The sequence below is a fragment of the Streptomyces sp. NPDC034043 genome (assembly GCF_055575675.1).
Window position 1 is genome coordinate 112,515 of the sequence record NZ_JBVISF010000014.1, and the last position, 52,235, is coordinate 164,749.

At 73.3% G+C, this 52,235-nt stretch carries 42 protein-coding genes (1 of these 42 only partly in view); 31 read left to right on the forward strand and 11 right to left on the reverse strand.

Annotation, left to right across the window (positions count from 1 at the left end):
* The 9 genes from ACZ51S_RS28290 to ACZ51S_RS28330 all read left to right on the forward strand — a co-directional run.
* On the forward strand, positions 1-467 hold the end of the coding sequence (locus tag ACZ51S_RS28290; protein ID WP_468962354.1) for an aldehyde dehydrogenase family protein. It extends 979 nt beyond the left edge of the window; only the last 467 of its 1,446 coding nucleotides appear in the window; its start codon lies off the left edge, out of view; its stop codon occupies positions 465-467.
* A gap of 195 nt (positions 468-662) precedes the next feature.
* Positions 663-2,612, forward strand: coding sequence for an acyl-CoA dehydrogenase family protein (locus tag ACZ51S_RS28295; protein ID WP_468477883.1), 1,950 nt, complete (start codon positions 663-665; stop codon positions 2,610-2,612).
* A 94-nt stretch (positions 2,613-2,706) separates the two neighbouring features.
* On the forward strand, positions 2,707-4,026 hold the full coding sequence (locus ACZ51S_RS28300; RefSeq protein ID WP_468477882.1) for a hypothetical protein: 1,320 nt from the start codon (positions 2,707-2,709) through the stop codon (positions 4,024-4,026).
* A gap of 12 nt (positions 4,027-4,038) precedes the next feature.
* Positions 4,039-5,301 (forward strand): 1-deoxy-D-xylulose-5-phosphate reductoisomerase, encoded by a 1,263-nt coding sequence (dxr, locus tag ACZ51S_RS28305; RefSeq protein WP_468477881.1) that lies wholly within the window; start codon positions 4,039-4,041, stop codon positions 5,299-5,301.
* Positions 5,298-6,599, forward strand: a complete 1,302-nt coding sequence (locus ACZ51S_RS28310; protein WP_468477880.1) for a M50 family metallopeptidase — start codon at positions 5,298-5,300, stop codon at positions 6,597-6,599. Before dxr ends, ACZ51S_RS28310 begins: the two co-directional genes overlap by 4 nt.
* A 176-nt stretch (positions 6,600-6,775) precedes the next feature.
* On the forward strand, positions 6,776-7,933 hold the full coding sequence (gene ispG / locus ACZ51S_RS28315; protein WP_388941890.1) for a flavodoxin-dependent (E)-4-hydroxy-3-methylbut-2-enyl-diphosphate synthase: 1,158 nt from the start codon (positions 6,776-6,778) through the stop codon (positions 7,931-7,933).
* 151 nt (positions 7,934-8,084) lie between these two features.
* Entirely contained in the window at positions 8,085-8,927 is an 843-nt protein-coding gene (locus ACZ51S_RS28320) for a GNAT family N-acetyltransferase (RefSeq protein WP_388941887.1), read from the forward strand.
* A 71-nt stretch (positions 8,928-8,998) separates the two neighbouring features.
* A complete protein-coding gene (locus ACZ51S_RS28325; RefSeq protein WP_468477879.1) occupies positions 8,999-9,583 on the forward strand; it encodes a GNAT family N-acetyltransferase in 585 nt (194 codons plus the stop codon).
* Positions 9,584-9,625: 42 nt separating this feature from the next.
* Positions 9,626-11,326 (forward strand): proline--tRNA ligase, encoded by a 1,701-nt coding sequence (locus ACZ51S_RS28330; protein ID WP_468887239.1) that lies wholly within the window; start codon positions 9,626-9,628, stop codon positions 11,324-11,326.
* Between the two features lie 16 nt (positions 11,327-11,342).
* Here ACZ51S_RS28330 and ACZ51S_RS28335 read toward each other — a convergent pair whose 3' ends face one another.
* The 4 genes from ACZ51S_RS28335 to ACZ51S_RS28350 form a co-directional block, all read right to left on the reverse strand.
* On the reverse strand, positions 11,343-12,257 hold the full coding sequence (locus tag ACZ51S_RS28335) for a slipin family protein (protein ID WP_468962356.1): 915 nt from the start codon (positions 12,255-12,257) through the stop codon (positions 11,343-11,345).
* Positions 12,258-12,325: 68 nt separating this feature from the next.
* Positions 12,326-13,228 (reverse strand): aminoglycoside phosphotransferase family protein, encoded by a 903-nt coding sequence (locus ACZ51S_RS28340; protein WP_468803740.1) that lies wholly within the window; start codon positions 13,226-13,228, stop codon positions 12,326-12,328.
* A gap of 34 nt (positions 13,229-13,262) precedes the next feature.
* Positions 13,263-13,706, reverse strand: coding sequence for a ferritin-like domain-containing protein (locus ACZ51S_RS28345; protein WP_468477874.1), 444 nt, complete (start codon positions 13,704-13,706; stop codon positions 13,263-13,265).
* Positions 13,703-14,290 (reverse strand): hypothetical protein, encoded by a 588-nt coding sequence (locus ACZ51S_RS28350; protein ID WP_468962358.1) that lies wholly within the window; start codon positions 14,288-14,290, stop codon positions 13,703-13,705. Before ACZ51S_RS28350 ends, ACZ51S_RS28345 begins: the two co-directional genes overlap by 4 nt.
* Positions 14,291-14,446: 156 nt before the next feature.
* On the opposite strand from ACZ51S_RS28350, the gene rimP reads away from it, so the two are divergent.
* The 9 genes from rimP (at position 14,447) to ACZ51S_RS28395 (ending at position 26,404) form a co-directional block, all read left to right on the forward strand.
* A complete protein-coding gene (gene rimP, locus ACZ51S_RS28355) occupies positions 14,447-14,959 on the forward strand; it encodes a ribosome maturation factor RimP (RefSeq protein WP_388941868.1) in 513 nt (170 codons plus the stop codon).
* 2 nt (positions 14,960-14,961) lie between these two features.
* On the forward strand, positions 14,962-15,963 hold the full coding sequence (gene nusA / locus ACZ51S_RS28360) for a transcription termination factor NusA (RefSeq protein ID WP_388941865.1): 1,002 nt from the start codon (positions 14,962-14,964) through the stop codon (positions 15,961-15,963).
* Positions 15,964-16,107: 144 nt separating this feature from the next.
* On the forward strand, positions 16,108-16,395 hold the full coding sequence (locus tag ACZ51S_RS28365) for a YlxR family protein (RefSeq protein WP_388941862.1): 288 nt from the start codon (positions 16,108-16,110) through the stop codon (positions 16,393-16,395).
* Between the two features lie 148 nt (positions 16,396-16,543).
* Positions 16,544-19,636, forward strand: coding sequence for a translation initiation factor IF-2 (gene infB / locus ACZ51S_RS28370; RefSeq protein WP_388941859.1), 3,093 nt, complete (start codon positions 16,544-16,546; stop codon positions 19,634-19,636).
* A 153-nt stretch (positions 19,637-19,789) separates the two neighbouring features.
* Positions 19,790-20,083, forward strand: coding sequence for a DUF503 domain-containing protein (locus tag ACZ51S_RS28375; RefSeq protein ID WP_388941856.1), 294 nt, complete (start codon positions 19,790-19,792; stop codon positions 20,081-20,083).
* A gap of 33 nt (positions 20,084-20,116) precedes the next feature.
* A complete protein-coding gene (gene rbfA, locus ACZ51S_RS28380) occupies positions 20,117-20,569 on the forward strand; it encodes a 30S ribosome-binding factor RbfA (RefSeq protein ID WP_362394283.1) in 453 nt (150 codons plus the stop codon).
* Complete coding sequence (truB, locus tag ACZ51S_RS28385; protein WP_468803738.1) at positions 20,566-21,474, forward strand: tRNA pseudouridine(55) synthase TruB; 909 nt, start codon at positions 20,566-20,568, stop codon at positions 21,472-21,474. Before rbfA ends, truB begins: the two co-directional genes overlap by 4 nt.
* 263 nt (positions 21,475-21,737) lie before the next feature.
* Positions 21,738-25,325, forward strand: coding sequence for a serine protease (locus ACZ51S_RS28390; protein ID WP_468962360.1), 3,588 nt, complete (start codon positions 21,738-21,740; stop codon positions 25,323-25,325).
* Between the two features lie 119 nt (positions 25,326-25,444).
* A complete protein-coding gene (locus ACZ51S_RS28395) occupies positions 25,445-26,404 on the forward strand; it encodes a bifunctional riboflavin kinase/FAD synthetase (protein ID WP_468477870.1) in 960 nt (319 codons plus the stop codon).
* Positions 26,405-26,479: 75 nt separating this feature from the next.
* Here the strand turns inward: ACZ51S_RS28395 and ACZ51S_RS28400 are convergent, their stop codons facing one another.
* The 3 genes from ACZ51S_RS28400 to eccE all read right to left on the reverse strand — a co-directional run bounded on the left by ACZ51S_RS28400 (position 26,480) and on the right by eccE (position 31,317).
* Positions 26,480-29,170 (reverse strand): SCO5717 family growth-regulating ATPase, encoded by a 2,691-nt coding sequence (locus tag ACZ51S_RS28400; RefSeq protein WP_468962362.1) that lies wholly within the window; start codon positions 29,168-29,170, stop codon positions 26,480-26,482.
* A 159-nt stretch (positions 29,171-29,329) separates the two neighbouring features.
* A complete protein-coding gene (locus ACZ51S_RS28405) occupies positions 29,330-30,052 on the reverse strand; it encodes a hypothetical protein (RefSeq protein WP_468962364.1) in 723 nt (240 codons plus the stop codon).
* Positions 30,049-31,317 carry a type VII secretion protein EccE gene (eccE, locus tag ACZ51S_RS28410; RefSeq protein ID WP_468962365.1) on the reverse strand — a complete coding sequence of 423 codons (1,269 nt, stop codon included), beginning with the start codon at positions 31,315-31,317 and terminating at the stop codon, positions 30,049-30,051. Before eccE ends, ACZ51S_RS28405 begins: the two co-directional genes overlap by 4 nt.
* A gap of 239 nt (positions 31,318-31,556) precedes the next feature.
* Between eccE and eccB the strand changes: the two genes are divergently transcribed.
* The 4 genes from eccB (at position 31,557) to ACZ51S_RS28430 (ending at position 35,276) form a co-directional block, all read left to right on the forward strand.
* The gene (gene eccB, locus ACZ51S_RS28415; RefSeq protein WP_468962367.1) at positions 31,557-33,137 is read left to right on the forward strand and encodes a type VII secretion protein EccB; all 1,581 of its coding nucleotides are present in this window, start codon (positions 31,557-31,559) and stop codon (positions 33,135-33,137) included.
* Positions 33,138-33,148: 11 nt separating this feature from the next.
* Positions 33,149-34,363 (forward strand): type VII secretion-associated serine protease mycosin, encoded by a 1,215-nt coding sequence (mycP, locus tag ACZ51S_RS28420; protein WP_468962369.1) that lies wholly within the window; start codon positions 33,149-33,151, stop codon positions 34,361-34,363.
* A gap of 212 nt (positions 34,364-34,575) precedes the next feature.
* Positions 34,576-34,923, forward strand: a complete 348-nt coding sequence (locus ACZ51S_RS28425; RefSeq protein WP_468803732.1) for a hypothetical protein — start codon at positions 34,576-34,578, stop codon at positions 34,921-34,923.
* A gap of 41 nt (positions 34,924-34,964) precedes the next feature.
* On the forward strand, positions 34,965-35,276 hold the full coding sequence (locus ACZ51S_RS28430) for a WXG100 family type VII secretion target (RefSeq protein WP_468477862.1): 312 nt from the start codon (positions 34,965-34,967) through the stop codon (positions 35,274-35,276).
* Between the two features lie 90 nt (positions 35,277-35,366).
* On the opposite strand, the gene ACZ51S_RS28435 is transcribed toward ACZ51S_RS28430, so the two are convergent.
* Both ACZ51S_RS28435 and eccCa read right to left on the reverse strand, forming a co-directional pair.
* Positions 35,367-35,600, reverse strand: a complete 234-nt coding sequence (locus tag ACZ51S_RS28435; protein WP_079430064.1) for a DUF397 domain-containing protein — start codon at positions 35,598-35,600, stop codon at positions 35,367-35,369.
* Positions 35,601-35,720: 120 nt separating this feature from the next.
* Positions 35,721-39,701 (reverse strand): type VII secretion protein EccCa, encoded by a 3,981-nt coding sequence (eccCa, locus tag ACZ51S_RS28440; protein ID WP_468962372.1) that lies wholly within the window; start codon positions 39,699-39,701, stop codon positions 35,721-35,723.
* A gap of 215 nt (positions 39,702-39,916) precedes the next feature.
* Between eccCa and eccD the strand changes: the two genes are divergently transcribed.
* The 6 genes from eccD to ACZ51S_RS28470 all read left to right on the forward strand — a co-directional run bounded on the left by eccD (position 39,917) and on the right by ACZ51S_RS28470 (position 47,003).
* Positions 39,917-41,416, forward strand: coding sequence for a type VII secretion integral membrane protein EccD (eccD, locus tag ACZ51S_RS28445; protein WP_468962374.1), 1,500 nt, complete (start codon positions 39,917-39,919; stop codon positions 41,414-41,416).
* 171 nt (positions 41,417-41,587) lie between these two features.
* Complete coding sequence (rpsO, locus tag ACZ51S_RS28450) at positions 41,588-41,875, forward strand: 30S ribosomal protein S15 (RefSeq protein ID WP_007266917.1); 288 nt, start codon at positions 41,588-41,590, stop codon at positions 41,873-41,875.
* A 285-nt stretch (positions 41,876-42,160) separates the two neighbouring features.
* Positions 42,161-44,383, forward strand: coding sequence for a polyribonucleotide nucleotidyltransferase (locus tag ACZ51S_RS28455; RefSeq protein WP_388942153.1), 2,223 nt, complete (start codon positions 42,161-42,163; stop codon positions 44,381-44,383).
* The gene (locus ACZ51S_RS28460) at positions 44,380-45,759 is read left to right on the forward strand and encodes a M16 family metallopeptidase (protein ID WP_468477859.1); all 1,380 of its coding nucleotides are present in this window, start codon (positions 44,380-44,382) and stop codon (positions 45,757-45,759) included. Before ACZ51S_RS28455 ends, ACZ51S_RS28460 begins: the two co-directional genes overlap by 4 nt.
* Before the next feature lie 31 nt (positions 45,760-45,790).
* Positions 45,791-46,543: a 4-hydroxy-tetrahydrodipicolinate reductase gene (gene dapB / locus ACZ51S_RS28465; RefSeq protein ID WP_468962376.1), complete on the forward strand. Its 753-nt coding sequence runs from the start codon at positions 45,791-45,793 to the stop codon at positions 46,541-46,543.
* Between the two features lie 16 nt (positions 46,544-46,559).
* On the forward strand, positions 46,560-47,003 hold the full coding sequence (locus ACZ51S_RS28470; RefSeq protein ID WP_388941808.1) for a hypothetical protein: 444 nt from the start codon (positions 46,560-46,562) through the stop codon (positions 47,001-47,003).
* A 73-nt stretch (positions 47,004-47,076) separates the two neighbouring features.
* On the opposite strand, the gene ACZ51S_RS28475 is transcribed toward ACZ51S_RS28470, so the two are convergent.
* On the reverse strand, positions 47,077-47,628 hold the full coding sequence (locus ACZ51S_RS28475; RefSeq protein ID WP_468477856.1) for a PH domain-containing protein: 552 nt from the start codon (positions 47,626-47,628) through the stop codon (positions 47,077-47,079).
* 48 nt (positions 47,629-47,676) lie between these two features.
* On the reverse strand, positions 47,677-47,928 hold the full coding sequence (locus tag ACZ51S_RS28480) for a hypothetical protein (protein ID WP_468477855.1): 252 nt from the start codon (positions 47,926-47,928) through the stop codon (positions 47,677-47,679).
* 251 nt (positions 47,929-48,179) lie between these two features.
* Between ACZ51S_RS28480 and thyX the strand changes: the two genes are divergently transcribed.
* The 3 genes from thyX to ACZ51S_RS28495 all read left to right on the forward strand — a co-directional run bounded on the left by thyX (position 48,180) and on the right by ACZ51S_RS28495 (position 51,846).
* The gene (gene thyX, locus ACZ51S_RS28485) at positions 48,180-48,920 is read left to right on the forward strand and encodes an FAD-dependent thymidylate synthase (protein WP_467890903.1); all 741 of its coding nucleotides are present in this window, start codon (positions 48,180-48,182) and stop codon (positions 48,918-48,920) included.
* Between the two features lie 227 nt (positions 48,921-49,147).
* Entirely contained in the window at positions 49,148-50,047 is a 900-nt protein-coding gene (gene dapA / locus ACZ51S_RS28490; RefSeq protein WP_388941797.1) for a 4-hydroxy-tetrahydrodipicolinate synthase, read from the forward strand.
* A 113-nt stretch (positions 50,048-50,160) separates the two neighbouring features.
* The gene (locus ACZ51S_RS28495; RefSeq protein ID WP_467890899.1) at positions 50,161-51,846 is read left to right on the forward strand and encodes a ribonuclease J; all 1,686 of its coding nucleotides are present in this window, start codon (positions 50,161-50,163) and stop codon (positions 51,844-51,846) included.
* Positions 51,847-52,235: the final 389 nt, after the last annotated feature.

The window sequence follows — 52,235 nt, forward strand, 5'->3', positions numbered from 1 at the left end:
GCCCGCTGGTCTCCGAGGACGCCGCCAAGCGCGTCGAGTCCTGGGTGGACGAGGCCGTCTCCGCCGGCGCCAAGCTGCTCACGGGCGGCAAGCGCGACGGTGCCACGGTCGAGCCGACCGTCCTCGCGGACGTCCCGGCCGGCGTGAAGCTCGCCACCGAGGAGGTCTTCGGCCCGGTCCTGACCCTGACGAAGGTCGAGAACACCGACGAGGCCTTCGCCGCCGTCAACGACTCGAAGTTCGGCCTGCAGACCGGCGTCTTCACCCGCGACGTCCAGATCGCCTTCCGCGCGCACCGCGAGCTCGAGGTCGGCGGCGTGATCATCGGCGACGCCCCCTCCTACCGCGCCGACCAGATGCCGTACGGCGGCGTCAAGCAGTCCGGCGTGGGCCGCGAGGGCGTCCGCTACGCGATGGACGACTACACGTACGAGCGCGTCCTGGTCCTCACGGGCCTCGACATCTGACCGACTCGTACGGTCCCAGACCGACGGCCGGAGCCTACTGTGCGGGGGCTCCGGCCGTCCCCCTTTTCACCCCCGCCCTCCGGCGCGGGATCCCCCTTTTGCAGGCGCCCGTATTTTCCCCGGCGTCCGGAGCGGGTACGACTGACAGGTAGCACCGATCGGTAGGCCCCCCGATGCGGCGAGGTGAGTACCCGGATGTCGGCAACACGGCCCGTACAGCCCAAGGTGACCGAGCGCGAGGCGCGGCAGGTCGCGGAAGCGGCCCGCGAGCAGGACTGGCGCAAACCCAGCTTCGCCAAGGAACTCTTCCTCGGCCGCTTCCGGCTCGACCTGATCCACCCCCACCCGTCGCCCGCCGACGAGGACGTCCGGCGCGGCGAGGCCTTCCTGGCCCGGCTGCGGGACTTCTGCGAGAACGAGATCGACGGGCGGCGCATCGAACGCGAGGCGCGGATCCCCGACGAGACGGTGCGCGGGCTCAAGGAGCTCGGCGCGCTCGGCATGAAGATCGGCACCGAATACGGCGGCCTCGGCCTCACCCAGGTCTACTACAACAAGGCGCTCGCCCTCGTCGGCTCCGTCAGCCCGGCCATCGGCGCCCTGCTCTCCGCGCACCAGTCGATCGGCGTGCCGCAGCCCCTGAAGATGTTCGGCACGAAGGAGCAGAAGGACGCCTACCTGCCGCGCTGCGCCACCTCCGCGATCAGTGCCTTCCTGCTCACCGAGCCGGACGTGGGCTCCGACCCGGCGCGGCTGGCCACCACCGCCGTGCCCGACCCGGAGGACGACGACACCTACGTCCTCGACGGGGTGAAGCTCTGGACCACCAACGGGGTGGTGGCCGACCTGCTCGTGGTCATGGCCCGCGTCCCCCGGAGCGAGAACCACCGCGGCGGCATCACCGCCTTCGTCGTGGAGGCCGACTCGCCGGGCATCACCGTCGAGCACCGCAACGCCTTCATGGGCCTGCGCGGCCTGGAGAACGGCGTCACCCGCTTCCACCGCGTCCGGGTGCCCGCCGCCCAGCGGATCGGCGCCGAGGGAGCCGGCCTCAAGATCGCGCTGACCACCCTCAACACCGGCCGGCTGTCCCTGCCCGCCATGTGCGTCGGCGCCGGCAAGTGGTGCCTGAAGATCGCCCGGGAATGGTCCGGCGTGCGCGAGCAGTGGGGCCGCCCCGTCGCCCGGCACGAGGCCGTCGGGGCGAAGATCTCCTTCATCGCCGCCACCACCTTCGCCCTGGAGGCCGTGGTCGACCTCGCCTCCCAGATGGCCGACGAGGACCGCAACGACATCCGCATCGAGGCCGCCCTCGCCAAGCTCTACGGCTCCGAGATGGCCTGCCTGATGGCCGACGAACTGGTCCAGATCCGCGGCGGACGCGGTTTCGAGACGGCCGAGTCCCTCGCCGCCCGCGGCGAACGCGCCGTGCCCGCCGAACAGCTCCTGCGCGACCTGCGCATCAACCGGATCTTCGAGGGGTCCACCGAGATCATGCACCTGCTGATCGCCCGCGAGGCCGTCGACGCCCACCTCTCCGTCGCCGGGGACCTCATCGACCCCGAGAAGGACCTCGGGGACAAGGCGAAGGCCGGCGCCCGTGCCGCCGGCTTCTACGCCCGCTGGCTGCCCAAGCTCGCCACCGGCCCCGGCCAGGTGCCCGGCACCTACCGGGAGTTCCACCCGGCCGGCCACCCCGACCTCGCCACCCACCTGCGCTACGTCGAGCGCGGCGCCCGCAAGCTGGCCCGTGCGATGTTCATGGCCATGGCGCGCTGGCAGGGCCGCATGGAGACCAAGCAGGGCTTCCTCGGCCGGATCGTCGACATCGGCGCCGAGCTCTTCGCGATGAGCGCGGCCTGCGTGCGCGCCGAGCACCTGCGCGAGAGCGGCGACCACGGCCGCGAGGCCTACCAGCTCGCCGACGCCTTCTGCCGCCAGTCCCGGCTGCGCGTCGAGGAGCTCTTCGGCCGTCTGTGGTCCAACACCGACGACCTCGACCGCAAGGTCGTCGAAGGGGTCCTCGGCGGCGCCTACACCTGGCTGGAGGAGGGCGTCCTCGACCCCTCCGGCGACGGCCCGTGGATCGCGGACGCCGCCCCCGGCCCCTCCACCCGGGAAAACGTTCACCGTCCCCTGCGCTGACCTGCCATCATCGGCAGCAGACCGGACGGATGTACGAGTACGGGCGTACGGGCAGAGCACCGGTACCGGCACGAGCGCGAGGCGGGCGAGGACGATGGCGACGGCCGAGGAGGACCGGGCCCGCCGACGGCTGGCCTGGTGCGTGGCGCACCTGCTGCGCCACGCACCGCACGCCGTGGTGGCCGACCTGGTCGACCGGCTCGACGGGCCCACCCGCACGTACCTGTGCCGCGACCAGTGGCTGCCCGCCGCCGCCGTCACCCTGCTGCTGCGCCACGGCACCGACACCGACCGGCACTACATCGCCCGCAACCCGCACGTCGTCGGCCGCCCGCTGCCCGGCCTGCCCGGCCCCGCGCGGTACGCCGCCCGGCCGGGGCCCTCGCCCGAACTGCTCGCCGAGACCGGCCCCGGCCCCCTCGCCCCCGACGAGCTGATCCGCCTGCTGCGCCGGCACGGCCGCCGCCCCCGGATCCCGCTCACCCTGCTCCGCATGCCGCACCTGCTCGACCTCCACGACCCCGAACCGCTGCTGCGCGCCCACGCCCGCGCCCCGCTGCCGGCCGGCGCGGTCGAGGCGCTGCTGCTGGCGGGCGGACTGCCCCGGCAGGCGTGCCGGGCGCTGCTCGACGCGCGCACGGGTGACCCGTACGGCCGTCACTGGTACCGGCCCGCCGTCCGCGCCGTCCGGATGGGCCTGCTGACCTGCGACGAGCTCGTCGCGCACGTGGCCCCCGCGCCCCGCACCCTGCTGCTCGGCCACCTCCCCGTCGCCCGCGGGCTGCGCTGGAGCCTGCCCGAACAGGCCGAGATGCAGTCGGCCGTGCACCGCGCCCTGCGCCCCGCCCTCGGCGACGACCCCCGGCTGTGGGCCGAACTGGGCCGCCGGGCCCCCGCCTTCCGCGGCACCCTGCCCGAACTGGCGGCCGCGCTGGCCGCGGGCACCCCGACCGCGCCCGGAGACGTACGCCACGACCCGGCGCTGGCCCGCGCCGTCCGCCACCTCACCCCGGACCCGGTTCCCGCCGAGCCGGCCGGCGCGTGGGAACGCGAGCTGGCCCTGGTCAGCCTGGCCGTGCCGATGGAGACGGCCACCGAGGACGTCCGCTGGGTCCGCGACTGCCTGGACCGGGGCCTGCTCACCGGCGCGGACGTGGTCCGGCACAAGGTCCCCGCCTGCTGGGCGCTCGACGAGGACCAGTGGCTCGGGGACATAGGCCACCCCGACCGCCACGACCGCCCGGCCGCCGTGCTCGCCGCCCGCGCGGAGGCCGACCGGCTCTTCGACGCGGCCCTCGGGAACGACGCCGGGGCCTGGTGGCGGGCCGCCCGGGCGCTCCCCGACTTCGCCGGCACCCTGCCCGAACTCCTGGCGCGCGTCACGGACGGGGACTCCGTGTCCAAGCGCCCCTGAGTTGCGGCAACAATGGGGGGCATGAGCGACAGTCCAGCCCCCCTCGCCGATCCGCACCTCCTCTTCGACGCCGCGGCCGGCCGCCGGGACATCGTGATCCTCGGGTCGACCGGCTCCATCGGCACCCAGGCCATCGACCTCGCCCTGCGCCACCCGGACCGGTTCCGGGTCACCGCGCTGTCCGCCGCGGGCGGGCGCGTCGGGCTGCTGGCCGAGCAGGCACGGAAGCTGCGGGTCCAGGCCGTGGCCGTCGCCCGCGAGGACGCCGTACCGGCCCTGAAGGAGGCGCTGGGCGAGCAGTACGGCGCCGCCGAGCCGCTGCCCGAGATCCTGGCCGGGCCCGACGCCGCGACCGAACTCGCCGCCTCGCCCTGCCACACCGTCCTCAACGGCATCACCGGCTCCATCGGCCTCGCGCCCACCCTCGCGGCGCTGCGCGCGGGCCGCACCCTCGCCCTGGCCAACAAGGAGTCGCTGATCGTCGGCGGCCCGCTGGTCAAGGCCCTCGCCGCCCCCGGCCAGATCATCCCCGTGGACTCCGAGCACGCGGCCCTCTTCCAGGCCCTCGCCGCCGGCACCCGCGCCGACGTCCGCAAGCTCGTGGTCACCGCCTCCGGCGGCCCCTTCCGCGGCCGCACCCGCGCGGAGCTGGCCTCGGTGACCGTCGAGGACGCCCTCGCGCACCCCACCTGGGCCATGGGCCCGGTCATCACCGTGAACTCGGCGACCCTGGTCAACAAGGGGCTGGAGGTCATCGAGGCGCACCTGCTCTACGACATCCCCTTCGACCGCATCGAGGTCGTGGTCCACCCGCAGTCCTACGTGCACTCCATGGTCGAGTTCACGGACGGCTCCACCCTCGCCCAGGCCACCCCGCCGGACATGCGAGGCCCCATCGCGATCGGCCTCGGCTGGCCCCAGCGGGTCCCGGACGCCTCCCGCTCCTTCGACTGGACCAAGGCCTCCACCTGGGAGTTCTTCCCGCTCGACACCGAGGCCTTCCCGGCGGTCGGCCTCGCCCGGCACGTCGGTTCCCTGGGCGGCACCGCCCCCGCCGTCTTCAACGCGGCGAACGAGGAGTGCGTGGACGCCTTCCTGGCCGGTCGGCTGCCGTTCACAGCAATCATGGATACCGTCTCAGCAGTGGTCGACGAGCACGGATCGCCCGCGTCGGGAACTTCCCTGACGGTGGCGGACGTCCTCGAAGCGGAGACCTGGGCCAGGGCCCGGGCACGGGAGATGGCGGCGCGGGCCGCCGTGGAGGCGGGCGCATGACGGTACTGCTGACGGTGATCGGCATCCTCGTCTTCGTGATCGGGCTGCTGTTCTCCATCGCCTGGCACGAGCTCGGCCACCTCTCCACGGCCAAGCTCTTCGGCATCCGCGTGCCCCAGTACATGGTCGGCTTCGGCAGGACCATCTGGTCCCGCCAGAAGGGCGAGACCGAGTACGGGATCAAGGCCATCCCGATGGGCGGCTACATCCGCATGATCGGGATGTTCCCGCCCGGCGAGGACGGCAAGGTCACCGCCCGCTCCACCTCGCCGTTCCGGTCGATGATCGAGGACGCCCGCTCGGCGGCCTACGAGGAGCTCCGGCCCGGGGACGAGACGCGGCTCTTCTACACGCGCAAGCCCTGGAAGCGCGTGATCGTGATGTTCGCGGGCCCCTTCATGAACCTGGTGCTCGCCCTCGCGATCTTCTTCGGCGTCTGGATGACCTTCGGCATCAACCGGACGACCACCCAGATCGCGACCGTCTCACCCTGCGTCATCCAGCAGAGCGAGAAGCGCGACGTCTGCAAGGACGGCGACCCGGTGGCCCCGGCGAAGAAGGCCGGACTGCGGGCCGACGACCGCATCGTCGCCTTCAACGGCAAGAAGGTGGCCGACTGGGCCGACCTCCAGAAGCGGATCCGCGACACCGTCGGCCCCGCCACCGTCACCGTCGTGCGCGACGGGCAGCAGCTCAGCGTCCCCGTCACCCTGATCGCGAACCAGGTCGCCAAGACCGACGGCCACGGCGGCTACGTCAAGGGCGAGTACATCACCGCCGGCTGGCTCGGCTTCAGCCCGAAGAGCGAGATCGCCGCCCTGTCCTTCGGCGAGTCCGTCGACCACATGGCCGAGGTCGTCGACGGCAGCGTCCAGGGCCTGCTCAACCTCCCCGCCAAGATCCCCGCCCTGTGGAACGCGGCCTTCAGCGGCGCCGAGCGCGAGGCCGACTCCCCGATGGGCATCGTCGGAGCGGCCCGGATCAGCGGGGACATCGCCGCGCTGGACCTGCCCAGCGAGCAGAGGATGTCGATCCTGCTCAACGTGCTGGGCATGTTCAACCTCTCGCTCTTCCTGTTCAACATGCTGCCCCTGCTCCCCCTGGACGGCGGGCACATCGCCGGCGCCCTGTGGGAGTCCCTGCGCCGCACCGTGGCGAAGGTCTTCCGGCGCGCCGACCCCGGCCCCTTCGACGTGGCGAAGCTGATGCCCGCCGCGTACGTGGTCGCCGGCGTCTTCGTCTGCTTCACCCTGCTGGTGCTCGTCGCGGACGTGGTCAACCCCATCAAGATCACCTAGCCGTACGGCCCCCGCACCACGGCGCCACCGGAGCCGGGCACGCATCGTGCCCGGCTCCCCGCGTTCGGGTGGTGCGGCCCCTCGGATGCACGGGGCACGCGCCGCTTGGCGTAACCTCGAAGGCTGGAGCCCGCCGATCTCGGGACCTCGATCCACACCTTGGGGTTGCACAGCAGATGACCGCCATCTCTCTCGGAATGCCGTCCGTGCCGACGAAGCTTGCCGACCGCCGGGTCAGCCGCAAGATCCAGGTCGGTTCCGTGGCCGTCGGCGGCGACGCGCCGATCTCGGTGCAGTCGATGACCACGACCCGCACCTCTGACATCGGTGCCACGCTCCAGCAGATCGCCGAGCTGACCGCGTCCGGCTGCCAGATCGTCCGCGTCGCCTGCCCGACGCAGGACGACGCCGACGCGCTGGCCGTCATCGCGAAGAAGTCGCAGATCCCGGTCATCGCCGACATCCACTTCCAGCCCAAGTACGTCTTCGCGGCGATCGACGCCGGCTGCGCCGCCGTCCGCGTCAACCCGGGCAACATCAAGCAGTTCGACGACAAGGTCAAGGAGATCGCGTACGCCGCCAAGGAGGCGGGCACGCCGATCCGCATCGGCGTCAACGCCGGCTCCCTCGACGCCCGCCTGCTGAAGAAGTACGGCAAGGCCACCCCCGAGGCGCTCGTCGAGTCCGCGCTGTGGGAGGCCTCCCTCTTCGAGGAGCACGGCTTCGGCGACATCAAGATCTCGGTCAAGCACAACGACCCGGTCGTCATGGTCAACGCCTACCGCCAGCTCGCCGCCCAGTGCGACTACCCGCTGCACCTCGGCGTGACCGAGGCCGGCCCCGCCTTCCAGGGCACCATCAAGTCCGCCGTCGCCTTCGGCGCGCTGCTCTCCGAGGGCATCGGCGACACCATCCGCGTCTCCCTCTCCGCGCCGCCGGTCGAGGAGGTCAAGGTCGGCAACCAGATCCTGGAGTCGCTGAACCTCAAGCCGCGCCGCCTGGAGATCGTCTCCTGCCCCTCCTGCGGCCGCGCCCAGGTCGACGTCTACAAGCTGGCCGAGGAGGTCACGGCCGGCCTGGAGGGCATGACCGTCCCGCTGCGCGTCGCCGTCATGGGCTGCGTCGTCAACGGCCCCGGCGAGGCCCGCGAGGCCGACCTCGGCGTCGCCTCCGGCAACGGCAAGGGCCAGATCTTCGTCAAGGGCGAGGTCATCAAGACCGTCCCCGAGTCCAAGATCGTGGAGACCCTCATCGAAGAGGCGTTGAAGATCGCCGAGCAGATGGAGAAGGACGGCGTCACCTCGGGCGAGCCCAGCGTCGCCATCGGCGTCTGACCCGCACCGCCACGACCCGTCCCGGCCCGGCCCCGTCCCCGCAGCTCGCGGGACGGGGCCGGGCCTTTTCGTGACCTGTGCGACCGGGCGGGCGCAGGTCGCGGCGGGTACAGTGCGGAGATCAGCAGACTTGCATGGTGAGGCACCGGTGTTGACGCAGACCACGACCAGGGTCCTTGAACCCAGTGATCTCGACGCCGCGCTCGGCATCCTCGGACGCGAGCCCGTCGAGAACGCCTTCGTCACCTCCCGGGTCCAGGTCGCCGGGCTCGATCCGTGGCGCCTGGGCGGCGAGATGTGGGGCTGGTACGCCGACGGCGAGCTCCGCTCCCTGTGCTACGCGGGAGCCAACCTGGTCCCCGTCTGCGCCGGACCCGACGCCGTACGCGCCTTCGCCGACCGGGCCCGCCGCACCGGCCGCCGCTGCTCCTCCATCGTCGGCCCCGCCGAACCCACCCGGCTGCTGTGGCAGCTCCTGGAGCCCAGCTGGGGACCGGCCCGCGACGTCCGCGCCCACCAGCCGCTGATGGTCACCGAGCGACCGTCCGCCGAGATCGCCCCCGACCCGATGGTCCGCCGGATCCGCAAGGACGAGATGGACCTGATCATGCCCGCCTGCGTGGCCATGTTCACCGAGGAGGTCGGCATCTCGCCCATGGCCGGCGACGGCGGGCTGCTCTACCAGGCCCGCGTCGCCGAGCTCGTCGGCAGCGGCCGCTCCTTCGCCCGCGTCGAGAACGGCAAGGTCGTCTTCAAGGCCGAGATCGGCGCCGCCACCGCCGCCGCCTGCCAGATCCAGGGCGTCTGGGTGGCCCCGGAGTTCCGCGGCCGGGGGCACTCCGAGACCGGCATGGCCGCGGTCGTCGAGTACGCGCTGCGCGACGTGGCGCCCCTGGTCAGCCTCTACGTCAACGACTTCAACACCGCCGCCCGCGCCGCCTACCGCCGGGTCGGCTTCCGAGAGGTCGGCGCGTTCATGAGCGTCCTGTTCTGACCGCGGCCGGGGCGGCCGGTTTCGTCCCGGAAGCCGTACCGCGGCGCCCTACCCCGAAGTAAGGTCGCCGCATGCTGCCTACTTCCCCGGGCGACGGCCCCGCACGGCCCGCCGGTCTCCGCATCGGGCACCTCGACCTGGCCGGCCGGGTGGACGAGGCCCTGCGCGTCCAGGCCGTCGCCTTCGGGCTCAGCGAGGAAGAGGTCGGCATCCGGCGCTACATCGTCCAGCGCCACATGACCTGCCCCGGTGCCCGCGCGCTCGGCGCGTTCACCGACGACGGGGCGCTGGCCGGTTTCGTGTACGGCATGCCCAACGACCGCGGCCACTGGTGGTCCACGATCGTCGAACCCCATCTGCGGGCGGGCGGCAGCGACTCCTGGCTCGACGACTCCTTCGTCATCACCGAGCTGCACGTCCACCCCGGCTTCCAGGGCCGCGGCGTCGGCCGTGCCCTCATCACCCGGATCACCGACAGCGCCGCCGAGCCCCGCTCGATCCTCTCCGCCATCGACACCGACAGCCCGGCGCGCGGGCTGTACGCGTCCCTCGGCTACCGGGACCTGGCCCGCAAGGTCCACTTCCCGAGCGCGAGCCTGCCGTACGCCGTCATGGGCGCCCCGCTGCCCCTCCTGAGGCCGCCGCGGGCGCGCTGAATTCGTTTCGGGGCTCCGGGCCGCCCCCGATAGCCTCCCGGCATGTCCACTCACCACGTGCAGCGCATGTCCCGCCTCATGGCCAAGACCCTCCGCGAGGACCCGGCCGACGCCGAGACCCTCAGCCACCGCCTCCTGGTCCGGGCCGGCTACGTCCGGCGCAGCTCCGCCGGGGTGTGGACCTGGCTGCCGCTCGGCAAGAAGGTCCTGGACAACGTCGCGCGCATCGTCCGCGAGGAGATGGACGCGATCGGCGCGCAGGAGGTGCTGCTGCCGGCGCTGCTGCCGAAGGAGCCGTACGAGGTCAGCGGCCGCTGGTCGGAGTACGGTGACCTGTTGTTCCGGCTGAAGGACCGCAAGGGCGCCGACTACCTCCTCGGCCCGACCCACGAGGAGATCTTCACGCTCGTGGTGAAGGACCAGTGCACGTCCTACAAGGACCTGCCGGTCATGCTGTACCAGATCCAGACCAAGTACCGGGACGAGGCCCGGCCGCGGTCCGGCGTCCTGCGCGGCCGCGAGTTCCAGATGAAGGACTCGTACTCCTTCGACGTGTCCCAGGAGGGCCTGGAGGAGTCCTACCGGCTCCACCGCGAGGCCTACGTGCGCATCTTCGAGCGCCTCGGCCTGGACCACCGCATCGTGTCGGCGGTGTCGGGCGCGATGGGCGGCTCGGCGTCGGAGGAGTTCCTGGCACCGGCCGGCGCGGGCGAGGACACGTTCGTGGACTGCCCCTCCTGCGACTACGCGGCGAACACGGAGGCGGTCACCTTCGCCCCGGCGCCCGCCGCCGCGGACGCCGGCCACGCCCCGCTGGAGGAGATCCCCACCCCCGACACGCCCACGATCGAGACCCTGGCCGCGCACCTCGGCGTCCCCGCCTCCGCGACCTTGAAGAACCTCCTGGTCAAGGTGGACGGCGAGATCACAGCCGTCGGCGTGCCGGGGGACCGCGAGGTGGACCTCGGCAAGCTGGGCGAGCACCTGGCCCCGGCGGTGGTGGAGCTGGTGACGGCGGAGGACTTCGCGGACCGGCCCGACCTGGTACGCGGCTACGTGGGCCCGCAGGGCCTGGACGGGGTCCGCTACCTCGCCGACCCCCGCGTCGCACCCGGCACCGCCTGGGTGACGGGGGCCAACAAGCCCGGTACCCACGCCCTCAACGTGGTCTGCGGCCGGGACTTCGAGGTGGACCGCTACCTGGACGTGGTCGTCGTCGAGCCCGGCGACCCCTGCCCGTCCTGCGGGGCGGGGCTGAAGCTGGACCGGGCCATCGAGATCGGGCACATCTTCCAGCTGGGCCGCAAGTACGCCGACGCCTTCGGGCTGGACGTCCTCGGCAAGGAGGGCAAGCCGGTCCGCGTGACGATGGGCTCCTACGGCATCGGCGTCTCCCGGGCGGTGGCCGCGCTGGCCGAGCAGACGGCCGACGAGCGGGGCCTGCGCTGGCCCGCCTCGGTGGCGCCGGCCGACGTCCACGTGGTGGCGGCGGGCAAGGCGGGTCCGCTCGCGCTGGCGGAGGAGGCGGCCGGGGCGCTGGCCGCGGCGGGGCTGCGGGTCCTCCTGGACGACCGGCCGGGGCTGTCGCCCGGGGTCAAGCTGACGGACGCGGAGCTGATCGGCGTGCCGTGGATCCTGGTGGCGGGCAGGCGCTCCGCCGAGGGCGTCGTCGAGCTCCAGGACCGCGCCGCCGGCACCCGCGAGGAACTCTCCCTCGCCGAGGCCCTCTCCCGCCTGACCTGACCCGCGGCCGGGCCCGTCAGGAAGGCGCCGGCGATTCGGGGGGCGTGGTCTGCGACGGCGGGACGGCGGGCCCGGCGGGGTTCCGGGCCGCGGGAGGAGCGGAAGCCCCGGGAGGCACGGAAGCCCCGGGAACGGCGGGAGGCACGGAAGCCCCGGGAACGGCGGGAGGGGTGGGGGCCGCGCGTTCCAGGAAGCGCAGCAGCTCCACCGGGAAGGGGAGGACCAGGGTGGAGTTCTTCTCCGCCGCCACCGCGATCACCGTCTGCAGCAGCCGCAGCTGGAGCGCGGCCGGCTGGTCGGACATCACCGCCGCCGCCTCTGCCAGCTTGTGCGAGGCCTGGAGCTCCGCGTCCGCGTTGATGACCCGCGCCCGCCGCTCCCGGTCCGCCTCCGCCTGCCGCGCCATCGACCGCTTCATCGTCTCCGGCAGCGACACGTCCTTGATCTCCACCCGGTCGATCTGCACGCCCCAGCCCATCGCCGGACTGTCGATCATCAGCTCCAGCCCCTGGTTGAGCTTCTCGCGGTTCGACAGCAGGTCGTCCAGGTCGCTCTTGCCGATGATCGACCGCAGTGAGGTCTGCGCCATCTGGGAGACGGCGAACCGGTAGTCCTCCACCGCGATGATCGCGCTCGCGGGATCGACGACCTTGAAGTACACCACCGCGTCCACCCGCACCGTCACGTTGTCCCGGGTGATGCCCTCCTGCGCCGGCACCGGCAGCGTCACGATCTGCAGGTTCACCTTCCGCAGCCGGTCCACGACCGGCACGATCACCGTGAATCCGGGCGGCCGGATGCCCTCGCGCAGCCGGCCGAAGCGGAAGACCACGCCCCGCTCGTACTGCTTCACCACCCGCGCGGCCGCGCCCAGATAGGCCGCGACGCCGGTGGCGGCGGCGATTCCCGCTGTCAGCAGTTCCTCGACCATGACGGCCCCCCGCCGGACGGGACGTACAGGACATACCTACCTATTCACGGTATGCCCTGCGATCCGCCCTACAACCAGGCCGCGAACTCCAGCAGCAGCTCCGCGTCCCGCCGCCGTCCCGCCGCCAGCGCCCGGCAGCCCGACTCCACCGCCCGGAACACCGTCCAGCCCCGCAGCCGCTCCCGGTCCACCTCCAGCGAGTCGGCGAGCTTGTTCACCCGCCGCCGCGCCCCGGCCGCCCCCGCCGAGGCGGCGACCTGGTCCTCCAGCCGGTCCCGGACCAGCCGGGCCAGGTCGTAGGCCCGCTCGCCGACCAGCGGGTCCGGGCCCACCGTCAGCCACGGCGCCCGCTCGCCGGCCAGCACCTTGCCCTGCCGGAAGTTCCCGTGCAGCAGCAGCCCCTCGCCGGGCGCCCCGGTCAGCTCCTCCCGCAGCGCCACCGCCGTGTCCGCCAGGGCCCGCGCCTCCGGCGGCGCCGACCGCAGCAGCGCGCACTGGGCGGCGGTGCGCTCCGCCACCGTCTCGAACGGATGGCCCTGCGGCGGGGCCACCCACAGCCGGCGCAGCGTGCCGCAGGCCTCCAGCAGGGCCTTGGCCTCCGGCAGCGAACGCAGCGACACGTCCGGGTGCAGCCGCTCCAGCAACAGCGCCCCGTCCTCCTCGTGGTGCCGCGAGTCGAGGACCCGTACTGCCCCGAAGCCGCCCCAGTGGGCGAGCGCGGCCAGCTCCCGGCCGGGAGCGGCCCCCGGCGGCGCCAGCTTCAGGACCGCCGGGGTGCCGTCGGGGTAGCGGACCAGCAGCACCACACTGCTGCGCCCGCCCGGGGTCTGGACCCGCTGCGCCGTCACGTCCCGCCGCTTCAGCGCCTCCTCGGCGAGCTCGGGCACGCGCTCCAGCCACTCCGTGTCCCGCTCGGTCGGCGGCAGCTCGCCGAGCGCCCGTACGAGCCGCTGCGGCGGTTCGAAAGCCATGCGTGCGTGGTCCCTTTCAGCCGGTACGGGCCCCCTACGAGCGTTCCGTGAGCCCAGGGAAGGCTACGCCGACACCGCGCCAGCGCGCCGCGCGCACGGCCGCGGCGCTCAGCGCGTCAGCCGCCTCGCGGCGCAACTGGCCGCCCGCCGACCGCACCAGGTCCGAGTACGCGCCCGCCACCCGGTCCTCGATCACGGCGGCCAGCCGCTCCGTGTCGGCCGGGGTGCGCAGCTCGAAGGGCAGGGCGTACGCGGCCTCGGCGGGCTGCGGCGCGCCGCCCAGCTCCCGCACGGTCCGGGTCAGCCGGTCGCGGCGGGCCAGGTGGCCGGCGTACGCCTCCCGGGCCTCGGTCGCCCGGGCGGGCGCGACCCGCGCCCCGATCACCCCGTACCCGTACGCGGCCGCGTGCTCGGCGGCCAGCGCGGCCTGGGCGGCCCGCAGGGCCCCGCCGGGGGAGGGGGAGGGCGAGGGCTTCACGAGGCGGCTCCCGGGGTGGAGGTCAGCAGATAGGCGTGGACGGCCCCGCAGGCCGCCACCGAGGCGAGCATCCGGGCCAGCTCCCCGGGGGCGCCGGCCAGGGCGATGGTCCGGGCCTCCGACAGGCTCCGTTCGGCGTCCGCGAGCGCGCTCAGGGCCTCGGCCGGCTGCTGCGGAACCGGTTCGCCGCCCGCCGCGGGCGCACCGGGAGCGCCGGGAGCGGGCGCCGCGGCCCCGGACGCGGCGGCGGAGGGCGGACCCGGCCGGGCGGCCGGCTCACGGGCCGCCGGGCCCGCGAAGGCCAGGGCCGCGGTGTGCGCCGCGACGGCGGCGCGCAGCGGCGCGAGCCGCCCGGCGAGCCCGGGATGGGCCGCCGCGGTGGCGTCGTAACGTTCCAGCAGTCGCTCGCTGTCACGAACGGCGTCCTCCCGCATCCGCCGTTCGAGCGGAATCCCGCCGTCGGTACCGGAGGCCTCACCGTCACCGGTGCACCCGGTGAGCAGCACGGCCCCGGCCGCACCGGCGGCTCCGGCGAGCAGGCTCCTTCGTGAGGGCGAGGGCCTCAAAGGCGTGGTCCAGGGCACGGCGGCGTCCTCGGGGGGTGATGGCGGGGCAGGTGTGATCACGGTACCCGGGGGTCCCGTCCGGAGCGCGGACGGCAACACCCTCCGCGACCGGATACCCTTTGACCTGACACGACGGAAAACCACAACAGCACACGCGGCCGAGGAGTCACCCGGATGAGCACGACCCAGAGCGACAGGCTGCGCGGACTGCTGGAGCCACTCGTCGCCGCCAAGGGCCTGGACCTCGAGGACATCGAGCTTTCCAAGGCGGGCAAGCGCCGGATGCTGCGCATCATCGTGGATTCCGATGAGGGTGTCGACCTGGACGAATGCGCCGAGCTGAGCCGTGAGATCTCCGACCGGCTCGACGAGTCCGATGTGATGGGCGAGGACGAGTACAACCTCGAAGTCAGCTCCCCGGGCGCGGACCGCCCGCTCAGCGAGCACCGTCACTACGTTCGGGCGATCGGCCGCCTCGTGAAGTTCCAGCTGTCCGCCGAAGGTGGAAAGGATGCCGGCGAACTGGTCGCCCGCATCCTCGGCGTCGACGACGAGGGCATGGACCTCGAAATCCCGGGTGTGAAGGGCCGCAAGGCGACCGCCCGTCGTATCGCTTTCACCGACATCGCCAAGGCGCGAGTCGAGATCGAGTTCAGCCGCAAGGACAAGAAGGAAGAGGAGGCGTAGCCGTGGACATCGACATGAGTGCCCTGCGGGGTCTGGTCCGGGAGAAGGAGATCTCCTTCGACCTGCTCGTCGAGGCGATCGAGTCGGCCCTCCTCATCGCGTACCACCGCACCGAGGGCAGCTTCCGGCGCGCCCGTGTCGTGCTCGACCGCACCAACGGTCACGTGGTCGTGTGGGCGACGGAGGACCCGAGGGACCTCGAAGAGGGGCAGGAGCCCAAGGAGTTCGACGACACCCCGTCGGACTTCGGGCGGATCGCCGCGACGACCGCCAAGCAGGTGATCCTCCAGCGTCTGCGCGACGCCGAGGACGACCTGACCTTCGGCGAGTTCGCCGGCCGCGAGGGCGACGTCATCACCGGCGTGGTCCAGCAGGGCAAGGACCCCAAGAACGTCCTCGTCGACATCGGCAAGCTGGAGGCCATCCTGCCGGTGCAGGAGCAGGTCCCGGGCGAGGAGTACACGCACGGTCTCCGCCTCAAGGCGTACGTCGTGCGGGTGGCGAAGGGTGTCCGCGGTCCGTCCGTGACCCTGTCGCGCACCCACCCCAACCTGGTGAAGAAGCTCTTCGCGCTGGAGGTCCCGGAGATCGCCGACGGCAGCGTCGAGATCTCCGCGATCGCCCGCGAGGCGGGCCACCGCACCAAGATCGCCGTCCGGTCCACCCGCTCGGGCCTCAACCCGAAGGGCGCCTGCATCGGCCCGATGGGCGCCCGCGTGCGCAACGTGATGGCCGAGCTGCACGGCGAGAAGATCGACATCGTCGACTGGTCGGACGACCCGGCGGAGATGGTGGCGAACGCCCTCTCACCCGCCCGGGTGAGCAAGGTGGAGGTCGTCGACTGGGACACCCGGTCCGCCCGGGTGACCGTGCCCGACTACCAGCTGTCGCTGGCGATCGGCAAGGAGGGCCAGAACGCCCGCCTGGCCGCCCGGCTCACCGGCTGGCGCATCGACATCCGGCCCGACACCGAGGTGCCCGCCGACGCGGACGCCCGTGCCTGACCGGGAATAAACCGCTACCCGCCGGAGGTTCCCGGCGGGTAGACAGGTACTCCGGGAGTCCCGGAGCACCGAGTGGATCACGACGACATCCGTTCGATTTTTCGCCTGAAGGGGTGAGGTCGGTACGGGGAGGTAGACTTAGGCGTGTCTGGCCGGACGCAAGCCCGCGCATGCCCCGAACGCACCTGTGTGGGGTGCCGGGAGCGAGCGGCCAAGAGCGATCTGCTGCGGATCGTGGCGATCGGGGACGAATGCGTCCCCGATCCTCGCGGTACGCTGCCCGGCCGGGGTGCCTACGTGCACCCCGCCGTGGTCTGCCTCGACCAGGCGGTCCGCCGCCGGGCGTTCCCCCGGGCCCTCAGGTCCGCCGGAGCGCTCGACACGGAGGAACTGCGCAAAGCCCTGGCGGCAACGGCCGAGGCGACACCGTAAGAAGTAGTACGGCACGGAAACCCCGTGCGGTCAGGTACCTCGCGAGTTGGAAGTAGGTCGAGATTGCGATGAGCACTCGATGAGTACGCGATGAGTACGCCCATGAAGTAGCGACGGTCCGGCGTAACCCGGACCTAAAAGGAGCGAAGTGGCTAAGGTCCGGGTATACGAACTCGCCAAGGAGTTCGGAGTCGAGAGCAAGGTCGTCATGGCCAAGCTCCAAGAACTCGGTGAATTCGTCCGTTCGGCGTCCTCGACGATCGAGGCGCCGGTTGTACGCAAGTTGACTGACGCACTGCAGGGGCCCGGCGGCAACGCCGGCAAGTCCGCTGCGAAGCCCGGCGCGCCCCGCAAGGCCGCGCCCGCCAAGCCCGCGGCGCCCTCCCCGGCCGCCGCGGCACGTCCCGCCGCCCCCAAGCCCGGCGCACCGGTGGCCCCCAAGCCCGCCGCCGCCGAGGCCCCCGCGGCCACCCCGGTGACTCCGGCCGCCCCCGGCCCGCGTCCCGGTCCCAAGGCTCCCGCCCCGAAGCCCGCTCCGGCGGCTCCCGTGGCGACCGAGTTCTCCGCGCCCCCGGCGGCTCCCGCCGCCCCGGCGCGTCCCGCCGCGGCCCCCGGCCCGCGTCCGGCGCAGCAGCGCCCGGCCGCCCCGGGTCAGGGTGCCCGTCCCGGCGCCCCGCGTCCGGCCGGCTCCACCCCCGGCGGCCAGGGCCAGCGCCCGGCCGGCGGTTCCCAGGCCCCGCGTCCCGGCGGTGCCCGTCCGGCCGGTCCCCGTCCGGGCAACAACCCCTTCACCTCCGGCGGTTCGACCGGCATGGCGCGCCCGCAGGCGCCCCGTCCGGCCGGCGCTCCCCGTCCCGGTGCCCCCGGCACCGGCGGCCAGGGTGCCCCGCGTCCGCAGGCCGGCCCCGGCGGCGCCCCGCGCCCGCAGGGTCCCGGCGGCGCCCGTCCCACCCCGGGCGGCATGCCCCGTCCCCAGGGCGGCGCTCCGCGTCCGGGTGGTGCTCCCGGTGGTAACCGTCCGAACCCGGGCATGATGCCGCAGCGTCCCGCTGCCGGTGGTCCCGGTCCCCGTCCCGGCGGCGGCCCCGGTGGCCGTGGTCCCGGTGCCGGTGGCCCGCGTCCCGGTGGTGGCGCCGGTCGTCCCGGCGGCGGCTTCGCCGGCCGTCCGGCCGGTCCGGGCTCCCGCCCGGCGGGCGGCGGCTTCGGCGGCCCGCGTCCGGGTGGCGGCGGCTTCGGCGGCGGCCCGGCCGGTGCCGGTGGCGGCGGTCGTCCCGGCTTCGGTGGCCGTCCCGGTGGTCCCGGTGCCCGTGGTGGCACGCAGGGCGCCTTCGGCCGTCCCGGCGGTCCGGCCCGTCGCGGCCGCAAGTCCAAGCGCCAGCGTCGCCAGGAGTACGAGGCCATGCAGGCCCCGTCGGTCGGCGGCGTGATGCTGCCGCGCGGTGGCGGCGAGACCGTGCGCCTGTCGCGCGGTGCCTCCCTCACCGACTTCGCGGAGAAGATCAACGCCAACCCGGCGTCGCTCGTCGCCGTGATGATGAACCTCGGCGAGATGGTCACCGCCACGCAGTCCGTCTCCGACGAGACCCTGCAGCTCCTCGCGGGCGAGATGAACTACACCGTTCAGATCGTCAGCCCGGAGGAGGAGGACCGCGAGCTCCTCGAGGGCTTCGACATCGAGTTCGGCGAGGACGAGGGCGGCGAGGAGTTCCTGCTCCCGCGTCCGCCGGTCGTCACCGTCATGGGTCACGTCGACCACGGTAAGACCCGACTGCTCGACGCCATCCGCAAGACGAACGTCGTCGCGGGCGAGGCCGGTGGCATCACGCAGCACATCGGTGCGTACCAGGTCTCCACCGAGGTCAACGACGAAGAGCGCCGCATCACCTTCATCGACACCCCCGGTCACGAGGCGTTCACCGCCATGCGTGCCCGTGGTGCCAAGTCGACCGACATCGCGATCCTCGTGGTCGCGGCCAACGACGGCGTCATGCCGCAGACGATCGAGGCGCTCAACCACGCCAAGGCCGCCGGCGTCCCGATCGTCGTCGCGGTCAACAAGATCGACGTCGAGGGTGCCGACCCGACCAAGGTGCGCGGTCAGCTCACCGAGTTCGGTCTGGTCGCCGAGGAGTACGGCGGCGACACGATGTTCGTCGACATCTCCGCCAAGCAGGGTCTGCACATCGACTCCCTGCTCGAGGCCGTCGTCCTCACCGCCGACGCCTCCCTCGACCTGCGCGCCAACCCCGAGCAGGACGCTCAGGGTATTGCGATCGAGTCCCACCTCGACCGCGGCCGCGGTGCCGTCGCCACCGTCCTCGTCCAGCGCGGTACCCTCCGCGTCGGCGACACGATGGTCGTGGGCGACGCCTACGGCCGAGTGCGCGCCATGCTCGACGACAAGGGCAACAACGTCGAGGAAGCGGGTCCGTCGACCCCCGTCCTGGTCCTGGGTCTCACCAACGTCCCCGGCGCCGGCGACAACTTCCTCGTCGTCGACGAGGACCGCACGGCCCGCCAGATCGCCGAGAAGCGGGCGGCGCGCGAGCGCAACGCCAACTTCGCCAAGCGCGTCCGTCGCGTGTCCCTCGAGGACCTCGACTCCGTGCTCAAGGCCGGTCTGGTCCAGGAACTCAACCTCATCATCAAGGGCGACGCGTCCGGTGCGGTCGAGGCTCTCGAGTCCTCGCTGCTCCAGCTCGACGTCGGTGAAGAGGTCGACATCCGGGTCCTGCACCGCGGTGTGGGTGCGGTCACCGAGTCCGACATCTCGCTGGCGATGGGCTCCGACGCCATCGTCATCGGTTACAACGTCCGTGCGGCCGGCCGTGCCGCGCAGATGGCGGACCGCGAGGGCGTCGACGTCCGGTACTACTCGGTGATCTACCAGGCCATCGAGGAGATCGAGGCGGCCCTCAAGGGTCTGCTCAAGCCGGAGTACGAAGAGGTCGAGCTCGGTACGGCGGAGATCCGCGAGATCTTCCGCTCGTCCAAGCTGGGCAACATCGCCGGTGTCCTGGTCCGCTCGGGCGAGGTCAAGCGCAACACCAAGGCGCGGCTCCTGCGCGATGGCAAGGTCATCGCCGAGAACCTCACCATCTCCGGTCTGCGCCGCTTCAAGGACGACGTCACCGAGATCCGCGAAGGCTTCGAGGGCGGTATCAACCTCGGTTCCTTCAACGACATCAAGATCGACGACGTCATCGCGACGTACGAGATGCGCGAGAAGCCCCGCGCGTAAGCGCGAGGCACATCGCACCGTGTCGTAACCCCGGGGCCGGTCGGCGGAATATCCGTCGATCGGCCCCGGCCGTTGCGTGTACGGTTCTGGTGACCCTGCCGAGCGTCGGCCGGCAGGCCACCGAACCCGCACCGGCGGGATATCCGGAACTGCATGTACGTGGGGACTCTGTCCTTCGATCTGCTCCTCGGCGACGTCCACTCGCTGAAGGAGAAACGCTCCGTCGTCCGGCCCATCGTCGCCGAGCTCCAGCGCAAGTTCGCGGTGAGCGCGGCCGAGGTGGGAGACCAGGACCTGCACCGCAGGGCCCGTCTGGGGGTCGCCCTGGTGAGCGGGGACGCGGCATTCGTATCGGACGTGCTCGACCGCTGTGAGCGGCTGGTCGCGGCGCGTCCGGAAGTGGAGCTGCTGTCGGTGAGACGGCGGTACCACGGTGATGAAGACTGATTGCTTGTCTGCAACAAAGAAGGAGACGGACCAGTGGCCGACAATGCGCGGGCGAAGAAGCTGGCGGACCTCATCCGGGAGGTGGTGGCCGAGAAGCTGCAGCGCGGAGTCAAGGACCCCCGCCTCGGTACGCACGTGACCATCACGGACACCCGGGTCACCGGCGATCTGCGGGAGGCCACGGTCTTCTACACGGTCTACGGCGACGACGAGGACAGGGCCAGCGCGGCAGCGGGCCTGGAGAGCGCCAAGGGCGTACTGCGCTCCGCGGTCGGCCGGGCGGCGGGAACCAAGTTCACGCCCACCCTGACCTTCGTCGCGGACGCCCTCCCGGAGAACGCCAAGACCATCGAGGACCTCCTCGACAAGGCACGGGCCTCCGACGCCCAGGTGCGCGAGGTGTCCTCCGGCGCGAAGTACGCCGGCGACGCCGACCCGTACAAGAAGCCGGGCGACGAGGACGACGAGGACGCAGCCGCGGAATGAGCACCAACGCAGGGAAGACTCCGGACGGCCTTGTCATCGTCGACAAGCCGTCCGGCTTCACTTCGCACGACGTGGTCGCCAAGATGCGCGGGATCGCCAAGACCCGACGCGTCGGCCACGCCGGCACCCTCGACCCGATGGCGACGGGCGTCCTCGTCCTCGGCGTCGAGAAGGCCACCAAGCTCCTCGGCCACCTCGCGCTGACCGAGAAGGAGTACCTCGGCACCATCCGGCTCGGGCAGAACACCCTCACGGACGACGCCGAGGGCGAGATCATCTCGTCCGCCGACGCCTCCGGGGTGACCCGCGAGGCCGTGGACGCCGGCATCGTCAAGCTGACCGGCGACATCATGCAGGTCCCGTCCAAGGTCAGCGCCATCAAGATCAAGGGCGTGCGCTCCTACAAGCGCGCCCGTGACGGCGAGGACTTCGAGATCCCGGCCCGGCCGGTCACCATCTCGTCGTTCCAGGTGTACGACATGCGCGAGGGCGAGGCCGAGGACGGCACCAAGGTCGTCGACCTCGTCGTCTCCGTCGTCTGCTCCAGCGGTACGTACATCCGCGCCCTCGCCCGCGACCTGGGTGCCGACCTGGGCGTGGGCGGCCACCTCACGGCGCTGCGGCGCACGCGGGTGGGCCCGTACAAGATCGACCGGGCGCGCACGCTGGACCAGCTCCAGGAGGAGCTGACCGTCATGCCGATCGGCGAGGCGGCCGCCGCCGCGTTCGCGCGCTGGGACCTGGACGCCCGGCGGGCCTCGCTGCTCGCCAACGGCGTGCGGATCGAGATGCCGGACGCGTACCAGGACGGCCGGACCGTCGCCGTCTACGGGCCGGAGGGCAAGCTGCTCGGGCTCGTGGAGAGCAAGGGCGGCAAGGCGAAGTCCCTCGCGGTCTTCGTCTGACACCCGCGCTCACCCGCGCTCCCGGCGTGGAGCGGTGGGCCTGACGTGGAGCGGTGAGCGCGCACGGACCGTGCTCACCGCTCCACGACCCCCCTCGGGTAGGTTCCTATCCACCCGCGGCCCCGGATTCACCCCTTCGAGCAGGCGCTCGGAGTGAAGGCGGGGAGCGTACGGGGGCGCTTTCCTCCTGCGTCCTTCCGGCGCTGATCTTCACTTGCCTACCGTCGTGCACACGGGTCCCGCGGCGGGGGAGTGGTGCGGCGATGAGGGACGAGGTCACAGGCGGTACGAGGGGTGCCCGCTCCGGCGCCTTCGCGGGCGCCGCGGGACTCGTGACGGTCCGGGACCCGGCCGGACGGCCGCGCGGCACCGGCTTCGTGGCCGACGACCGCGGCACGGTGATCACCAGCCACGAGGCCGTCGACGGACTGGCACGGGTGGTGCTGCGCGCGTCCGGCGCCGGGGAGCGGACCTGGGTGGCCGGGGCCGATGACGTGACCGCCCTGCCGGAGCTCGGGCTGGCCCTCGTACGCAGCGACGGACTCGGCGTGCGGCCGCTGCCCGTGGCGATGCGCGAGGCGATCACTCCGGGGACGTACGTACGCCTCCCCGCGCGGGGCTGGCGCCAGGCGCGGGTCCTCGCGGCCGGCGCGGAGGTCACCTGCACCTCGGCGGACGGCTCCCGCCCGCTGCCCGCCACCGTCGAGCTGGCCATCGGAACGGCCGGCCGGGACGCCCTGCGGCTCGGCGGCGAGGTCCGCGGGGGACCGGTCCTCGACGCGGCGACCGGAGCGGTGCTCGCGGTACTCGGCACCGCTCTGGGAGCGGAGCACCGCTCCGGAAGCTTCGCCGTCGCCCTGCGCGCGGCCGCCGCGGCCGCCCCCGGGAGCCCCCTGGCGGCGCTGCTGGAGCGCAACTCCGCCACCGTGCCGGGCTACGGCGACGACCTCAACCTGGCCGGCGCCCTGGAGCTGACCGCCACCACCCTCGGCACCGCGTACCCCCCGGCAGGCGCCGCAGAGCCCACGCCGGACCCCGTGCCGCGCCCCCGGATCGCCGCCGCACTGGCCGCCTTCACCGCCGGGCAGGCCCCCGTGCTCGGCCTGGTCGGGATGCCCGGCACCGGCCGCACCACCGCCCTCGCCGCCCTGGCCGCCGACCGGGCCCGCGGCCCCCGCCCCGCGCCGACGCTGTGGCTGCGCGGAGCCGACCTGCGCGACGGCGACGGCTCGCTGGCCGACGCCGCGGCCCGGGCGCTGGCGGCGGCCGGCCGCATCGTCTCCGCCGCGGACGCCGGACCGCGACCGTCCGGGCCGGCGCCCGCGCCGTCCGGCCCCTCCGGCTTCGCGCCCTCCGGCTTCGCGCCCTCCGGCAGCGCGCCGTCCGGCAGCGCGCCGTCCGGCTTCGCGCCCGGCGGCTTCGCCTTTCCCGGGACCCCGGCCGGCTTCGACCCGCCGGCGGACGCGCCCCCCGGTGGCACCGCCGAGCGCGTTGCCCGGCTCGCGGCCGCCGCAGGACGGGCCCTGCTGGTGGTGCTGGACACCCCCGAGGAAATGCCGCCCGGGCTTGCCCACCGCCTGGAGCCGTGGACCGCGGCCACCGCCGACTGGCTGCGCCGCACCGGGGCCCGGCTGGTGGTCGCGGCCCGGCCCGAGTACTGGGAGCGGGCCGGCGGCCTCTACCCGCCGGAGCTGCTGCACACTCCGGCCCGCGCCGCCCGGCGGCTGCCCCCCGCGCTGCCCGTCGGCGACCTGACCCCCGAGGAGGCGCGCACGGCCCGCGCCCGGCTGGGGATCCCGGACGACGCGGTGCGGGAGGCCGACGCCGGGCATCCGCTCACCCTGTGCCTGCTCGCGGGGATCCGCGCCGCCGAGGTCACGGCGGGCCGCCCTGGCCGCGACGAGGTCTTCTCGGCGCACCTGGACCTGGTGGCCCTGCGCGTCGCCGTCCGGATCGCGGCGGCGGCGGCCGGCGCGGGGCGCGGGCCCGGGGTGCACGGCCCCGGGGTGCGGCGGCTGGCCGCCCGGGTGGCGGGGCGGGTGCACGAGGCCGCCCGCCGGTGCCTCGGCCCCGGGCAGGGCCAGCTGGACCGGGCCGCCTTCGAGGAACTGTTCCCCTGGCGCACCGGCTGGGCCTCCGCCGTCCTCGCCGAGGGGCTGCTGGTCCCGGCGGGCCCCGGCTACCGCTTCGCCCACGAGGAGCTGTCCGACTGGCTCCAGTCCGCGCACCTCGACGTCCCGGGCGCCCTGGACCACCTCGTGCACCACGGCCCGGCCGCGGCGGGGCCGCCCGTACCCAGGCACCGCATCGGCCCCGTGCTGGAAGCCCTGCGCAGGCTGCCGCCCGACGAGGCGCGCGGCAGGCTGGCCGCCCTGGTGGGCGCCCTGAACACCTTCGCCGAACAACGCGCCGCCGGGTGCCCGGACCCCGTCCACCCCGACCGGGTCTGGTGGGCCTCCCGGCTGCTGCGCGGCACCCTGCTCGGCGCCGCCGACGCCACCGCGCACCTGCCCGTCCTGCACGCCCTCGCCGAGCACGTGGCCCGGGCCGGCTCCGGCGAGTTCGGCGGCTGGTTCTGGAACAGGCTCAGGCTGCCCGAGTCCGACCGCCTCGACCTGCTGCGCCGCCTGCTGCCCTCCGACCACCACTACCTCGGGGCCGCCGCCCGCCGCCTCACCCGCGCCCCGCGGCTCGTCCTGCCCCTGGTCTGCGCCTGGTTCACCGACGAGCGCCGGCTGCGCGGCCGGCCCGGCGCCACCGTCGCCACCGCGGCGCAGGCCCTGCTGCACACCCACCGCCGCCTCGCGGTGGACGACCTCACCGAGGCCCTGGTCGGCGCCGCGCATCCGCGGGCCGACGAACTCCTCGCCGTCCTCGCGGAGGACGAGCCGTCCGCCCTGTGCCGGGCCGTCGCCCGCTGGGCGCGGGACGAGCGGCCCGAACGGCGGGTGGCCGCCGCCGCGTACGGAGCCGCCACCGCCCCGCACGTCCGCACCCCCGCCGACCGGGAGCTGCTGCGCCACGCCGCCGGGACGCTCCTCGACCGCCCCGGCGACACCGGACTCCACGGCAGCGCCCTCGCGATCCTGCTCCGCGACCCGCAGGCGCGGGCCCGCTGCCTGCCCGACGCCCTCGCCTGCTTCCGCGACCCCGCGGGCGGGTCCCGGCTGCCGGCTTCGGCACTGGTCGCGGCACTGCCCGTACTGCCCGACCAGGACGCGGTGTTCGCCGCGCTGCGGGACCGGGCCGACGGGGAGGTGATCCGTGCCCTGGCCGCGCTCACCACCCCGGGCCTGGCCCGCCGCGCGGGCGACCTCGTACGGGACCACCTCGCCCGGCGCCCCGAGGACGCTCCGCACGCCGCCGCCTTCGTGGACCGGCGTCTGGACCAGGGCCTGGCGGCGGGCCCGGTGCTGCGGCCCCTGGTCCTCGGCCTGCTGCGGGGCGGCCCGCGGCCGGTGCGGGCCGCGCTGGCCGGCGTACTGGCCGCGCCCGGGGCGCGGTCCTCGTACCCGCTGCGGTCCGAGCTGGCCGACGTACTGCTGCGCGAGGAGACCGATCCGCAGGTGCTCGGCGCCTTCCTGGCGGGGCTCGCCGCCGGGAGCGACCGGCGCCCGGAGGTCCGTACCCGCGAGCTGCTGCGGCGCACCGGCCGGCAGCTGCTGCGGGCACCGGGCGGGCCGGCGGTCTTCGAGCACCGCACGGTGGAGCTGGCCCGGGCCGATCCGGTGTTCGGGGCACTGGTGTCCCGCTGGCTCACCGAGGCCGCGACGGAGGCGGCGGCGCTGCTCGGGCCGGGCGCCCGGCGTACCGTGGAGACTCTTCGTAGGGCCGCGCCGGACATTACGTGAGGCGGGGAGGGATTCCGGCCAGAGCCGATGCGGGGCACCGGCCGACGGCATGGCAGTCTTAGACCTGCAATCGGCAATCGGTACAGGGACTACACGGGTTCGGGCGAGGAGCGGTCACAGTGCAGCGCTGGCGTGGCTTGGAGGACATCCCCCAGGACTGGGGACGCAGCGTCGTCACCATCGGCTCCTACGACGGTGTGCACCGGGGACACCAGCTGATCATCGGACGCGCCGTGGCGAAGGCCCACGAGCTGGGCCTCCCGGCGGTCGTCGTCACCTTCAGCCCGCACCCGAGCGAGGTCGTGCGCCCCGGCAGCCACCCGCCGATCCTGGCCCCGTACGACCGGCGGGCCGAACTGATGGCCGGTCTCGGTGTCGACGCGCTGCTGATCCTGCCGTTCACGGCGGAGTTCTCGCAGCTGTCCCCGGCCGACTTCATCGTGAAGGTGCTGGTCGACAAGCTGCACGCGCGCGCCGTGATCGAGGGCCCGAACTTCCGCTTCGGCCACCGGGCCGCCGGGAACGTCGACTTCCTGAGCGAGCTGGGCTCCACCTACGACTACGAGGTCGAGGTCGTGGACCTGGTCGAGCGCGGCGAGGCGGGCGGCGGCGTGCCGTTCTCCTCCACCCTGGCCCGCAGGCTCGTCGCCGAGGGGGACATGGAGGGCGCCGCCGAGATCCTGGGCCGCCCGCACCGGGTCGAGGGCATCGTGGTGCGCGGCGCGCAGCGCGGGCGCGAGCTCGGCTACCCGACGGCCAACGTGGATACGCAGCCGCACACCGCGATCCCGGCGGACGGGGTGTACGCGGGCTGGCTGACGGCAGACGGCGAGCGGATGCCCGCGGCGATCTCGGTCGGTACGAACGTGCAGTTCGACGCCACCGAGCGGACCGTGGAGGCGTACGCGATCGACCGTGTCGGGCTGGACCTGTACGGCAAGCAGGTGTCCGTCGACTTCCTGTCGTACGTGCGGGGGATGGCGAAGTTCGAGTCGCTCGACGGGCTGCTGGAGGCCATCGCGGACGACGTGAAGCGGGCGCGGGTCCTGACGGACGCCTTCGACGCCGCGCGGCGCTGACAGCGCTTCTGACCCACGGCGAAGGGCCCCTGCCGTCCTCGGGACGGCAGGGGCCCTTCCGCGTGTCCGGGTCCGCTAGCCGAGGCGCGGGTCGCGCGGGGGCTGCCCGGGGTACTGCTGCGGCTGGGCGGCCGGCGGCTGCTGCCCGGCCGGGGGCTGCTGCCAGGGCTGGCCGGGCTGCGGGTACGGCTGCTGCCCGTACGGCGGCTGGCCCTGCGGCTGCTGACCGGGGGGCTGCTGGTACGGGCCCTGCGGCTGTGCCTGAGGCGGCTGCTGCTGGGGGTGCGGCACCGGCTGATGGCCCTGGGGCGCGCCCCAGTGGGCCTGCGCGGCCTGCTGCTGGGCGCGTACGAAGTCCTCCGCGACCAGGGCGGACAGGTTGAAGTACGCCTCCCGCGTCTTGGGCCGCATCAGGTCGAGGTCCACCTCGGCGCCGGCCGCGAGGTGCTCGTCGAACGGCACCACGACGACGCCGCGGCAGCGGGTCTCGAAGTGCTGGACGATGTCCTCGACCTTGATCATCTTGGCGGTCTCGCGGACCCCGGAGATGACGGTGATCGAACGCGAGACGAGATCGGCGTACCCGTGGGCCGAGAGCCAGTCGAGCGTCGTGCTCGCGCTGCTCGCGCCGTCCACGGACGGCGTGGAGATGATGATCAGCTGATCGGCCAGGTCCAGGACGCCGCGCATGGCGGAGTAGAGCAGTCCGGTGCCGGAGTCGGTCAGGATGATCGGGTACTGGCGGCCCAGTGTGTCTATGACGCGGCGGTAGTCCTCGTCGTTGAAGGTCGTCGAGACCGCCGGGTCCACGTCGTTGGCGATGATCTCCAGGCCCGAGGGGGCCTGCGAGGTGAACCGCCGGATGTCCATGTACGAGTTGAGGTACGGGATCGCCTGGACCAGGTCGCGGATGGTCGCGCCGGTCTCGCGGCGGACGCGGCGGCCGAGGGTGCCGGCGTCCGGGTTCGCGTCGATGGCGAGGATCTTGTCCTGGCGCTCGGTCGCGAGGGTGGCGCCGAGGGCGGTGGTCGTCGTGGTCTTGCCGACGCCGCCCTTGAGGCTGATGACGGCGATGCGGTAGCAGGACATCACCGGGGTCCGGATGAGCTCCAGCTTGCGCTGGCGGTCGGCCTCGGCCGCCTTGCCGCCGAAGCGGAAGCCGGAGCGGGCGGGCTTGGGCTTCTGCTTGGCCCGGAGCAGGCGGTCGGAGGAGAGCTCCACGGCGGCGGTGTAACCGAGCGGAGCGCCGGGGCCCTGGCCGGGGTGGGGCTGCTGCTGGTACGGACCCTGCTGCCACTGCGCCTGCGGCGGCTGGGGCTGCTGCGCCTGTGGCTGCTGCGGGAGGCCGTACCCCTGCGGGGCCTGCTGCTGCGGCGGGAGGGGCGGGAAGCCGTAGCCCTGCGGGGGCTGCGGTGCCGGTGCCTGCGGCTGCGGCTGCGGCTGCGGCTGGGCTTCGGGGGCGGAGGGCGGGAAGCCGTAGCCCTGGGGCGCCTCGGGCCGCGCCTGCGGCGGCTGGGGCTGCTGCGGGAAGCCGTACCCCTGCGGGGGCTGCGGCGCCGGTGCCTGCGGCTGCGGCTGGGCTTCGGGGGAGACGGGCGGGAAACCGTAGCCCTGGGGCGCCTCGGGCTGCGCCGGGGGCTGCTGTTCCGGGGCGGAGGGCGGGAAGCCGTAGCCCTGGGGCGCGCCCGAGGAGGCGAACGCGGGCGGCAGCGGCGGCAGTTCGGTGCGGGGTCCCCCGAACGGAGTATCCGCGGGCCCGGGGACCGGAGTTCCCTCGGCCGGGGTGGGCATCCGCACGGGCGCGGGCGCCGCTTCCCCGGCGGCGGCCGCGAACCCCGGCGGTACGGCGTCCACCGGAGCGGGCGCGGCGGCGGGCGCCGCCTCCGCCCGGGCCGCGGCCCCGTCCGGCACGGCCGGTCCGGACGCGGCGACCGGTGCGGCCGGCCCCGCCGGGGCTTCGGGCAGCGCGGGCGCCGCCGCGTCCCCGGCCGGGGGATCCTCCTCGGCGAAGGGGGCCGGCACGGCGATGGGGGCCACGGTGGGCACCGCGAACGGCGCCGGGGGCTCCGCCTGCGCGGGCGCGGCGGGGAAGCCCGCCGGGGTGTCCGCGGGCAGCGGGGGCAGCGGCGCCGGTCCCCGGGGCGCCTCGGCGGCGCCCGCGTCCTGCCGGGCGGCGGACGGCTCCGCGGGTCCCGCTTCGCCCGCGGCGGCGAGCGCCGCCGGATCCGGCGCGCCGGCCGGCCCGGCCGTGCCCGCCGCCGGGGCCCCGGCCGGGGTGGTGTACGGAGCCGCAGCCGCGTCGGGACGCCCCGCCGCCTCGGCATGCGGGCCCGGGGCCCCGGCCCCCTGCGCGGGGAAAGCGGGACCCTGCTCCGGGGTCCCCTGCGCCGGGAACGCGGGCGCCCCCGACGGGTCCCCGGCCTGTGCCGGGAAGGCGGCCATCGGGTCGGCCGACGCGGCCGACGCGGACGGCACCGATGACGCCGAGGGCGCCGACGGCGCGCCGGCGTCGGCCGGGCGCTGTGACGCCGGCGCGATCCGCATCGTCGGCGCCGAGACCACGTCCGCCGGGCGGTGGGGTTCGAAACCACTGCCCTCGGGCAGCCCGGGCAGTCCCGCCACCGGCGCGGGAGCGCCCTGGGTGTACCAGGCCGGCGGGGTGTAGTCGATGGTGAACTCGCCCGTCATTTCGGGCTCCGCGTCGGACTGATCGTCCGTCGGGACGTCCCACGTCCCGCCGCGCCTCTCGTTCCGATCGCCGCTCACTGGTCCTCCTGGTCTGTCGAACACCGGTCGGCGCCCACCTCGACGCCGCGCCCGCGCCCAGCCTAATCGCGCCCCGCGCCCGAAAGCCCCCGAGGTCGCGCCCCCGTACTCCTGCCTACAGGCCGCTCAGGCCCGGGGCAACCGTCATCGCGCACCGCGTCAGTCGATGCGCCGCGCCGCACCGAGCAGCCCGGTCTCCGCTTCCGTGCCCTGCGTCATCACGAACTTCCGGTCCCGCGGCGTACACCACAGCGTCACCCCGTCCCCCAGGGTGGGCAGCGACTCCACCACCGTCCCCGGCAGCCGCATCAGCACCCCGATCCGCGCCGCCTCCTCCGGCGACACCCGCTGCACCCCGGCCAGTGACGCGTTCCGCAGCAGCCGGGGCGCGGCCGGACTCAGGTACGGCAGCAGCGTCAGCACCGACTGCCAGGGCCCCGCCGCCACCCGTCCCCTCGGCGGCCGCATCCCGCAGTCCCGGACCACCAGCACCGGGCTCCCCGCCGAGGCGCCCTGCGGCGGGACCCGGCCCACGTCGTGCAGGGTCACGCACGGCTGTCCGCCGCCGGCCGCCCGGGCCAGCGCGGACCACACGGGCGCCCGCCCGGTCTCCACCGCGACCCGGGCCCCGGTCGCGGCCGTGCGCAGGGCCAGTACCTGGGCGGTCCACAGCCCGCCGATCAGCGTGACCTCGTACGGCGTGGGCCGGTTCACGCCGAGCACCGCCGGCCGTCCCCCGGCGTCCACGCCGATGACGACCCCGTCGTCCGCGACGGGCAGCGCCAGCGCGTCCAGGTCCGCCGAGGGGACCACGTGCCGCTCCCGGCGGGGGCCGATCAGCCCGAAACCACCCCGCACCCCGCCGCGTACCGTGCCGCTCATCGCGCTCCTCCCAGCGGCAGCGAGGCCAGCAGCCCCGGCACCTGTTCCCGGTCGAGCCGTACCAGCCCGGTCCGCACGCCCCGCGCGGTCCGCTCCAGTTCCCGCCGGGCCGCGACCAGTTCCTCGTCGCTGCGTCCGGTGACCCGTACGTGCCCGGTGAGCGTCACGCCCCGCCGCCCGGCCGGGGCCACCGTCAGGCTGAAGTTGGTCGCCAGGGCCGGCAGCGAGGTGAGCAGCGCCACGAACTGGGGGAGCCCGGCCCCGGCGCCGCCCAGCTGCGGCCAGCGGTCCATCCAGTAGGTGGTGTGGCGCCGGTCGTCGCAGCGCCAGGTCCGCGGGGTCTCCTCCGTGCGCCGGCCGGTGCTCGCCGAACGCCCCGCCTGGGTGATCGCCATCGGGTTCGCGCACGAGGAGGTCGCCAGCGCGCCCGTCAGCTCCTGCTCCGTCAGCACGGTGGCCCGGAAGCCGGCCCCGGTCAGCCGGCCGGCCAGCTGGTCGGCCGCCCGCACCACGCAGCGCTGCGCGCCCGCGAGCCCACCGCCGCGCGCGGCGACGGCCTCCGGGCACAGCTCGGGGTCGAGCTTGAGCGCGATCCACGTCAGCCGCACCGCCGGGGTGCCCGTACGGGCTTGCAGGGGCGCGTAGTTGAGCGTCGCCATCGACCGGGGCGGCAGGTGCGGGGCCGGGGCGGGCTGGGTGTGCTGGACCAGCTGCGCCGACTCCAGCCGGATGCCGTCCACCTCCAGGACGTCCCGGACCAGCGACAGCGGCAGCGGCCGCTCCGTGCGGTCGGGCCGCAGCGCGGTGGCGTCCGTGTCCACCTGGACCACGGCCGTCAGGAAGGTCCCGTCGCCGACCAGCCCGACCGGGCGTCGGCCGCGGTCCCCGAAGGCCGTGGTCCGCAGTGCCGGATCGGCCTCGACGAGCGGCGCCAGCCCCGGCTCGGTGCCCGGGGGCACGGTGAAGGAGGCGGCCCTGCGCCGTCTGGCGCGCAGCGCGAGGGCGTCGCCGATCCATTCGGGCAGGGAGCGCCGCCGGCGGCGTACGAGGGCGAGCAGGGCCAGGACCACGGCCAGGACGCCGGCGGGCACCAGCAGCGGTTCGGCCGCCCGGGCCACGAGCAGCGCGGCGGCCGAAAGCTGGAGGAGTACGAGCTGTTGCAGTCGGAACGGACCGAAGCGGCCCGGGCCCGACCGCGGCTGCGGCGTGACCCCGTGTGCGGGTGCGGCCGCGGCCGCCCGCGGCGCCGTCGCGGTGGGCGTCACTCGCACACCTCCCCAACTCGGGGGCGGAGCCCGGGAGTCCGTGCCGTGGGGCGTAGCCGCCCGGCACCGGATTCCCCTCATCCACCCCAACAGCCCTGGAAACCCCGGTCCGGAGGGACAGCCAGCCCAACCGGCGCTGCTGACCCTCCGTCAAGAGGCATAGTAGGTCCCCGGTCCGACAACCACGGCGCGGGGAGCGGCCCCGCCGGCCGGGCCGCGCGGGGGAGAAGCAGGCGGTCATGGCATCACGGCGTGATGAGCTCAACGCGTACACCTTTGCGAAGCGGCGCACCGTGGCCGCGTTCCTCCAGCCCTCCGCCACCGGTACCGAGGAGGGTGCCCCCCGCCCGCTGCGCGCGGTCCTGCCCGGAGTGGTGACCGGTGCGCTCCTGGTCGCGGGCTTCGGCGCCTGGGGCATGTTCAGACCGCAGGCCCCCAAGGGGTGGAACGAGCCCGGGGCCATGGTCGTCGTCGGCAAGCAGTCGACGACCCGGTACGTGGTGCTGACCACCAGGGTGAACGGCAAGGACCGGGCCCGGCTGCACCCCGTGCTGAACCTGGCCTCGGCGCGGCTGCTGCTCGACCCGCGCAAGTCCAAGGTCGTCCACGTCGACGACAAGGTGCTGGACGCGGGCAGGCCCCCGCGCGGCCCCATCATCGGCATCCCCTACGCCCCCGACCGGCTCCCCGCCGCGCCGGACGCGGCCAGGCCCAAGCGCTGGGCCGTGTGCCAGAGGCCCGGCGGCAACAACCGCGGCGTGCAGACCGCGGCCTTCGTCCTCGCCGACCGAGAGGCGGGCCTGATGGACGACGCGAACCGCACCACCGACACCCAGGTGCTGTACGTCCAGAGCACCGGCGGGGCCAAGGAGCGCTACCTCGTCGACTCCGCCGGCCGGAAGTACAAGTTCCCCGAGGGCCGGCCGGACTCCGCGACCCTCACGACGGCCCTGGTCGGCACCGGCGCCACGCCGCAGCCGGTGACCGAGGAGTGGCTGGCCACCCTCGACCCCGGTGACGACCTGGCCTTCCCGCAGCTCCCCGGCACCCCCGGAGCGGCCTCCGCCGCCCCGGGGCCGGGCAACGGCGCCGGCAGGGTCGGCATGGTGCTGACCGCGCAGACCGGCTCCGGCACCCAGTACTACGTGGTGCTGCCCGACCGCATCGCCCCGGTCTCGGAGTTCGTGGCCTGGCTGCTGATCTCCTCGCCCGCGGCCGGCGGCCTCGGCATGCACGGCAAGGCCCGCGAGACCGGCCTGCAGTCCCTGAACCCGGACGCGCCCCCCTTCAAGAACGACGCCAAGTGGCCCCGCCGCCGCGGCGCCCAGGTCAACCGGGTCGCGGACACCCCCGGCGCCGCCCAGGGCGGCGAGCGGCGCGACACCGTGTGCAACGTCCTGCGCTCCGTCGACGGCCAGGGCGACCAGACGCTGAGCACCTGGGCCGGCACCGGTTTCCCCGTCGACATCACCGCCAGTGGCACCAGCTCGTACGTCACCCCCGGCACGGGCCTGCTCTACACCCAGGTCCAGGGCCGCCAGACCACCGCCGGCGGGGCCCTCTTCCTGGTCACCGACACCGGCCTGCGGTACGCCGTCCAGGCCAACGGGGACAGCGACGCCGAACAGTCGGGGACCGGGGCGCCGGCCGCGCGGGCACAGGGCGGCACCGGCGACGGCCGGCCCGAGCCCAGTCAGGCCCAGGTCCGGCTCGGCTACGGCGGGATCGTGCCCGCCGTGGTGCCGATCGCCTGGTCGGAGTTCCTCTCCAAGGGGCCCCGCCTGGACACCAACTCCGCCCGCCAGCCGCAGGGCTCGTGAGGGAGCCCGCCATGTCGCAGCCCTCCCGCGCCGCCGCGGCGGCCGCCGCCCTCGTCCTGGTCGCCCTGGGATCCGCGGCGGCCGCGCCGGGTTCCCCGTACGGCCTCGCCCTGGACGGCGCGGGCGAGTGCACCTTCCCGATGAAGAAGCAGATCGCCGACCGGCCCTGGGCCCTCCAGCGGGTCATGCTGGACGCCCTGTGGGCGCGTACCAAGGGCAAGGGGGTACGGGTCGCGGTCATCGACACCGGCGTGGACCGCGCCAACCCGCAGCTGTCCGGCGCCCTCGACACCGGCGCGGGCCGCGACTTCGTCGACACCAAGGGCGGCGACGGAACGAACGACACCGTCGGGCACGGCACCAAGGTGGCCGGGCTGATCGCGGCCCGCCCCCAGCAGGGCACCGGTTTCGTCGGCCTCGCCCCCGAGGCCACCGTCATCCCCATCCGGCAGAACGACGGCCAGGGCAACGGCAACGCGGCCACCCTGGCGCAGGCCGTCGACCACGCCGTCGCCAAGGGCGCCGACGTCATCAACATCTCCCAGGACACCGACGCCCCGCTGACCGCCGACTCCGGACTCGGCAAGGCCGTCCAGCGGGCCCTCGGCGCCAAGGCCGTGGTCATCGCGTCCGCGGGCAACGACGGTCTGAACGGGCAGAAGCGCAGGACCTACCCGGCGGCCTTCCCCGGAGTCCTCGCCGTGGCCTCCTCCGACCGCAGCAACGAACGGGCCGCCTTCTCCCAGCCCGGCGACTTCATCGGCATCGCCGCCCCCGGCGTCGACATGGTCTCCACCGTCCCCGGCTTCGGCCAGTGCGTCGACAACGGCACCAGCTTCTCCGCCCCCTACGTCGCCGGGGTCGCCGCCCTGCTGCGCGCCCAGCACCCGCAGTGGACCCCGCAGGAGGTGGTCTGGCAGATCCAGAACACCGCCGAGCGCTCCGTCAACGGCCGTGACGACTACGTCGGCTGGGGGGTGGTGGACCCCGTGCGGGCCGTCACCCAGGACCAGGGGACCCCCAGGCCCCCCGTCCCGGACCCCGGCCCGCCCCCGGCGGCCGCACCGCGCGCGGCGGCCCTCGCGACGTCGGAGACCCCGCAGGAGCGCGAGGAGCGGATCGGTACGTACGCGCTGGGGGCCGCGGGGGTGCTCATCGCCGCCATCGCCGGCGCCGCGACCGTCGTACGCGATGCCCGACGCGGCCGCCGGAACCGTTTGCGGTGAACGCGCACCGGCCGGCCGCGCGAGCTGGCCAGTGGCGTCGGGCGGTCAACCGAACTGGCTAGAGTGACGCCCGGCTTCACGACTGTGATCGGGGATCCGTGTGAAGCGGAGGGGGAAGTCCGGTGTGACCGGCGTGAATTGGCGCTCCCGGAATCCGCTCCGCCACGCAATCCGCCGGTTCGGCCGGGGAATTGACAAGTGAGGAGCTTCGGATGACGAACAATTTCGGACTCGCGGACGATCCGGTCGTCAAGGCGGCCAACAAGATCTCCGAGACGGCCAACGCCGTGACCAGGCAGGCCCGTGAGCTGGCCGACATCCTCGCCACCGCGCACGCGGGCTGGACCGGTGTCGGCGCGGGAGGCTTCCGGAAGGCCCAGTCGGACCTCAACCTCGACCACGACGAGATCCGCCGGCTGCTCACCGTCCTGCACGACGCCGTCGCGCAGACGAAGAACCTGACCAACGCACAGGACGAGGACGTCCGCGCGGCCTTCAACACCATCAGCGCCGGCGCGGGTGCCGGGACCGGCGGCCGCTCGGGCCTCGACAGCATCTGACGCCCGCCCGCCCGCCCGCCCCAAGCCCGAAGGAGAAGGACATGGCAGGCAACGAAGACGGCCACACCCGGGTACGGTACGAGAGCGTCCAGCAGATGGCGGACCGCATCCGCGTCGTCTCCAAGAACATCCTCAAGGACCTGGAGGAGATGGAGTCGGCCGTGAAGGTCGTCACGGACACCTGGGACGGCGAGGCGCACGTCGCCTACCTCGACCTCCAGAAGAAGTACCACGCCCGCGCCGACCACATGCAGAAGCAGCTGGAGTCCGTCGCCCAGCTCATCGAGCGCGGCAAGGGCGACTACCGCGTCACCGACGTGAAGGCCTCGCGCCTGTTCACCGAGGCCTTCTGAGCCCGCCCGGCGGGCCGAGGGGGCGCGCCCCGGACGGGGCGCGCCCCCTTCGCCGTACCCGGTCCGAGGGCCTCCGGGGCCCCGGGGGCCTCAGGTGAGGTCGAACTCCCCGTCCCGGGCTCCGAGCACGAAGGCCTCCCACTCGGCCGCCGTGTAGCGCAGCACCGTCTCGCGGTCCAGCGATGACCGCATCGCCACCGCCCCCTCGGGCAGCTTGGCGATCTCCACCCGCTCCTCGTCCGGGCTGGTCCCGGGCGGCCCCTGCCACTCGACGTCGCTGATGTCGAGCGCGTACAGCTCGTCCTTCTCCTGCTGGGTGCCCATGTGCGGCCCTTCCCGTCGGTCGTGCGGTGCTGCTCGGTCTTCGCTGCCGATTATCGGCGCAACGCGGCCCCGTGGGGAGCCGTTTCCGCCCGATCACCGGGAGCTCCCGCGGGCCGGGCCCTACAGCCCCGGCATCCGGCCCAGCTGGACCAGTGAGGTACCGCGCCGGCGCGATACGCAGTAGCCGCGGCCCGGGGGCATCGGGCGGGAGCGGACACTGCCGAGCAGCTCTCCCTCCGAGGGGTCGCCCGACAGGACCACGCCCTGCGCCCCCAGCTCCTTGATCCGCTGCATGAAGGGCTCGTACATCGCCCGCGAGGCCCCCGCCGAACTGCGCGCGATCACGAACCGGACCCCGGTGTCCCGGGCGAACGGCAGGAACTCCACCAGCTGCGCCAGCGGATTGCCCTGGCTGGTGGCGACCAGGTCGTAGTCGTCGATCACGATGAACACGTCCGGGCCCGTCCACCAGCTGCGGTCCCGCAGCTGCCGCGGGGTGACGTCCGGCGGCGGCTGCCTGCGCGAGAACACCCCGACCAGCGCCTCCATGTGCATCCGCAGGGAGTTCGTCATCGGCGCGTACTCCAGCAGGTACTCCTCCGGCAGCGCCCCCAGCAGCCCGCGCCGGTAGTCACCGACGACGAGCTTGGCCTGGTCGGGACGGTAGCGCTGGGCGATCTGCTGCGCGATCAGCCGCAGCAGGTTCGTCTTGCCCGACTCGCTCTCGCCGAACACCAGGAAGAAGGGGTCGCTCTCGAAGTCGACGAACACCGGCTCCAGGGCGGTCTCGTCGATGCCGATCGCGATCCCGCGCCCGGGGAACTCCCCGCCCTTGGGCAGCCGGTCCGCGTGCAGCAGCCGCGGCAGCAGCCGCACCCCGGGAGCGGAGGGGCCCGCCCAGCCCGCGCGCACCGCCGCGACGAACTCCTCGGTGCCCCGCGAGAGGGTCTCCGCGTCGTGCGAGCCGTCGATCCGCGGCAGCGCCCCCAGGAAGTGCAGCTTCTCCGGCACCTGGCCGCGCCCCGGCATCCCCGCGGGCACGTTGGCCGCCACCCGCCGGTCGAACTCGGAATCCATCACGTCGCCGAGCCGCAGCTCCAGCCGGCCCGGCACCTGGTCCTTGAGCGCCGCCCGCACCTCCATGTACCGGGCCGCCGTGACCACCACGTGGATGCCGTAGCCGAGACCCCGGGCCGCGATGTCCGTGGCCACCGCCTCCAGGCCCTCGTACTCGCCGCGGAAGCCGCCCCAGCCGTCGACGATCAGGAACACGTCGCCCCACGCCTCGCCGGGCAGCTCCCCCGCCGCGCGCCGGCGCCGGTAGGTGCCCATCGAGTCGATGCCGTTCGCCCGGAAGAACTCCTCCCGGCGGGCCAGGATCCCCGCCACCTCCGCGACCGTGCGCCGCACCCGCTCCGGATCCAGCCGGGAGGCGATCCCGCCCACGTGCGGCAGCTCCGCCACCGAGGACATCGCGCCCCCGCCGAAGTCCAGCCCGTAGAACTGCACCTCGCGCGGGGTGTGCGTGAGCGCGAACGAGCAGATCAGCGTCCGCATCAGCGTCGATTTGCCCGACTGCGGACCGCCCACCACCATCATGTGGCCCGCGGCGCCCGAGAAGTCCCGGTAGAGCACCTCGCGCCGCTGCTCGAAGGGCTTGTCGATCAGCCCGAGCGGCACCACCAGCCCGCCCGGCCGCGTGTACCCCTGCGCGTGCAGCCCGCGCTCCGCCGAAGGCGCCAGGGCCGGCAGCAGCTGGTCCAGGGACGGCGCCCGGTCCAGCGGCGGCAGCCACACCTGGTGCGCCGGTACGCCCCGCCCCTCCAGCCGGCCCACGATCACGTCGAGCACCGTGTCCGCGAGGGCGTCGTCCTCCCGCGCCGGCCGCTCCGCCGGGTCCGCCGGGTCCGGGGCCGCGTACACCACCGGCACCGGAGCCGCCGTGAACAGCGCGGGGCGGCGCTCCACCGGGAACGGCCCCACCGCCGGGTCCGGCCCGCCCGAGCGGTAGACCCCCGAGACGTACGCCGCCTTGAAGCGGGTCATCTCGTCCGTGCCGAACTTCAGGTAGCCCGATCCGGGCACCGACGGGAGGTGGTACGCGTCCGGCACCCCGATCGCCGTCCGCGACTCCGCCGCCGAGAAGGTGCGCAGACCGATCCGGTAGGAGAGGTACGTGTCCAGGCCGCGCAGCTTGCCCTCCTCCAGCCGCTGCGACGCCAGCAGCAGGTGCACCCCCAGCGAGCGGCCGATCCGGCCGATCTGGATGAACATGTCGATGAAGTCGGGCTTCGCGGTCAGCAGCTCGCTGAACTCGTCGATGACCAGCACCAGCGAGGCCAGCGGCTCCAGCGGGGCACCCGCCGCGCGGGCCTTCTCGTAGTCGTGGACGTTCGCGTAGTTGCCCGCCGAACGCAGCAGCTCCTGCCGGCGCTGGAGCTCGCCGCGGATCGAGTCGCCCATCCGGTCGACCAGCGTCAGGTCGTCCGCCAGGTTGGTGATCACGGCCGCGACGTGCGGCATCTGCCCCATGCCCGTGAAGGTGGCACCGCCCTTGAAGTCCGCGAGGACGAAGTTCAGCGTCTCCGAGGTGTGCGTGACCGCCAGCCCCAGCACCAGCGTGCGCAGCAGCTCCGACTTGCCCGAACCGGTCGCCCCCACGCACAGCCCGTGCGGGCCCATGCCCTCCTGCGCGGCCTCCTTCAGGTCCAGCATCACCGGCGCACCGTCCTCGCCCACCCCGATCGGCACTCGCAGCCGCTCGCCGGCCGACCTCGGCCGCCAGGTGCGGGCCACGTCGACCTGGGCCGCGTCACCCAGGTTGAGCAGGTCGGTGAACTCCAGGTTCGCCAGCAGCGGCTCGTCGTCGTCCCCGCCGCCCGTGCGCAGCGGGGCCAGCTGCCGGGCCAGGGCCTCCGCCGCGGGCAGCGACAGGGTGTCGGGCACCCCCTCGTACGCGACCCCCGCGCCCGACTCCAGCCGCAGCCGGCCCGGCCGCACCACGACCGACAGCCCCCCGCGCCGAGGGGTCTCCCCGGCGAAGCGGGGGGACTCGTCCGGCTCACCCGCGACCACCTCCACGACGGTCACGCCCTGGAGCCCCTCGGCCGCCGCGAACACCGAGTCCGGCGGCACCATGCCGCCGTCGAGGACCACCACCAGGTGCGGCTGGTCCAGCACCGGCGACACCTCCCGGCTGAACCGCGGCCGGCCCTCCAGCCGGGACCCCAGCAGCCCCTCCAGCTCCCCCAGGTCGTCGCCGAACAGCCGCTTCGTCCCGGCACCGTCGAGCTGTCCGGGCACCTGCGTGTGCGGCAGCCACTTCACCCAGTCCCACGACGGCACCGCCCCCGGCGCGGCCACCACCGCCACCACCAGGTCCTCGGGGGAGTGCAGCGTCACCAGCTGCGCCACCATCGCCCGCGCGACGCCGCGCGCCGGCTCCGCCTCCCCGCCCACCGTCAGGTGGTGGAACGCCCGGACCGACACCGCCACCGGCAGCCCCTCCAGCGAGGAGTGCACCTTCAGGAAGCGCTGCATCGCCCCGGCCGCCAACGGCTCCAGCTCGTCCACCGGGGCCGTGTCCGGAGCCACCAGCGCGGTAGCGAGCCGCTGCGCGCCCAGCCCCAGCCGGGCCTGCCCGAAGTCCGCGTCACCGGCCCGCCGCTCCCACAGCCGCGAGCCCTCCGCCACCACCGACCACAGCTGCTCGGGCGCCGGGTGCAGGTACAGCTGCGCGTCGCGCTGCGCCCGCGCGGTACGGCGTACCCGACGGCGCGTCCGCGCGAGGTACTTGAGGTAGTCCCGCCGCGCATCGGCCGTCTGCCCCTGCGTACCGCGCCGGTAGCGCACCAGCTGGGCGATGACCATGCCCACCGTCGACGCCAGCATCAGCACGCCCATGACGCGCATGAACGGCGCGGCGCCCGGCATGAAGAAGAAGACGACCGAGGAACCCATGCCCAGCATCGGCAGGAGCTGCATCAGCATGCCCTCCTGCTGCCCCCGGGGGAGCTCCGGCGGCGCCTCCAGCCTCAGCTCGTCCGAAGGAACCTCGGGCGGCAGGGCCCGCGGCGGGCGTTTGACGACGATCTGGCTCACCGGAGCATCAATCCCTCGAAAACAGGCGGGACGTCGCAGCCGGCGCCCCCAAGTCCCGGACATCCGGGGCCACTCCGCACCCCGCGCCCGACGCGGACGGCGATCCTACTGGCCTTGGACCGGGGCGCCCGCCGGGTAGGGTGACGCCCGCGTCACGCGCATCCGCGAACCGGCCGCCGCCGCGGCGGGGCGGCGCCAACGGGAGGGTCACACAGGTGAGTACGGCCGGGGCGACCGGATTCTGCAGGGTCACCGTCGTGGCACCCGACAGCCGCATCGACGTCGCCCTCCCGGAGGACATCGCCGTCGCCGACGTCTATCCCGAACTGCTGCGCCTCACCGGCCAGACCCAGCCCGTCGGCGCCCCCACCGGCTTCCACCTGGTCCGCCGCTCCGGCACCGTCCTCGACGGCGCCCGCACCCTCGCCGCCCAGCAGGTCCTCGACGGCGAGGTGCTCATCCTGCGCCCCTTCGCCGAGTCCCTGCCGCCGGCGGTCTTCGACGACGTCTCCGACGCCGTCGCCTCCGCCGTCGTCCGCGACCGGCACCGCTGGAGCGACGACATGCTGCGCGGTGCGGGCCTGGCCGGCGCCGCGCTGCTGCTCGTCCTGCTCGGCTTCGTCCTCTGGTACGCCGACCCGGTCCGGCACGACATGCACGGCCTCCCCGGGATCATCGCCGGCGCCGTCGGCCTCCTGCTCACCGCCGCCGCCGGGGTGCGCGCCCGCGTCTACCGGGACCGCGGCTCCGCCGTCGCGCTCGCCCTCGGCGCCCTGCCGCACCTGCTGATCGCCGGCTCCGGCATCGTCGCCGCCGGCGCCGGCCAGGGACCCGGGCGGCTGCAGTTCCTGCTCGGCTGCGCCTGCGTCCTGATCGCCTCCGTCGCGCTGACCGCGCTCGCCCCGGACGGGGACGCCCCCTTCGTCGCCGCCACCTTCCTCGCCGCCACCGGCACCCTGGCCGCCTTCGGCGCCATCGCCGCCGACGCCTCCGCCACGGCCGCCGCCGCCGTGTGCGCCCCCGTCGCCATCGGGCTCGTCGCCTTCCTGCCGGGCCTCTCCGCCCGCTTCGCCCGGCTGCCCATCGGGTACGCCGCCCCGCGGAGCGCCGCCCCGGGATACGGGGCCCCGGACCACTACGACGCCGACCCGTACGCCGACCGGGGCGCGGACGACCAGCGGGCGGCCCCGCTCGACGCCGAGGCCATCGCCGCCCAGGCGCGGCGCGGCCACGAGATGCTGCTCGGCCTCGTCGGGGGGTGCGCGGCCGTCGCCGTGGGAGCCTGCGCGATCCTCGGCTTCTCCGACGGCACCTGGGGCCGGCTGCTGGCCCTGGCCACCGGCCTGGCGATGCTGATGCGGGCCCGCCTCTTCCGCTACACCTCCCAGGTGGTCTGCGCCCTGGCCGCGGGCCTGGCCGCCGTCGGGCTGCTGGTCCTCGGCCTGGCGCTGCACCCGCCGGCCGATCTGGTGTTCGAGCTCACCCGGTACCACGACCGCGGCGGCCTGGACCTGCGTACGGTCTGGCTCTCGGCCGCCGTCGCCGCGGGCGCCGCCCTCCTCGTGGGAATCTCGCTTGTCATCCCCCGCAGGGGTCTGTCACCCTTCTGGGGAAGGCTGCTCGACCTCACCGAGGCCGCGGTCCTGCTCGCCCTGGTGCCGCTGGCCCTGGCCGTGCTCGACGTATACGGCCGCGCCCGCACTCTCACCAGCTGAGACGTCGAGTCCCGGCAGCCTGGTACGCTGTGTGACGGCCGTTTGTGTACGCGTCCCCGGAGTCCTCTGGAGGCAGCGCTCAGCGGACCCCGCCTCCCGAGTTACGGAAGCTCCCCAGAGAATTCGACCTGGGGCACTCGGTGGCCACGAAGACCTACACGAGGAGTAAGCGTGCCGCTCGACGCCGCTACGAAGAAGCAGATCATCGCCGAGTTCGGTGCCAAGGAGGGCGACACCGGCTCTCCCGAGGTCCAGGTCGCGATGCTCTCCCGCCGCATCTCGGACCTGACCGAGCACCTCAAGACCCACAAGCACGACCACCACTCCCGTCGTGGTCTGCTGATCCTGGTCGGCCAGCGCCGCCGCCTGCTGCAGTACCTGGCCAAGAAGGACATCCAGCGCTTCCGTACGCTGGTCGAGCGCCTCGGCATCCGCCGCGGTGCGGCCGGCGCCAAGTAAGCACACTGTGAAGGGAGCGGTTCCCACACCGATGGGGCCGCTCCCTTTGCCGTACGTGCGCGACGTACCGGACGCTTTGTAGTCTGGAGCACAGCGCACAACTGAAGAGGAGGAGCGCCCTCCCACGCCGCCGGTCCTCGGTAGTGGCATCCGGAAAGCCCCGTCGGAGGGGCCGAGACCGGGTGCTTCGATCGAAGACCGGCCCGCACGCCAGGAGCGCTTCTCCGCAACCGTCCACCACCACACGGGTGGCGGACGGAGACGACGAAAATGGAGAAAACGCTAGTGGAGAACGAGACCCACTACGCCGAGGCCGTCATCGACAACGGCTCCTTCGGCACCCGCACCATCCGCTTCGAGACGGGCCGCCTCGCCCGCCAGGCCGCCGGCTCCGCCGTTGCCTACCTGGACGACGACACGATGGTGCTGTCCGCTACCACCGCGTCGAAGAAGCCCAAGGACCAGCTCGACTTCTTCCCCCTGACGGTGGACGTCGAGGAGCGCCAGTACGCGGCCGGCAAGATCCCCGGCTCGTTCTTCCGCCGCGAGGGCCGCCCCTCCGAGGACGCGATCCTCACCTGCCGCCTGATCGACCGCCCGCTGCGCCCCTCCTTCAAGAAGGGCCTGCGCAACGAGATCCAGGTCGTCGCCACCATCATGGCGCTCAACCCGGACCACCTGTACGACGTCATCGCGATCAACGCCGCGTCCGCGTCCACCCAGCTGGCCGGCCTGCCCTTCTCCGGCCCGATCGGCGGCGTCCGCGTCGCGCTGATCCGCGGCCAGTGGGTGGCCTTCCCGACGCACACCGAGCTCGAGGACGCCGTCTTCGACATGGTCGTCGCGGGCCGCGTCCTGGAGGACGGCGACGTCGCGATCATGATGGTCGAGGCCGAGGCCACCGAGCGGACCATCGCCCTGGTCAAGGGCGGCGCCGAGGCGCCCACCGAGGAGGTCGTGGCCGCCGGCCTCGACGCCTCGAAGCCCTTCATCAAGGTCCTGTGCAAGGCCCAGGCCGACCTGGCCTCCAAGGCCGCCAAGCCCGAGGGCGAGTTCCCGGTCTTCCTGGACTACCAGGACGACGTGTACGAGGCCCTCGCGGCCGCCGTCAAGGGCGAGCTCTCCCAGGCGCTGACCATCGCGGGCAAGCAGGACCGCGAGGCCGAGCTGGACCGCGTCAAGGAGATCGCCGCCGAGAAGCTCCTCCCGGCCTTCGAGGGCCGCGAGAAGGAGATCTCCGCCGCCTACCGCAGCCTGACCAAGGCCCTGGTGCGCGAGCGCGTCATCAAGGACAAGGTCCGCATCGACGGCCGTGGCCTGACGGACATCCGCACCCTCGCCGCCGAGGTCGAGGCCATCCCGCGCGTGCACGGCTCGGCGCTGTTCGAGCGTGGCGAGACCCAGATCCTGGGCGTCACCACCCTCAACATGCTCCGCATGGAGCAGCAGCTGGACACCCTCTCCCCGGTGACCCGCAAGCGCTACATGCACAACTACAACTTCCCGCCGTACTCCGTCGGCGAGACCGGCCGCGTGGGCTCCCCCAAGCGCCGCGAGATCGGCCACGGCGCGCTCGCCGAGCGCGCGATCGTGCCGGTCCTGCCGACCCGCGAGGAGTTCCCCTACGCGATCCGCCAGGTGTCCGAGGCCCTCGGCTCCAACGGTTCGACGTCCATGGGCTCGGTCTGCGCCTCGACCATGTCGCTGCTGAACGCCGGTGTGCCCCTCAAGGCCCCCGTCGCCGGTATCGCCATGGGCCTGATCTCCCAGGAGATCGACGGCAAGACCCACTACGTCGCCCTCACCGACATCCTCGGTGCGGAGGACGCCTTCGGCGACATGGACTTCAAGGTCGCCGGCACCAAGGAGTTCGTCACCGCCCTCCAGCTCGACACCAAGCTGGACGGCATCCCGGCCTCCGTCCTGGCCGCGGCCCTCACCCAGGCCCGCGACGCCCGCCTCCACATCCTCGACGTGATGATGGAAGCGATCGACACGCCGGACGAGATGTCCCCGAACGCCCCGCGGATCATCACCGTCAAGATCCCCGTGGACAAGATCGGCGAGGTCATCGGCCCCAAGGGCAAGATGATCAACCAGATCCAGGAGGACACCGGCGCCGAGATCACGATCGAGGACGACGGCACCATCTACATCGGTGCCTCCGACGGCCCGGCCGCCGAGGCCGCCCGCGCCACGATCAACGCGATCGCCAACCCGACCATGCCGGAGGTCGGCGAGCGCTACCTGGGTACGGTCGTCAAGACCACCACCTTCGGTGCCTTCGTCTCCCTCATGCCCGGCAAGGACGGCCTGCTGCACATCTCGCAGATCCGCAAGCTCGCCGGCGGCAAGCGCGTGGAGAACGTCGAGGACGTGCTCGCGGTCGGCACCAAGGTGCAGGTCGAGATCGCCGAGATCGACCAGCGCGGCAAGCTCTCCCTGGTCCCCGTGATCGAGGGCGAGGCCGACACCGCCGAGGCCGACAAGGACGACTCCGACAAGTGACGTCGCGTAGTTCCCGTGTGACGGCCCGCCCCTCTTCGGAGGGGCGGGCCGTCGCCCGTACCCAAACACTCCTCAAGGGCCGCAGCGGCATCGGCACCGTCCGGCGCACGGTCCTGCCCGGCGGACTGCGCATCGTCACCGAGACGCTGCCCTCCGTCCGCTCCGCCACCTTCGGCATCTGGGCCAACGTGGGCTCGCGCGACGAGACGCCCAGTCTCAACGGCGCCACCCACTACCTGGAGCACCTCCTCTTCAAGGGCACCGCCAAGCGCAGCGCCCTCGACATCTCCTCCGCGATCGACGCGGTCGGCGGCGAGATGAACGCCTTCACGGCGAAGGAGTACACCTGCTACTACGCCCGGGTCCTCGACACCGACCTGCCGCTCGCCATCGACGTGGTCTGCGACATGCTGACCGGCTCGCTGATCCGCGAGGAGGACGTCGACGCCGAGCGCGGCGTCATCCTCGAAGAGATCGCGATGACCGAGGACGACCCGGGTGACGTGGTCCACGACCTCTTCGCCCAGACCATGTACGGGGACTCGCCGCTCGGCCGCCCCGTCCTCGGCACCGTCGACACCATCAACGCCCTCGGCGCCGACCGGATCCGCCGCTTCTGGAAGAAGCACTACGACCCGACCCGCCTCGTCGTGGCCGCCGCCGGCAACGTCGACCACAACAAGGTCGTACGCCAGGTCCGCGCGGCCTTCGAGAAGGCCGGCGCCCTCAAGCACACCGACGCCCGGCCCGTCGGCCCGCGCACCGGCACCAAGCGGATCCGCACCGCCGGCCGCGTCGACCTGGTCAACCGCAAGACCGAGCAGGCCCACGTGGTCCTCGGCATGCCCGGCCTCGCCCGCACCGACGACCGCCGCTGGGCCCTCGGCGTGCTGAACACCGCCCTCGGCGGCGGCATGTCCTCCCGGCTCTTCCAGGAGGTCCGCGAGAAGCGCGGCCTGGCCTACAGCGTGTACTCGTACACCTCGGGCTTCGCCGACACCGGCCTCTTCGGCGTCTACGCCGGCTGCCGGCCCAGCCAGGTCCACGACGTGCTGCGGATCTGCCGCCAGGAGCTCGACACCGTCGCCTCCGAAGGCCTCACCGACGAGGAGATCCGGCGGGCCGTCGGCCAGCTCTCCGGCTCCACCGTCCTCGGCCTGGAGGACACCGGCGCGATCATGAACCGCATCGGCAAGAGCGAGCTGTGCTGGGGCGACCAGATGTCCGTCGACGACATGCTGGCCCGCATCTCCGAGGTGACCCCGGACGACGTCCGCGCGGTCGCCCGGGATGTACTGGCCCAGCGGCCCTCGCTGGCGGTGATCGGCCCGCTCAAGGAGAAGCAGGCCGCCCGCCTCGACGAAGCGGTCGCCTAGACCCGTACGCACGCACCCTAAGGAAGCAACAATGAGCAAGCTGCGCGTGGCAGTCCTCGGCGCCCGGGGCCGCATCGGCTCCGAGGCGGTCAGGGCCGTGGAGGCCGCCGAGGACATGGAGCTGGTGGCGGCCCTCGGGCGGGGCGACAAGCTGGAGACGGTGGCCGAGGCGGGAGCCCAGGTCGCGGTCGAGCTGACCACCCCCGACTCGGTGATGGGGAACCTGGACTTCCTCGTCAGCCACGGCATCCACGCCGTGGTCGGCACCACCGGCTGGAACGAGGACCGCCTCGCCCGGCTGAACACCTGGCTGGCCGCCTCCCCGGAGACCGGTGTGCTCATCGCCCCGAACTTCTCCATCGGCGCCGTGCTCACCATGAAGTTCGCCGCCCAGGCCGCCCGCTACTTCGAGTCCGTCGAGGTCGTCGAGCTCCACCACCCCAAGAAGGTCGACGCCCCCTCCGGCACGGCGACCCGTACGGCCCAGCTCATCGCGGCCGCGCGGGCCGAGGCCGGCCTCGGCGCCCAGCCCGACGCCACCGCCACGGCCCTCGACGGCGCCCGCGGCGCCGACGTCGAGGGCGTCCCGGTCCACGCCATCCGCCTGCGCGGCCTGCTGGCCCACCAGGAGGTGCTGCTCGGCGGCGAGGGCGAGACCCTGACCATCCGTCACGACTCCCTGCACCACAGCAGCTTCACGCCGGGCATCCTGCTCGGTGCCCGCCGCGTGACGCAGACCCCGGGCCTCACCTTCGGCCTGGAAAACTTCCTCGACCTCGGCTGATGAGGCAGTGACACCCATGCGCGCGAAGATCACCTACCTCGTCACGGCCGCCGTCCTGGTCGTCTACTTCGTCCTGGTCGGCAGCCGGGGCCTGCTGCTGATCCAGCAGGGCACCTGGCTCACCGTCACCTTCGGTGCGGCCGTGCTGGTCCTGCCGGTCATCGGCATCTGGTTCCTCTGGATGAACACCCGCTTCGTCACCCGGGCCAACCAGCTCGCCTCCGAGCTGGAAGCCGAGGGCGGTCTGCCCGCCGACGAACTGGAACGGGACGAGTACGGCCGGATCCTGCGCGACTCCGCCGACGAGGTCTTCGCGCGCCGCAAGGCGGAGACCGAGGACGCCCCGGGGGACTGGCGCACCTGGTTCCGCCTCGCCGTCGCCTACCACGACGCCCGCGACACCCCGCGGGCCCGCAAGGCCATGCAGCGGGCCATCGCCCTGCACCAGGCGCGCGCGTAGCCGCACGGACGCGGAACACGGAAGGGCCCGTACAGGACGATCCCCGTACGGGCCCTCGTGCCGTTCCCGACCGTCAGGCGGGCACCGCCCGGTACGCGTCGGCCCACGCCTCCAGCTGTGCGGCGGCCCGGTCGAAGGCCTCGCCCCGCGCCAGGAAGTCGGCGCTGTGGTCGGTCAGCAGCACCGTCAGCTCCCGGCCGCGCGCGTCCACCGTCAGCGCCTGCCCCTGCACGGTCCGGGGCAGCCCCAGCCAGCGCACCGGCTGCTGCACCGTGCGGACCTTCTCGATCTCGCTCCAGGCGATGGACCGGGTCCCGAAGAACCCGACCCGGCGCAGCCCGGCGGGGCTCACCCACACGCCCGCGCGCAGGATCCGCAGCGCGGAGCCGACCACGGCCAGCGAGGCGGCCCCGGCGATGCCGGCACCCGTCCAGGTCCCCGCGAAGGCGATGATCACCGTGGCCAGCAGCATGAAGGCCGAGAGCAGCAGCATCACCGCCGCACCCGCGACCCGCCAGGGGCCGGGCCGGTAGGGGCGGCGCCAGCGCTCGGGATCCACATGGGGGAGGGCTTCGTCCTCGTGTGCGTCGAAGACGCCGTCGGCCGTCAAGAAGGGCAGGGGCACGGCAGGACCTCACTCACATGCACGTTCGGTTGGGCTGTGCCCGAGAGGCTACCGCCCTCCGGACACCTCGGATTGCTGCGCCGTCCCCGCGGGCCGGTCGGACGCCTGGTACGGCTGCAGCGCGGGCATGCCGAAGAGCAGCGAGCCCACGAGCCCCGCCACCACGGTCAGTCCGACCAGACTACGGGCGGTGATCTGGGTGACGGTCGGACTCTCGCGCGGCGGCGGAGTGACATTGCTTCGGAAACGCTCGGCCTCGGCGACGAAGGCGAAGGGAACGGGTTCGCGCCGGCGGAACACGGTGGCGGCTCTCCTCTGGGTCGAGGGCTCTTGGCCCGGTCTTGACGGATGGTGTGCTTTCTCCCGGTCAGACGAACGAACGGCCCGATGGGTGCCCGATTTCGGGACATCGAGCAGAATTCGTGGCGGCCCGTCAGCCCCGTGCGGCTCACCGCGGGACCGCCGGCCCGGGCGGTGGCCGGTCGGGGCGTCCGCCCGATCCGCCGTAGAGTGGGCGCGCCCCTCGAAAGACCCGTTCGGAAGGACCCCGTGTGAGCGACACCGCCGCCTCAGACCCGAAACCCAGCTTCCGCAGTGACGTGACGGTGGAGCTGGTGAAGCACGCCGCCACCGACAGCGACGTGCTGTGGGCCGCCCGCGTCTCCACGGCCGGCGAGCAGTCGCTGGAGGAGCTCCAGAAGGACCCGGAGCGTTCCAAGGGCCTCATCAACTACCTGATGCGCGACCGCCACGGCAGCCCCTTCGAGCACAACTCGATGACCTTCTTCATCAGCGCGCCGATCTTCGTGTTCCGGGAGTTCATGCGCCACCGCGTGGGCTGGTCCTACAACGAGGAATCCGGCCGCTACAGGGAGCTGGAGCCGGTCTTCTACGTCCCCGACGCCGAGCGCAAGCTCGTCCAGGAGGGCCGCCCGGGCAAGTACGTCTTCGTCGAGGGCACCGAGGCGCAGCTGGAGCTCACGGGTCGCGTCATGGAGGACTCCTACCGTCAGGCCTACGAGGCGTACCAGGAGATGCTCGCGGCCGGCGTGGCCCGCGAGGTGGCCCGTTCGGTCCTGCCGGTCGGACTCTTCTCCTCGATGTACGCCACCTGCAACGCCCGCTCGCTCATGCACTTCCTCGGTCTGCGCACCCAGCACGAGCTGGCGAAGGTCCCGTCCTTCCCGCAGCGGGAGATCGAGATGGTCGGCGAGAAGATGGAGCAGCACTGGGCGAAGCTCATGCCGCTGACCTACGCGGCCTTCAACGCCAACGGTCGCGTTGCCCCGTAAGGGCTGATGCACGGCTGGCGTACGCATGTGCTGGGACAAGTCCCAAGTGTCCGTATTGCGGCGTTTCGTAAAGTTCATCTAGGCTGATCAAACGGACCCGGCACTGCTTGAACCCCCGAGCAGGCAGTGCCGGGATCCCACACCCACCCGGCTCCCGCCGGGCGGCACCGCCTGTTGACGTCCCCCGAGGGGACACCGCGAGCATGGCAGCGAGTAGCGTGTTACCCATGGCTCCGATCTCGACTCCGCAGACCCCCTTCGGGCGGGTCCTCACCGCCATGATCACGCCGTTCACGGCTGATGGCGCACTTGACCTCGACGGCGCGCAGCGTCTCGCCGTCCACCTGGTGGACGCAGGCAACGACGGCCTGATCGTCAACGGCACCACCGGTGAGTCGCCCACCACCACCGACGCGGAGAAAAACGACCTCGTACGAGCCGTACTGGAGGCGGTCGGCGACCGCGCCCACGTCGTGGCCGGCATCGGCACCAACGACACCCGCCACACCCTCGAGCTGGCCCGCCAGGCCGAGCGCACCGGGGCCCACGGTCTCCTCGCCGTGACGCCGTACTACAGCAAGCCCCCGCAGGAAGGCCTCTTCCAGCACTTCACGGCCATCGCCGACGCCACCGGCCTGCCGGTCATGCTCTACGACATCCCCGGCCGCAGCGGTGTCCCGATCAACACGGAAACGCTGGTCAGGCTGGCCGAGCACCCCCGGATCGTGGCCAACAAGGACGCCAAGGGCGACCTCGGGCGCGCCAGCTGGGCCATCGCCCAGAGCGGCCTGGCCTGGTACTCCGGCGACGACATGCTGAACCTGCCGCTCCTGTCGGTCGGCGCCGTCGGCTTCGTCTCCGTCGTCAGCCACGTGGTCAGCCCCGAGCTGCGCGCGATGCTCGAGGCCCACCTCGGCGGCGACGTCCAGAAGGCCACCGAGATCCACCAGAAGCTGCTCCCGGTCTTCACGGGTATGTTCCGCACCCAGGGCGTCATGACCACCAAGGCCGCCCTGTCCCTCCAGGGCCTGCCCGCGGGCCCGCTGCGCCTGCCCCTCATCGGCCTGACCGACGAAGAGACGGCCCAGCTCAAGATCGATCTTGCCGCGGGCGGGGTACAGCTCTGACAACAGACTTCACAACTGAATAAGCAAGACCGAAACAGACAAGAGCAAGTGCACGAATGACATGCGCGCCACGTGCCTGAGGGGTACGTGGCGCGCGTGGTGAAGGAGAACCTTTGAGCCATCCGCACCCTGAACTCGGCCCGCCGCCCAAGCTTCCCAAGGGCGGCCTCCGGGTCACCCCGCTGGGCGGCCTCGGCGAGATCGGCCGCAACATGACCGTCTTCGAGTTCGACGGCCGCCTGCTGATCGTCGACTGCGGCGTGCTCTTCCCCGAGGAGGAGCAGCCGGGCATCGACCTGATCCTGCCGGACTTCACGTCGATCCGGGACCGCCTCGACGACATCGAGGGCATCGTCCTCACCCACGGTCACGAGGACCACATCGGCGCCGTTCCGTACCTCCTCCGGGAGAAGCCGGACATCCCGCTGATCGGCTCCAAGCTGACGCTGGCGCTCATCGAGGCCAAGCTGCAGGAGCACCGCATCCGCCCCTACACCCTCGAGGTGAAGGAGGGCGAGCGCGAGAACCTGGGCCCCTTCGACTGCGAGTTCATCGCCGTCAACCACTCCATCCCGGACGCCCTGGCCGTCGCCATCCGCACCGGTGCGGGTCTCGTCGTCGCCACCGGCGACTTCAAGATGGACCAGCTCCCGATGGACAACCGCCTCACCGACCTGCACGCCTTCGCGCGTCTGAGCGAAGAGGGCATCGACCTCCTCCTCTCGGATTCGACGAACGCCGAGGTCCCGGGCTTCGTCCCGCCGGAGCGCGACATCTCCAACGTGATCCGCGGAGTGTTCGCGGGCGCGCAGAAGCGGATCATCGTGGCCTCCTTCGCGAGCCACGTGCACCGCATCCAGCAGGTCCTGGACGCCGCCCACGAGTACGGCCGTCGCGTCGCCTTCGTCGGCCGCTCCATGGTCCGCAACATGGGCATCGCCCGTGACCTGGGCTACCTGCGCGTGCCGGCCGGCCTCGTCGTCGACGTCAAGACCCTCGACGACCTGCCGGACGACGAGGTCGTGCTCGTCTGCACGGGCTCCCAGGGCGAGCCCATGGCGGCCCTGTCCCGGATGGCGAACCGCGACCACCAGATCCGGATCGTCCCCGGCGACACCGTGATCCTGGCGTCGTCCCTGATCCCGGGCAACGAGAACGCGGTCTACCGCGTGATCAACGGCCTGACCCGCTGGGGCGCCAACGTCGTGCACAAGGGCAACGCCAAGGTGCACGTCTCGGGCCACGCCTCCGCCGGCGAGCTGCTGTACTTCTACAACATCTGCAAGCCGCGGAACCTGATGCCGGTCCACGGCGAGTGGCGCCACCTGCGCGCCAACGCCGAGCTCGGCGCCATGACGGGCGTCCCGAAGGACCGCATCGTCATCGCCGAGGACGGCGTGGTCGTCGACCTGATCGACGGCAAGGCCCGGATCTCCGGCAAGGTCCAGGCCGGCTACGTGTACGTGGACGGCCTCTCGGTCGGCGACGTCACCGAGGCCTCCCTCAAGGACCGTCGCATCCTCGGCGACGAGGGCATCGTCTCGGTCTACGTCGTGGTCGACAGCACCACGGGCAAGGTCGTCAGCGGCCCGAACATCCAGGCCCGCGGTTCCGGCATCGAGGACTCGGCCTTCGGGCCGGTCAGCGCGAAGATCGAGGAAGCCATCGCCCGCGCCGCGGCCGACGGCGTCGCGGAGCCGCACCAGATCCAGCAGCTCATCCGCCGGACCATGGGCAAGTGGGTGTCGGACAGCTACCGCCGCCGCCCGATGATCCTTCCGGTCGTGGTCGAGGTCTGACCTCGGCATACGTAGCGACCCCACGGGAGCGGGGCAACCGGATTTGCATCCGGGGGCCCCGCTCCAGTACGTTTACGGCTCCACCTCGCAAGGACCGGGCTCACACGTGTGCCCGTTGCCGCACGCGAGCGGGTGGCAATCAGCAGTCAGGGAGACCTGATAAAGTCTGATCCGCCCGAAAGGGAAAGGCCCCCCGAAGGCCATCGGAATTCGAACCCGGTCGGAAACGACACGGAAAAGAATCTGATAGAGTCGGAACCGCTGAAAAGGGAAAGTGCGAAAGCGCAGGACCTCGAAAGCGCCGAGGAAATCGGACACGAAAGAGTCTGATAGAGTCGGAAACGCAAGAACGAAGAACAGAACGAAAGCCCGGAGGAAAGCCCGAGAGG

What these genes read in the sequence shown, in the direction of transcription:
- ACZ51S_RS28425 (WP_468803732.1), top strand. Translation starts at nt 34,576, where the DNA reads ATGACGAACAATTTCGGACTCGCGGACGATCCGGTCGTCAAGGCGGCC.
- ACZ51S_RS28310 (WP_468477880.1), top strand. Translation starts at nt 5,298, where the DNA reads ATGACGGTACTGCTGACGGTGATCGGCATCCTCGTCTTCGTGATCGGG.
- dapA (WP_388941797.1), top strand. Translation starts at nt 49,148, where the DNA reads ATGGCTCCGATCTCGACTCCGCAGACCCCCTTCGGGCGGGTCCTCACC.
- ACZ51S_RS28295 (WP_468477883.1), top strand. Translation starts at nt 663, where the DNA reads ATGTCGGCAACACGGCCCGTACAGCCCAAGGTGACCGAGCGCGAGGCG.
- ACZ51S_RS28405 (WP_468962364.1), bottom strand. Translation starts at nt 30,052, where the DNA reads ATGAGCGGCACGGTACGCGGCGGGGTGCGGGGTGGTTTCGGGCTGATC.
- rimP (WP_388941868.1), top strand. Translation starts at nt 14,447, where the DNA reads ATGAGCACGACCCAGAGCGACAGGCTGCGCGGACTGCTGGAGCCACTC.
- ACZ51S_RS28300 (WP_468477882.1), top strand. Translation starts at nt 2,707, where the DNA reads ATGGCGACGGCCGAGGAGGACCGGGCCCGCCGACGGCTGGCCTGGTGC.
- ACZ51S_RS28325 (WP_468477879.1), top strand. Translation starts at nt 8,999, where the DNA reads ATGCTGCCTACTTCCCCGGGCGACGGCCCCGCACGGCCCGCCGGTCTC.
- ispG (WP_388941890.1), top strand. Translation starts at nt 6,776, where the DNA reads ATGACCGCCATCTCTCTCGGAATGCCGTCCGTGCCGACGAAGCTTGCC.
- ACZ51S_RS28335 (WP_468962356.1), bottom strand. Translation starts at nt 12,257, where the DNA reads ATGGTCGAGGAACTGCTGACAGCGGGAATCGCCGCCGCCACCGGCGTC.
- ACZ51S_RS28340 (WP_468803740.1), bottom strand. Translation starts at nt 13,228, where the DNA reads ATGGCTTTCGAACCGCCGCAGCGGCTCGTACGGGCGCTCGGCGAGCTG.
- ACZ51S_RS28330 (WP_468887239.1), top strand. Translation starts at nt 9,626, where the DNA reads ATGTCCACTCACCACGTGCAGCGCATGTCCCGCCTCATGGCCAAGACC.
- mycP (WP_468962369.1), top strand. Translation starts at nt 33,149, where the DNA reads ATGTCGCAGCCCTCCCGCGCCGCCGCGGCGGCCGCCGCCCTCGTCCTG.
- ACZ51S_RS28375 (WP_388941856.1), top strand. Translation starts at nt 19,790, where the DNA reads ATGTACGTGGGGACTCTGTCCTTCGATCTGCTCCTCGGCGACGTCCAC.
- ACZ51S_RS28390 (WP_468962360.1), top strand. Translation starts at nt 21,738, where the DNA reads ATGAGGGACGAGGTCACAGGCGGTACGAGGGGTGCCCGCTCCGGCGCC.
- ACZ51S_RS28435 (WP_079430064.1), bottom strand. Translation starts at nt 35,600, where the DNA reads ATGGGCACCCAGCAGGAGAAGGACGAGCTGTACGCGCTCGACATCAGC.
- ACZ51S_RS28470 (WP_388941808.1), top strand. Translation starts at nt 46,560, where the DNA reads ATGCGCGCGAAGATCACCTACCTCGTCACGGCCGCCGTCCTGGTCGTC.
- eccB (WP_468962367.1), top strand. Translation starts at nt 31,557, where the DNA reads ATGGCATCACGGCGTGATGAGCTCAACGCGTACACCTTTGCGAAGCGG.
- dapB (WP_468962376.1), top strand. Translation starts at nt 45,791, where the DNA reads ATGAGCAAGCTGCGCGTGGCAGTCCTCGGCGCCCGGGGCCGCATCGGC.
- truB (WP_468803738.1), top strand. Translation starts at nt 20,566, where the DNA reads ATGAGCACCAACGCAGGGAAGACTCCGGACGGCCTTGTCATCGTCGAC.
- dxr (WP_468477881.1), top strand. Translation starts at nt 4,039, where the DNA reads ATGGGGGGCATGAGCGACAGTCCAGCCCCCCTCGCCGATCCGCACCTC.
- ACZ51S_RS28430 (WP_468477862.1), top strand. Translation starts at nt 34,965, where the DNA reads ATGGCAGGCAACGAAGACGGCCACACCCGGGTACGGTACGAGAGCGTC.